The 55741-nt window shown below is 70.3% G+C and carries 52 protein-coding genes, 1 tRNA gene and 2 pseudogenes (1 of these 55 running past the window's edge); 18 read left to right on the forward strand and 37 right to left on the reverse strand.

Translation table 11 applies throughout. The features are described from left to right. Positions 1-115: 115 nt before the first annotated feature. Positions 116-349: a hypothetical protein gene (locus tag ACZ7PG_RS27540; protein ID WP_470241946.1), complete on the reverse strand. Its 234-nt coding sequence runs from the start codon at positions 347-349 to the stop codon at positions 116-118. Positions 350-558: 209 nt separating this feature from the next. Between ACZ7PG_RS27540 and ACZ7PG_RS27545 the strand changes: the two are divergent. After that, a pseudogene (locus ACZ7PG_RS27545) lies at positions 559-657 on the forward strand (WYL domain-containing protein); the annotation flags it as partial. Between the two features lie 26 nt (positions 658-683). Here the strand turns inward: ACZ7PG_RS27545 and ACZ7PG_RS27550 are convergent. The 4 genes from ACZ7PG_RS27550 to ACZ7PG_RS27565 are packed head-to-tail and all read right to left on the reverse strand — an operon-like array spanning position 684 to position 4114. After that, positions 684-905 (reverse strand): hypothetical protein, encoded by a 222-nt coding sequence (locus tag ACZ7PG_RS27550; RefSeq protein ID WP_470242446.1) that lies wholly within the window; start codon positions 903-905, stop codon positions 684-686. A gap of 38 nt (positions 906-943) precedes the next feature. Continuing rightward, positions 944-1993: a sensor histidine kinase gene (locus ACZ7PG_RS27555; protein WP_470241947.1), complete on the reverse strand. Its 1050-nt coding sequence runs from the start codon at positions 1991-1993 to the stop codon at positions 944-946. Beyond that, on the reverse strand, positions 1990-2691 hold the full coding sequence (locus ACZ7PG_RS27560) for a response regulator transcription factor (RefSeq protein ID WP_470241948.1): 702 nt from the start codon (positions 2689-2691) through the stop codon (positions 1990-1992). Before ACZ7PG_RS27560 ends, ACZ7PG_RS27555 begins: the two co-directional genes overlap by 4 nt. Positions 2692-2701: 10 nt before the next feature. Continuing rightward, complete coding sequence (locus ACZ7PG_RS27565; RefSeq protein WP_470241949.1) at positions 2702-4114, reverse strand: hypothetical protein; 1413 nt, start codon at positions 4112-4114, stop codon at positions 2702-2704. Between the two features lie 160 nt (positions 4115-4274). On the opposite strand from ACZ7PG_RS27565, the gene ACZ7PG_RS27570 reads away from it, so the two are divergent. Genes ACZ7PG_RS27570 through ACZ7PG_RS27590 form a run of 5 tightly spaced genes read left to right on the forward strand, consistent with a single transcriptional unit; the run spans position 4275 to position 7858 of the window. After that, a complete protein-coding gene (locus ACZ7PG_RS27570; RefSeq protein ID WP_470242430.1) occupies positions 4275-4919 on the forward strand; it encodes a glycosyltransferase family 2 protein in 645 nt (214 codons plus the stop codon). Next, positions 4916-5599, forward strand: a complete 684-nt coding sequence (locus ACZ7PG_RS27575; protein ID WP_470241950.1) for a TIGR04282 family arsenosugar biosynthesis glycosyltransferase — start codon at positions 4916-4918, stop codon at positions 5597-5599. Before ACZ7PG_RS27570 ends, ACZ7PG_RS27575 begins: the two co-directional genes overlap by 4 nt. After that, on the forward strand, positions 5596-6225 hold the full coding sequence (locus tag ACZ7PG_RS27580; RefSeq protein WP_470241951.1) for a class I SAM-dependent methyltransferase: 630 nt from the start codon (positions 5596-5598) through the stop codon (positions 6223-6225). Before ACZ7PG_RS27575 ends, ACZ7PG_RS27580 begins: the two co-directional genes overlap by 4 nt. Then, positions 6222-7340 (forward strand): molybdopterin-dependent oxidoreductase, encoded by a 1119-nt coding sequence (locus tag ACZ7PG_RS27585; RefSeq protein ID WP_470241952.1) that lies wholly within the window; start codon positions 6222-6224, stop codon positions 7338-7340. Before ACZ7PG_RS27580 ends, ACZ7PG_RS27585 begins: the two co-directional genes overlap by 4 nt. Next, on the forward strand, positions 7337-7858 hold the full coding sequence (locus tag ACZ7PG_RS27590) for a hypothetical protein (protein WP_470241953.1): 522 nt from the start codon (positions 7337-7339) through the stop codon (positions 7856-7858). Before ACZ7PG_RS27585 ends, ACZ7PG_RS27590 begins: the two co-directional genes overlap by 4 nt. Positions 7859-7998: 140 nt before the next feature. Here the strand turns inward: ACZ7PG_RS27590 and ACZ7PG_RS27595 are convergent, their stop codons facing one another. From ACZ7PG_RS27595 to ACZ7PG_RS27625, 7 genes are all read right to left on the reverse strand, one after another. Further along, positions 7999-9420 (reverse strand): S1C family serine protease, encoded by a 1422-nt coding sequence (locus ACZ7PG_RS27595; RefSeq protein WP_470241954.1) that lies wholly within the window; start codon positions 9418-9420, stop codon positions 7999-8001. Between the two features lie 72 nt (positions 9421-9492). Continuing rightward, positions 9493-10575, reverse strand: a complete 1083-nt coding sequence (gene galT, locus ACZ7PG_RS27600; protein WP_470241955.1) for a galactose-1-phosphate uridylyltransferase — start codon at positions 10573-10575, stop codon at positions 9493-9495. Continuing rightward, on the reverse strand, positions 10572-11372 hold the full coding sequence (locus tag ACZ7PG_RS27605; protein ID WP_364622263.1) for a DeoR/GlpR family DNA-binding transcription regulator: 801 nt from the start codon (positions 11370-11372) through the stop codon (positions 10572-10574). Before ACZ7PG_RS27605 ends, galT begins: the two co-directional genes overlap by 4 nt. Before the next feature lie 144 nt (positions 11373-11516). Then, positions 11517-12926: a sensor histidine kinase gene (locus ACZ7PG_RS27610; RefSeq protein ID WP_470241956.1), complete on the reverse strand. Its 1410-nt coding sequence runs from the start codon at positions 12924-12926 to the stop codon at positions 11517-11519. Then, positions 12923-13615 carry a response regulator transcription factor gene (locus tag ACZ7PG_RS27615; RefSeq protein WP_155540830.1) on the reverse strand — a complete coding sequence of 231 codons (693 nt, stop codon included), beginning with the start codon at positions 13613-13615 and terminating at the stop codon, positions 12923-12925. Before ACZ7PG_RS27615 ends, ACZ7PG_RS27610 begins: the two co-directional genes overlap by 4 nt. A 67-nt stretch (positions 13616-13682) precedes the next feature. Continuing rightward, on the reverse strand, positions 13683-14291 hold the full coding sequence (locus tag ACZ7PG_RS27620; protein ID WP_470241957.1) for a trimeric intracellular cation channel family protein: 609 nt from the start codon (positions 14289-14291) through the stop codon (positions 13683-13685). Next, complete coding sequence (locus ACZ7PG_RS27625) at positions 14292-14945, reverse strand: response regulator (RefSeq protein WP_013230063.1); 654 nt, start codon at positions 14943-14945, stop codon at positions 14292-14294. A gap of 263 nt (positions 14946-15208) precedes the next feature. Here ACZ7PG_RS27625 and ACZ7PG_RS27630 point away from each other — a divergent pair. After that, positions 15209-15281, forward strand: a tRNA-Arg gene (locus tag ACZ7PG_RS27630). Positions 15282-15833: 552 nt separating this feature from the next. Here ACZ7PG_RS27630 and ACZ7PG_RS27635 read toward each other — a convergent pair. After that, entirely contained in the window at positions 15834-16793 is a 960-nt protein-coding gene (locus tag ACZ7PG_RS27635) for a hypothetical protein (protein ID WP_470241958.1), read from the reverse strand. Positions 16794-17341: 548 nt separating this feature from the next. Here ACZ7PG_RS27635 and ACZ7PG_RS27640 point away from each other — a divergent pair. Continuing rightward, on the forward strand, positions 17342-18193 hold the full coding sequence (locus tag ACZ7PG_RS27640) for a hypothetical protein (RefSeq protein WP_470241959.1): 852 nt from the start codon (positions 17342-17344) through the stop codon (positions 18191-18193). 191 nt (positions 18194-18384) lie between these two features. Here the strand turns inward: ACZ7PG_RS27640 and ACZ7PG_RS27645 are convergent, their stop codons facing one another. The 6 genes from ACZ7PG_RS27645 to ACZ7PG_RS27670 all read right to left on the reverse strand — a co-directional run bounded on the left by ACZ7PG_RS27645 (position 18385) and on the right by ACZ7PG_RS27670 (position 25690). Beyond that, positions 18385-19107 (reverse strand): endonuclease VII domain-containing protein, encoded by a 723-nt coding sequence (locus tag ACZ7PG_RS27645; protein ID WP_470241960.1) that lies wholly within the window; start codon positions 19105-19107, stop codon positions 18385-18387. Positions 19108-19294: 187 nt separating this feature from the next. Then, positions 19295-20650 carry a GmrSD restriction endonuclease domain-containing protein gene (locus ACZ7PG_RS27650; RefSeq protein ID WP_470241961.1) on the reverse strand — a complete coding sequence of 452 codons (1356 nt, stop codon included), beginning with the start codon at positions 20648-20650 and terminating at the stop codon, positions 19295-19297. Next, positions 20640-21815 (reverse strand): DUF262 domain-containing protein, encoded by a 1176-nt coding sequence (locus ACZ7PG_RS27655; protein WP_470241962.1) that lies wholly within the window; start codon positions 21813-21815, stop codon positions 20640-20642. Before ACZ7PG_RS27655 ends, ACZ7PG_RS27650 begins: the two co-directional genes overlap by 11 nt. Before the next feature lie 50 nt (positions 21816-21865). After that, positions 21866-24091 (reverse strand): DEAD/DEAH box helicase, encoded by a 2226-nt coding sequence (locus tag ACZ7PG_RS27660; protein ID WP_470241963.1) that lies wholly within the window; start codon positions 24089-24091, stop codon positions 21866-21868. A gap of 49 nt (positions 24092-24140) precedes the next feature. After that, positions 24141-25049, reverse strand: coding sequence for a hypothetical protein (locus ACZ7PG_RS27665; protein WP_470241964.1), 909 nt, complete (start codon positions 25047-25049; stop codon positions 24141-24143). Positions 25050-25090: 41 nt separating this feature from the next. Further along, complete coding sequence (locus ACZ7PG_RS27670; RefSeq protein ID WP_470241965.1) at positions 25091-25690, reverse strand: vWA domain-containing protein; 600 nt, start codon at positions 25688-25690, stop codon at positions 25091-25093. 160 nt (positions 25691-25850) lie between these two features. On the opposite strand from ACZ7PG_RS27670, the gene ACZ7PG_RS27675 reads away from it, so the two are divergent. Then, a complete protein-coding gene (locus ACZ7PG_RS27675; RefSeq protein WP_470241966.1) occupies positions 25851-28754 on the forward strand; it encodes an AfsR/SARP family transcriptional regulator in 2904 nt (967 codons plus the stop codon). 41 nt (positions 28755-28795) lie between these two features. Here ACZ7PG_RS27675 and ACZ7PG_RS27680 read toward each other — a convergent pair whose 3' ends face one another. Beyond that, positions 28796-28981 carry a hypothetical protein gene (locus tag ACZ7PG_RS27680; protein ID WP_470241967.1) on the reverse strand — a complete coding sequence of 62 codons (186 nt, stop codon included), beginning with the start codon at positions 28979-28981 and terminating at the stop codon, positions 28796-28798. Positions 28982-29067: 86 nt separating this feature from the next. Next, positions 29068-30312, reverse strand: a complete 1245-nt coding sequence (locus ACZ7PG_RS27685) for an MFS transporter (protein ID WP_470241968.1) — start codon at positions 30310-30312, stop codon at positions 29068-29070. A gap of 83 nt (positions 30313-30395) precedes the next feature. On the opposite strand from ACZ7PG_RS27685, the gene ACZ7PG_RS27690 reads away from it, so the two are divergent. Next, positions 30396-31226, forward strand: a complete 831-nt coding sequence (locus ACZ7PG_RS27690; protein ID WP_470241969.1) for a LysR family transcriptional regulator — start codon at positions 30396-30398, stop codon at positions 31224-31226. Here ACZ7PG_RS27690 and ACZ7PG_RS27695 read toward each other — a convergent pair. Next, a complete protein-coding gene (locus tag ACZ7PG_RS27695) occupies positions 31216-32418 on the reverse strand; it encodes an amidohydrolase family protein (RefSeq protein WP_470241970.1) in 1203 nt (400 codons plus the stop codon). The genes ACZ7PG_RS27690 and ACZ7PG_RS27695 overlap by 11 nt on opposite strands. A gap of 10 nt (positions 32419-32428) precedes the next feature. Beyond that, positions 32429-32944, reverse strand: a complete 516-nt coding sequence (locus ACZ7PG_RS27700; protein ID WP_470241971.1) for a GlcG/HbpS family heme-binding protein — start codon at positions 32942-32944, stop codon at positions 32429-32431. A 103-nt stretch (positions 32945-33047) separates the two neighbouring features. Here ACZ7PG_RS27700 and ACZ7PG_RS27705 point away from each other — a divergent pair, with 103 nt between their 5' ends. Both ACZ7PG_RS27705 and ACZ7PG_RS27710 read left to right on the forward strand, forming a co-directional pair. Continuing rightward, on the forward strand, positions 33048-34199 hold the full coding sequence (locus tag ACZ7PG_RS27705) for a sensor histidine kinase (RefSeq protein WP_470241972.1): 1152 nt from the start codon (positions 33048-33050) through the stop codon (positions 34197-34199). Continuing rightward, complete coding sequence (locus ACZ7PG_RS27710) at positions 34196-34819, forward strand: response regulator (RefSeq protein ID WP_470241973.1); 624 nt, start codon at positions 34196-34198, stop codon at positions 34817-34819. Before ACZ7PG_RS27705 ends, ACZ7PG_RS27710 begins: the two co-directional genes overlap by 4 nt. Here ACZ7PG_RS27710 and ACZ7PG_RS27715 read toward each other — a convergent pair whose 3' ends face one another. Next, positions 34820-35815, reverse strand: coding sequence for an aldo/keto reductase (locus ACZ7PG_RS27715; protein ID WP_470241974.1), 996 nt, complete (start codon positions 35813-35815; stop codon positions 34820-34822). Between the two features lie 47 nt (positions 35816-35862). On the opposite strand from ACZ7PG_RS27715, the gene pdxR reads away from it, so the two are divergent. Together pdxR and ACZ7PG_RS27725 are read left to right on the forward strand one after the other, a co-directional pair. Beyond that, entirely contained in the window at positions 35863-37179 is a 1317-nt protein-coding gene (gene pdxR, locus ACZ7PG_RS27720) for a MocR-like pyridoxine biosynthesis transcription factor PdxR (RefSeq protein WP_470241975.1), read from the forward strand. A gap of 103 nt (positions 37180-37282) precedes the next feature. Beyond that, a complete protein-coding gene (locus tag ACZ7PG_RS27725; protein ID WP_470241976.1) occupies positions 37283-40528 on the forward strand; it encodes a GH92 family glycosyl hydrolase in 3246 nt (1081 codons plus the stop codon). A gap of 70 nt (positions 40529-40598) precedes the next feature. Here the strand turns inward: ACZ7PG_RS27725 and ACZ7PG_RS27730 are convergent. From ACZ7PG_RS27730 to ACZ7PG_RS27740, 3 genes and pseudogenes are all read right to left on the reverse strand, one after another. Continuing rightward, positions 40599-41708, reverse strand: a pseudogene (locus ACZ7PG_RS27730) (glycosyltransferase); the annotation flags it as partial. A gap of 69 nt (positions 41709-41777) precedes the next feature. Beyond that, complete coding sequence (locus tag ACZ7PG_RS27735) at positions 41778-43262, reverse strand: serine/threonine-protein kinase (RefSeq protein ID WP_470241977.1); 1485 nt, start codon at positions 43260-43262, stop codon at positions 41778-41780. Between the two features lie 139 nt (positions 43263-43401). Next, positions 43402-44202 (reverse strand): inositol monophosphatase family protein, encoded by an 801-nt coding sequence (locus ACZ7PG_RS27740; protein WP_470241978.1) that lies wholly within the window; start codon positions 44200-44202, stop codon positions 43402-43404. A 29-nt stretch (positions 44203-44231) separates the two neighbouring features. Between ACZ7PG_RS27740 and ACZ7PG_RS27745 the strand changes: the two genes are divergently transcribed. After that, complete coding sequence (locus ACZ7PG_RS27745) at positions 44232-44930, forward strand: creatininase family protein (protein ID WP_470241979.1); 699 nt, start codon at positions 44232-44234, stop codon at positions 44928-44930. Here ACZ7PG_RS27745 and ribA read toward each other — a convergent pair. The 6 genes from ribA to ACZ7PG_RS27775 are packed head-to-tail and all read right to left on the reverse strand — an operon-like array spanning position 44916 to position 49922. Beyond that, complete coding sequence (gene ribA, locus ACZ7PG_RS27750; RefSeq protein WP_470241980.1) at positions 44916-45578, reverse strand: GTP cyclohydrolase II; 663 nt, start codon at positions 45576-45578, stop codon at positions 44916-44918. The two genes, ACZ7PG_RS27745 and ribA, sit on opposite strands and share 15 nt — an antisense overlap. Further along, positions 45575-46594 carry a lysylphosphatidylglycerol synthase transmembrane domain-containing protein gene (locus tag ACZ7PG_RS27755; RefSeq protein ID WP_470241981.1) on the reverse strand — a complete coding sequence of 340 codons (1020 nt, stop codon included), beginning with the start codon at positions 46592-46594 and terminating at the stop codon, positions 45575-45577. Before ACZ7PG_RS27755 ends, ribA begins: the two co-directional genes overlap by 4 nt. Continuing rightward, positions 46591-47469, reverse strand: a complete 879-nt coding sequence (locus tag ACZ7PG_RS27760; RefSeq protein ID WP_470241982.1) for a methyltransferase domain-containing protein — start codon at positions 47467-47469, stop codon at positions 46591-46593. Before ACZ7PG_RS27760 ends, ACZ7PG_RS27755 begins: the two co-directional genes overlap by 4 nt. Next, positions 47466-48533, reverse strand: a complete 1068-nt coding sequence (locus tag ACZ7PG_RS27765; protein WP_470241983.1) for a glycosyltransferase family 4 protein — start codon at positions 48531-48533, stop codon at positions 47466-47468. Before ACZ7PG_RS27765 ends, ACZ7PG_RS27760 begins: the two co-directional genes overlap by 4 nt. Then, positions 48530-48928 carry a 6-pyruvoyl trahydropterin synthase family protein gene (locus ACZ7PG_RS27770; protein WP_470241984.1) on the reverse strand — a complete coding sequence of 133 codons (399 nt, stop codon included), beginning with the start codon at positions 48926-48928 and terminating at the stop codon, positions 48530-48532. Before ACZ7PG_RS27770 ends, ACZ7PG_RS27765 begins: the two co-directional genes overlap by 4 nt. Positions 48929-48959: 31 nt before the next feature. After that, the gene (locus ACZ7PG_RS27775) at positions 48960-49922 is read right to left on the reverse strand and encodes a zinc-dependent alcohol dehydrogenase (protein ID WP_470241985.1); all 963 of its coding nucleotides are present in this window, start codon (positions 49920-49922) and stop codon (positions 48960-48962) included. Positions 49923-50000: 78 nt separating this feature from the next. Here ACZ7PG_RS27775 and ACZ7PG_RS27780 point away from each other — a divergent pair, with 78 nt between their 5' ends. Then, positions 50001-50759, forward strand: coding sequence for a CDP-alcohol phosphatidyltransferase family protein (locus tag ACZ7PG_RS27780; RefSeq protein WP_470241986.1), 759 nt, complete (start codon positions 50001-50003; stop codon positions 50757-50759). A 6-nt stretch (positions 50760-50765) separates the two neighbouring features. On the opposite strand, the gene ACZ7PG_RS27785 is transcribed toward ACZ7PG_RS27780, so the two are convergent. The 3 genes from ACZ7PG_RS27785 to ACZ7PG_RS27795 form a co-directional block, all read right to left on the reverse strand. After that, positions 50766-51725 (reverse strand): DNA polymerase domain-containing protein, encoded by a 960-nt coding sequence (locus tag ACZ7PG_RS27785; RefSeq protein WP_470241987.1) that lies wholly within the window; start codon positions 51723-51725, stop codon positions 50766-50768. 48 nt (positions 51726-51773) lie between these two features. Continuing rightward, the gene (locus ACZ7PG_RS27790; protein WP_470241988.1) at positions 51774-52571 is read right to left on the reverse strand and encodes an oxygenase MpaB family protein; all 798 of its coding nucleotides are present in this window, start codon (positions 52569-52571) and stop codon (positions 51774-51776) included. Positions 52572-52721: 150 nt separating this feature from the next. Beyond that, positions 52722-53600 carry a LysR family transcriptional regulator gene (locus tag ACZ7PG_RS27795; RefSeq protein ID WP_470241989.1) on the reverse strand — a complete coding sequence of 293 codons (879 nt, stop codon included), beginning with the start codon at positions 53598-53600 and terminating at the stop codon, positions 52722-52724. Between the two features lie 70 nt (positions 53601-53670). Here ACZ7PG_RS27795 and ACZ7PG_RS27800 point away from each other — a divergent pair, with 70 nt between their 5' ends. After that, positions 53671-54942: an FAD-binding oxidoreductase gene (locus tag ACZ7PG_RS27800; RefSeq protein WP_470241990.1), complete on the forward strand. Its 1272-nt coding sequence runs from the start codon at positions 53671-53673 to the stop codon at positions 54940-54942. Positions 54943-54946: 4 nt separating this feature from the next. On the opposite strand, the gene ACZ7PG_RS27805 is transcribed toward ACZ7PG_RS27800, so the two are convergent. Next, on the reverse strand, positions 54947-55369 hold the full coding sequence (locus ACZ7PG_RS27805) for a nitroreductase family deazaflavin-dependent oxidoreductase (protein ID WP_470241991.1): 423 nt from the start codon (positions 55367-55369) through the stop codon (positions 54947-54949). 104 nt (positions 55370-55473) lie between these two features. On the opposite strand from ACZ7PG_RS27805, the gene ACZ7PG_RS27810 reads away from it, so the two are divergent. Continuing rightward, positions 55474-55741: the 5' portion of a MarR family winged helix-turn-helix transcriptional regulator gene (locus tag ACZ7PG_RS27810; RefSeq protein ID WP_470241992.1), read on the forward strand. It continues 197 nt past the right edge of the window; the window shows 268 of its 465 coding nt (coding positions 1-268); the start codon lies at positions 55474-55476; its stop codon lies off the right edge, out of view.

Genomic DNA, 55741 nt, shown 5'->3' on the forward strand with positions numbered 1-55741 from the left:
AGGCTGTCTTCGTAGACGTGGTAGCGAGAAATCACCCCACCGTCGACGGTCAGGCGGAGTACGCAGCGGGCGTGGTATGGCCGTCACCCCGCTCCCCGGGCGACGTGGAAGTCGTTCAGCGCAGCCGTCCGGGGCCGAGAACGACGAAGACGGTGCCGCTCCACACCGGCACGCCACCCGCCGCGAGAACCATGTGGGTGGTGAACGTGACCGCGTCGTGGTGGGCCACGACGTCGTCGGCCGCTACGAAGACGAGAGCTCCCGTCGCCACGAGCCAGTCGTGAGCGCCGGTGATCCGGGCGAGCAGGGCGTCGTGCCCCCGGTGTTCGGCGGTTTCGGTGTACTCCACACCGTCCTCGGCCCACAGCTCGGCGACGGCCCGGTGCCGGGCAGCCGGGTCCGGCTGGCGGGCGTGCCGGTGTACGGGAGCCCGGCCACGACGGTGGCTACCGGCGGCTCGACGGTTACCGCACCCGGCTGACCGGGCTCACGGCGAGCGAAGCCGAAGTTCTGTTCCTGACCGGACTCCCGGCGGCGGCCGCCTGGAACCAGCACGCCGTGAAGACCCGCTACCTGCGCTGGGCGCAGCCGCACGAGATCACGCGCACCGTGCAGCCGCACGGCCTGGTCCTGAAGGCGGGCAACTGGTACCTCGTGGCTCGTGGCGAGGGACGGTTCCGCACCTACCGGATCTCGCAGATCCTCGACGTGGACGTGCTCCCCAGGCCGTTCGACCCGGCCGTCCACTGGGAGACGTACCTCGACCACTTCGACCGGCTGCCCCAGCTGCTGGACCCGGCGTCCGTCGCCGCGCGGAAGACGACGGGCGGGCCGGATGCGGCGGGCCGGACCGAGATCGAGATCCCGATCGAGTCGATCGACGCGGCCGTGCCCGACCTCCTCAAGTTCGCCGCCGAAGTCGAAGTCGTCGCACCTACGGCGTCTAGGACATCGCCAGCGGCAGCCGGACCTCGAACCGGCACCCCGGCCCGTGGTTGTGGACACCGATCTTCCCCCGATGCGCCTCCACGAGCCCCTTGGCGATGGCCAGCCCGAGCCCGCCCCCGCTGGTCGTCCCGCCCCGCTCGGGCGTCCGCGCCTGCGTCCCGCGGAAAGCGACGTCGAAGACCCGGCTGATCTCGTCGTCCGGAATGCCTCCGCAGGAGTCGTCGACGGCGAGGAGGGCCTCGTCGCCGTCGACGCCGATCTGGACCGCGACCGTCCCGTCCGGCGGGGTGTGCCGGATCGCGTTGGACACCAGGTTTCGCACGATCCGGGCCAGTTCCGGGTCGCTCCCGGTCACGACCGGCCAGGTCGACGCGTTGGCGAGCACCCGCACGCGTTTGCGCTCGGCGACCGGCGACTGGGCGGCGACGGCGTCGCTGACGACATCGCGCAGCGGCACCGCGGACATCGTGAGCTCGAGGGCGCCGGCGGTGATGCGCGAGAGCTCGAACAGGTCGCCGACCATCGCGGACAGCCGCCGGGTCTCGCCGCCGATCCGCTGGGCGTAGTCGGCGACCTCGTCGCGTTCGGACACCACTCCGTCGGCCAGCGCCTCGGCCATCGCCTGGATGCCGGCCAGGGGGCTGCGCAGGTCGTGGCTGATCCACGCGACCAGCTCACGCCGCGACGCCTCGGCCGCGCGCTCGCGGTTGCGCGCCTCCCGCTCCCAGACGCTGCGGCGCGCGATGGCGCGGCCGAGGATGATCGCCGCCGGCACGGTGACCACCGCGACGAGCAGGCAGACCAGCAGCATCGTGGTCAGCGCCGGGGTGAACATGAACCCGCTGACGCCCAGGACGCCGACCAGGGTCGAGAGCACCGGGATCAGCACCAGCACCGTGAGCGTGGTGGCCAGCGACCCGCGGCGCAGGGCGTAGAGCACGCCCCCGCCCAGCGCCGCGATCGGCAGGGAGAAGAGCAACGCCAGCGGCAGGATGTGCCAGAGGTGCGTCAGCGTCTCCGCGAAGGACTCGCCGGGTTCGATCACGGCTGCTCCCGGTCGTAGCGGTAGCCGACACCCCACACCGTCGCCACCCGGGTCGGCTTGGCCGGGTCGTGCTCGATCTTCTCGCGCAACCGTCGCACGTGGACGGTCACGGTCGACTGGTCGCCGAAGTCCCAGCCCCACACCTTCTCGAGCAGGTCGGCGCGCGAGTAGGCGACGCCGGGGTGGGCGAGGAAGAAGGCCAGCAGGTCGAACTCCCGTGAGGTCAGCGGCAGTTCGTGGCCGGCGAGCGTCGCGGTGCGCGCGGTCATCTGCAGGCGGAGGTTGCCGTCCACCAGCTCGGCGGCGGCCGGTTCCGGGCGCGGCATCCGCGCGCGGCGCAGCACCGAGGCGACGCGGAGGGCGAGTTCCTTGGGGCTGAAGGGTTTCGTGACGTAGTCGTCGGCGCCGAGCTGGAGCCCGGCGATCCGGTTCTCCTCCTCGCCGAGGGCGGTGAGCATGACGATCGGCACCTGGCTGACCTGGCGCAGCCGCTTGCACACCTCGAGCCCGTTGATCCCCGGCATCATCACGTCGAGCACGACGAGGTCCGGCTCGTGGGCGGCGAACTCGGCCAGCCCCTCGGCACCGTCGCCGGCCTGGTCGACGGTGAACCCGGCCACCTCGAGGTAGCGGCGCACGACGTCTCGGACCGTCTCGTCGTCGTCGACCACGAGCACGCGTCCGGCCTGATCGTTCATCACGTCTCCCTCACCAGCCGGTCAGCAGCAGGTGGTTGACCGCCAGCGCCGTCGCCGCCTGGGCGGCGAGCCACCACCGGCGCCCGGGCCGCGGCAGCAGGGCCGTCAGCGGCAGCAACCACACCCCGAACGGTAGCCAGATTCGTTCGGTCTCGGCTTTCGACAGGCCCGAGACGTCGGCGAACACGATGGTGAGCAGGGCGGCGGCGCCGAGCAGCAGCACCGGATCGGACAGCAGGCCACGACCCGCTCCGGCGAAACCCCGGCGGAGCGCGGCCACCACGGCAGGGCCGAGCGCGACGACCACCGCCGCCAGGTCGGCCCAGACCCAGTACGAGTAGGGCCGCACGAGCGCGACGCCCTGGTAGTACCGCTCGACGACCAGGTGGTAGCCGTCGAGCCACCAGAAGCCCGCCCACGCGAAGACGCCGACGACGGCCAGGGCCGCCGCGACGGCCAGGGCGGCGGCCCGCCACTGCCGGCCGAGAACCGCCACCGCCAGCGCGAGCAGGCCGAGCAGCACCAGGCCGTACGAAAGGAAGATCCCGAAGCCGAGCAGCAGTCCGGCGGCCAGCCCGGCCGGGACGGCGTACCGGCGGCCGTCGGTGAACCCGCGTGCGGACAACGCCAGCAGCGCCAGTCCGGTGGCGGTCGTCCCGGCAAACAGGCCGTCCGCCGACACGCCGATCCACACCGCGCCGGGCGTCAGGACGGCGAAGGGCAGCACCGCGCGGGCCGCGTCGGCCCGGCCGAGCAGGGCGACCGTCGCGGGCACGGCCACCGCGACCAGGCTGCCGACGAGCACGACGGCCGTCGCGGCCCACGCGCCGCCGTGCAGGCCGAGCCGGTCCAGCCAGACGAAGACGAGCGTCGCGCCCGGTGGGTGCCCGGACACGTGCGTCGTCCAGGAGTCCGGCTGGAAGTCGAGGATGCGGGAGGAGAACTCGCGCAGCATCCGCGGGATGTCGGTGATCCCGGGGACCTCGTGGAGGTACTCCTGCGGAATGGTCAGGTGCCCGGCGAACCCGCGCGACCAGCCGTCGACCATGGCCAGCGAGAAGATCCAGGCGAGCGAGGCCAGGTAACCGGCGACGAGTGCCCGGCGCCACGGCAGGCGGGCGACCAGGGCCGGGCCGTGGAGCACCACCGCGACGGCGATGAGGACGGCGAACACCGAGCCGGGGCCGACGTGCGGCAGCCAGTCGGCGAACAACGGTGGCGACGACACGAAGATGACGACGCCGGAGTGGGGCCGGTTGTAGTACGAGCCGACCGCGGCGGCCGCGGCCACGAGCACCGCGGCCGCCGCGACGGCCAGGAGATCGGCCCGGTGGGCGCGGCGCCCGGGTCGATCAGGTGCCGGGGGTTCGGTTTCGCGGGCAGGCGGCTCGGCGAGCCGGGCTGCCGGGTTCGGCTCGCTCATCGCCGTCCACCATAGGTCTGCGGGACCGGCTCCGCGGGCCGGGCGGGGCAGCCGTAACGACCCGGTAAGAACCTCGTCACTCGTCATGATTCAGTAAGGAGCACAAGGGTTCTCCACAGTCCACCACGGACTTACGGTCGGCGCCGTGACTGACTCAGGAGTGGACGTCGTCCTCCCATGCCTCGACGAAGCGGGCGCACTGCCCGGAGTGCTGGCCGGGCTGCCCCCGGGCTACCGCGCGATCGTGGTCGACAACGGTTCGGCCGACGGCTCGCCCGAAGTGGCGGCCTCACTCGGCGCGAAGGTCGTCCACGAACCGCGTCGCGGCTACGGCGCGGCCGTGCACACCGGCCTGGAAGCCGCCACCGCGGACATCGTGTGCTTCGCCGACGCCGACGGGTCTTTGGACCTCACCGACCTGCCGCGGCTGGTGACCGCGGTCGAAGGCGGCGCCGACCTGGCCGTCGGACGACGGGTGCCGACGGGGCCCGGCGTGTGGCCGTGGCACGCGCGCGCCGGGAACGTCGTGCTGGCGCAGCTGCTGCGTCGCCGCGGGTTGCCGGTGCGGGACATCGCGCCGCTGCGGGCCGCGGACCGGCGGGCGCTGCTCGGTCTTGGCGTCACGGACCGGGCGTTCGGCTACCCGCTCGAGCTGCTGATCAAGGCCCAGCGGGCCGGGTGGCGGGTGCGCGAGTTCGACGTCCGCTACGGCGAACGGGCCAAGGGAACGAAGTCGAAGGTGTCCGGCTCGGTGCGGGGCACGCTGCGCGCGGTCCGCGACTTCGGGCGGGTGCTGGCGCGATGACCGGCCGATTCGTCCTGCTGGTCGTGGCCAAGGCGCCGGTGCCGGGGCTCGCCAAGACCCGGCTCTGCCCGCCGGCGACCCCGGCCCAGTCGGCGCAGATCGCCGCGGCCGCGCTGCTCGACACGCTCGACGCCGTGTGCGCTGTCCCCGGCGCCGCGCCCGTCGTCGCGATGACCGGCGACCTCGGCGCCGCCGCCCTGGCCACCGAAATCGGGATGGCGCTGCGTCGCGTCACCACGATCCCGCAGCGGGGCTGGGACTTCGGCGCCCGCTTGGCGAACGCCCACGCGGACGCCGCCGCGGTGCACGCGGGCCTCCCGATCCTGCAGATCGGCATGGACACCCCGCAGGTCACGCCGGAGTCCCTCGCCGCGGCGGCCGCACCGATCGTGCACGGTGGGCACGACTCGGTGGTCGGCCCGGCCGAAGACGGTGGTTGGTGGGCGCTGGGCCTCGCCGACCCGCGGCACGCGCAGGTCCTCGCGGGCGTCCCGATGTCGCGCGACGACACCGGCGAACGCACGGTGCGCGCGCTCACCGCGTGCGGACTCCGGCCACGCCAGGCCGCAAGACTGTCCGATGTGGACACCATGGCGGACGCGCGCGCGGTGGCGGCGGCGTGCCCGGACGGCCGGTTCGCCCGCGCCGTCGCGGCGGTCCAGGGGCGGGCGGTCGCATGAAGACGGCACTGATCGGCAACGAGTTCGACCGCGGCTTGCTCGGGCACCACTGCTGGCTCGAACTGGCCGACGGCGGACGGGTCGAGCTGCCGGTCGAGCGGTGGGGCGCGCCGTCCGACGGCGACGACGTCCTGCTCGACGCCTGCGCCGGACCGACCCTCGACATCGGCTGCGGCCCGGGCCGGCTCACCGCGGCCCTGGCCGGACGCGGGGTCGTCGCGCTGGGCGTCGACAGCTCGCGCACGGCCGTCCGGCTGACGCGCCGTCGCGGCGGGAGTGCGTTGCACCGCAACGTCTTCGACCACGTGCCCGGCGAAGGACGGTGGCAGCACGCCCTGCTCGCCGACGGCAACATCGGCATCGGCGGCGACCCCGTGGTCCTGCTGCGGCGCGCCGCGCAGCTGATCGCCGTCGACGGTGACGTCCTCGTCGAGCTCGATCCGCCCGGGCACGGGCTGCGGCACGAGCGCGTCCGGCTGCAGCCGGGACACGCCGACAGCGCCTGGTTCACGTGGGCGTGGGTCGGCGTGGACGCGATCGCTGAAGTCGCGATGCGCGCCGGGTTGCGCGTCGGCCGGACGACCCGGCACGGCCACCGCTGGTTCGCGCGGCTGGAGCGATCATGAAGCTGCCGATCCCCAAGGAAGAGTCCTTCAAAGCGGCGGCGCACGACGAGCGCGTGACGTCGAAGATCGGCCTGGCGCTGGCGGTCACGTTCACGACCTGCTTCGTGACCGGCCTGATCAGCCACCTGATCCAGCACCCACCGGAGTGGTTCTTCTGGCCGAGCCGCCCGGCCGGGCTCTACCGCGTCACGCAGGGGCTGCACGTGATCTCCGGCGTGGCGTCGATCCCGCTGCTGCTGGCGAAGCTGTGGAGCGTCTACCCGAAGCTGTTCGGCCGGCCGCTCGTCCGCTCGCTGCCGCACGCCCTGGAGCGCCTCTCGATCCTGGTGCTCTCGGGCGCGGCGTTCTTCGAGCTGACGACCGGGCTGCTGAACGTCGCGCAGAACTACCCGTGGGGCTTCTACTTCCCGCAGGTGCACTATGCGGTCGCGTGGCTGGCGATCGGGTCGATCCTGGTGCACGTCGCGGTGAAGCTGCCGGTCATCCGCCGGGCGCTGAGCCGCGGCACACCCGCTGAGGAGGCGCCGGCCGCCGGGCTGTCCCGGCGCGGGTTCCTGCGCACCACCGGGCTCGCGACGGGCGTCGCCGTCGTCGCCACCGCCGGCGCGACGGTCCCGTTCCTGCGCGGGATTTCCGGCCTCGCCTGGAAGACGAGCAAGGGCACGCAGAACCTCCCGGTGAACCGGACGGCGGCGGCCGCGGGCGTCACGTTTTCGGCGTCTTGGCGGCTCTCGGTGGTGACCCCGCGCGGCACGACGAAGTTCTCGCTCGACGAGCTGCGCGCACTGCCACAGACGACGGCCGAGCTGCCGATCGCGTGCGTCGAGGGCTGGAGCCAGTCGGCGACCTGGCGCGGGATCTCGTTGCCGGTGCTGCTGAAAGCCGTTGGTGCGGCACCGGGTACGGCCGTGCGAGTGTCCTCTTCGGAGCGTTCCGGGCTCTACGGCGTCAGCGTCCTGCCCGGCGAACACACGGCCGACGAGCTGACGCTGCTCGCGCTGGAGCTGAACGGCGAGGTGCTCGACCTCGACCACGGCTTCCCGTGCCGGATCATCGCCCCGAACCGGCCCGGGGTGCTGCAGACGAAGTGGGTCACGAAGTTGGAGGCGCTGTGAAGACCGCTCGCGCTCTGCTCGCCCTGCCGGGCCTCGCGGCGCTGGCGTGGGGTGTCGTGCTGTTCGTCGAATACGCGTTCCCGCTGCGTCCGGACGTCTTCGGCACGGTGGGCTGGATCATCGGCGGCCCGCTGATCAACGACGGCGTCGTAGCCCCGCTGACAGCCATCCTCGGCATCGTCTTGGCCCGCACCCTCCGTCCCCCCTGGCGTATCCCGGTGGTCACGGGCACGGTGATCACGGGAGTCCTGCTGATCCTGGCGTTCCCGCTCCTCTGGCGCCCGTACGGAACCCCACCGATGCCCGGCCTCCACGACGGAAACCCAGCCCTGGGCCTAGCCCTGACCCTGGCCGCGGTCTGGCTGGTGGTCGTCCTGACCGCCCTGGCCCGTGTCGTCCGCCCAGGTACGCGTGTCGTCCCTCCAGACACGCGTGATGCCCCTCCAATCACGCGTGATGCCCCCTCAATCACGCGCGATGCCCCTCCAGACACGCCAGCCGACGGTCCCGGCACCTGAACCCGGCCGCAAACGCGGCCACGCGCGACCGGCATCGAGTGCCTGGTCGCGCGTGGCCTTTGTGGGTCCGGCCCCGAGAAACGGGGGTCGAGCCGTTGCTGGTCTCGGCCGCGCCAAGGCGGCCGAGCGTCTGGGAGGGATCAGTTGGCCGGGACGGGCTGTCCGCCGAGGGTCACCTCGACCGTGCGGCCGTCGGAGAGGGTGAACGTCGCCTTCTCGTCCGGGGCGCGGGTGCGGATCGCGGCGACGAGCGTGTCGGACGTGTCGATGTTCCGGTCGTCGATCTTCGTCACGATGTCGCCGGACTTGAGGCCGGCCTTCTCCGCCGGGCTGCCCGCGGTGATGGCACCGAGCTTGGCGCCGCCCTGCGGGTTGTCCGTGACCTGCGCGCCGATGTAGGTCTGCACGGCCTGGCCGGTCTTGATGATCGTGTCCGCGGTGCGGCGGGCCTGGTCGATCGGGATCGCGAACCCGATGCCGACGTTGCCGCTTTCGGAGCCGCCCTGGCCCTGGCCGCCGGACGCCGACTGCGGGCTGTAGATCGCCGAGTTGATGCCGATGACCTGGCCGGCCATGTTCGACAGCGGACCGCCCGAGTTGCCCGGGTTGATCGCCGCGTCGGTCTGGACGGCGTCCATCACCGTCTCCTGGCCGCCCTGCCCGCCGCCCGCGCGCACCGGCCGGTGCAGCGAGCTGACGATGCCCGAGGTGACCGTGCCGGCCAGCTCGAACGGCGAGCCGATGGCGACGACCGACTGGCCGACCTTCAGGTCGTCGGACCGGCCGATCTCGACCGGGGTGAGGTTGTTGACGCCGTCGACCTTGACCACCGCGATGTCGGTGGTCGGGTCGCGGCCGACGACCTTGGCTGCGGCCTTCTTGCCGTCCTGGAACACGGCCTGGATCTGGCCGCCGTTCGCGGCGACCTCGACGACGTGGTTGTTGGTCAGGATGTAGCCGTCGGTGCTGATGACGAACCCGGAGCCCTCGCCGGCCCCCTGCTGCCCGCTCACCTGCAGCTCGACGACGCTCGGCGACAGCTTCTGTGCGACCGCTTCGACCGACCCGGCGGGCGCGTTGCCCGTCTGCTGGGCCGGCTTCGGAGCGTCGAGCGCGTTGCCGGCCGGACCGCTGGACGAACCGCTGGTGAGGTACCCGACCGCCCCGCCCGCGATGCCGCCGACGAGCAGCGCCACCAGCGCGACGCCGGCGAGCAGCTTGCCGCCGGAGCGCTTCGGCTGCGCGGGAGGCGCCGGCGGCGTGCCGTAGACGCCTGATTGCGCGTAGGGGTTCGGCGGCGGGTAGACGCTCTGCTGCTGGGTCTGGCCCGACGGGGTCCCCTGGGCGGACCACGGGTTCGGCGTCGCATAGGACGGATCGGCCCCGGTCACCGCGTGGTAGGACGGCTCCGGCGCCGAGTACTGCGGCGTGCCGCCGGACTCGGGGGTGGCGGCCTGGTCACCGTACGGGCTCCCCGCCCAACCGCCCTGAGCGGCCTGCTGGCCGGTCTCGGGGTGCCGCGGCGCCGCGGGGTCGTGCGCGCTGGGGTCGTTCTCGGTCATGTCCTCACCTTGCGCGATGGTCCTGAGAGGTTCCTGAGCCGAACCTGTGCATCGGAGATGAGTATGGCCGGATCAGCCCGCCGCGCGGAGCTTTTCCGCGATCTGCTCCGGCGTCGCGTCGTTGACCCACACCGCCATGCCCGATTCCGACCCCGCCAGGTACTTCAGTTTGTCCTTGGCGCGCAACACGGAGAACAGTTCCAGGTGGAGCCAGCCGAGCTCGCGGTCGCGGCGCACCGGCGCCTGGTGCCACGCCGCGATGTACGGCAGCGGGCGGTCGTACAGGGCGTCGCACCGGCGCAGGACGTCCAGGTAGACGTCGGCGAAGTCGTCACGCTCGGCGTCGGTCAGCGCCGGGATGTCCGGAACCTGCCGGTGTGGCACGACGTGCACCTCGATGGGCCAGCGGGCCGCCGGCGGCACGTACGCCGTCCAGTGCTCGCCGGACGCCACCACGCGCGCACCGGACTTCCGCTCCGCGGCCAGCACGTCGCCGAGCACCGCGCGGCCGTGTTCCGCCTGGTACGCGCGGGCGACGTCGAGCATCCGCTCGGTCTTCGGCGTGACGAACGGGTAGCCGTAGATCTGCCCGTGCGGGTGCGACAGCGTGACGCCGATTTCCTCGCCGCGGTTCTCGAATGGGAAAACCTGCTCCACACCGGGCACTTCGGACAGCGCGGCGGTGCGATCGGACCACGCGTCCACAACGGCCCGTACCTGCTTCGCGGTCAGCCGCGAGAAAGCGCCGTCGTGGTCGCTGGTGAAGCAGACGACCTCGCAGCGTCCACGGCCCGGGCGCACCGGCACGAGCCCGGAACCATCCACAGTGGACGGCTCACCGATGACATCTTCGGCGAAGGAAGGAAAGCGGTTCTCGAAGACGACGACGTCGTAGTCGCTTTCGGGGATCTCGCTCGGTTTGCCCGGCTTGCTCGGGCACAGCGGGCACAGGTCCGCAGGCGGCTTGTACGTCCGCGTCTGCCGGTGCGCGGCCATCGCGACCCACTCGTTCGTCAGCGGGTCCAGCCGGATCTCCGACGCGGCCGAAACCGGCGGCAGGTCGCGGGTGTCCTCGGCGACGCGGTCGGGCGCGCCGGGCTGGTCGAAGTAGATGATCTCCCGGCCGTCGGCCAGGTGTCGTACGGTCCGCTTCACGCTTCTTCGGCCTCGACCGTCTCCGCCGTTTCGGCGATCATGAGTTCCGCTGCCCTTTCGGCGAGTATTTCCTTGGCGTCGTCGGGAATCCCGTCATCGGTGACGACGACGTCGGCCTCGTCCAGGTCGGCGATCGTGGAGATCCCGACGGTGCCCCACTTGGTGTGGTCGGCGAGCACGACGAGCTTGCGCCCGGCCTCGACCAGCGCGCGGTCGGTCTCGCTCTCGGTGAGGTTCGGCGTGGTGAACCCCGGCCCGTCGGCCATCCCGTGCACGCCGAGGAAGACGACGTCGAGGTGCAGCGACCGCAGGCTGTGCACGGCGACCGGCCCGACCAGCGCGTCCGACGGCGTCCGCACCCCGCCGGTGAGCACGACGGTGCGGTCCGGCTGCGTCGACCCGCGGAGCACGTCGGCGACCTGGATCGAGTTGGTCACGATGGTGAGGCCCGGGATGGCGTCGAGCGCGCGGGCGAGCGTCCACGTGGTGGTGCCGGCGGAGATGCCGATCGCGGTGCCGGGCCGCACGAGGGTCGCGGCGAGCTCGGCGATGGCTTCCTTCTGCGCACGCTGGCGCACGGACTTGGCCTCGAAGCCGGGTTCGTCGGTGCTCTTGCCGACGATCGAAGTGGCGCCGCCATAGACCTTCTCGACGAGCCCCCGCCCGGCGAGGACGTCGAGATCGCGGCGCACCGTCATGTCGGAGACACCCAGCCTGGTCACGAGATCACTGACCCGGACCGCACCGGTCCGGCGTGCCTCTTCCAGGATCACCGCCTGTCGCTGACGCGCCAGCACCGCTCAACTCCGTCCCCGTCACACCCCAACCACACAAAATCCTACACGATTCAACACAGGATCCGCAGGGGCGACGTGGGTGAACTTCGAAAGACCAGGTCACGAAGCAGACGTGGCGGCGTGGGCGAACAACACCGCGACGGATCAGCCGGGCGCCCCCGGCAGCCGGATCGTCATCAGCGCGCCGCCCTCGGGCGCCCGCGCCGCGTAGACCGCGCCGCCGTGCCGCTCGGCCGCGTGCTTGACGATCGCCAGGCCGAGACCCGAACCGGGCAGCGTCCGCGCCTCCGACGAGCGGTAGAAGCGGTCGAACACCTTGGGCAGGTCCTCTTCGGCGATGCCCGGGCCGGCGTCGGCCACCTCGACCACGGCGGTGCCGTCGCCGAGCGGGTACAGCCGCACCCAGACCGTCGCGTCCGGCGGCGAGAACTTCACCGCGTTGTCCAGCAGGTTCAGGATCGCGCGCTCGATCGAGCTGTTGTCCCCGGTGAGCACCCACGGCTGCAGCGAGACGTCGAAGTTGATCTCGCCCGCGCGCCGGCGTGCCCGGTCGAGCGCCCGCTCGACGACGTCCAGCAGCTCGACGCGCTCGAAGCGTTCGCGCGGCTCGTCCTGGCGCGCGAGCTCGACGAGGTCGCCGATGAGCTGCGTCAGCTCGTCGAGCTGGCCGCTGATGTCCGCGACGATGTCGACGCGGTCCGCGTCCGGCAGCGGCGGCGCGCCCGGCTTGCTCGCGGCGAGCAGCAGCTCGAGGTTGGTGCGCAGCGACGTCAACGGCGTCCGCAGCTCGTGTCCCGCGTCCGCGACCAGCTGGCGCTGGCGTTCCTGCGAGTCCGCGACCGTGCCGAGCATGGTGTTGAAGCTCGTGGTGAGGCGCGCCAGCTCGTCGTCGCCGCTGACCGGGATCGGCCGCAGGTCGCCGGTCTTGGCGACGCGCTCGGCGGCCGACGTCAGCCGGTCGACCGGGCGCAGGCCAGTGCGCGCCACCGCGGTGCCGGCCGCGGCGGCGACCAGGATGCCGGCGCCACCGATCAGGAACAGCACCAGCGCGAGCTCGTTCAGCGTGCGCTTCGTCGGGCCCATCGACTGCGCGAGCACGATGGCCTCGCCGTGTCCGGTCGGCAACGCGACGACGCGGCTGTCGGTGCGGAAGTCCGTCCGCATCGACTCGACCGAATCGCCGTTGGCCACGTTCAGCTCGTCCTGGCCGAACGGCGGCGCCGAGCTCGAGAGCGGGTAGGTCATCACGGCGTGCTGGACGTCGGGCGCGGCGGTGAGCTGCCCGATCTGCAGGTCGGCGCTGGCCAGGAACGCGCCGGGCACCTGCCGCAGCTCGGTCTGCACCTGCGGCGACGCGACGGCCGCCTGGGCGCGGGCCATCAGGCCGTCGTCCAGCTGCTGGTAGAGGTTGTTGCGCACGACCATGTACGCGCCGATCGAGACCAGCGCGACGGCGCCGGCGACACAGGCGGCGGCGAGCAGCGTCACCCGGCCGCGCAACGAGAACCGGCGCGTCCCCCAGCGCGTGCCGCGGGGATCGCCGGGTTCGGTCACGGCGGGGTTTCCCTCAGGACGTACCCCACTCCGCGCACCGTGTGGATCAGCCTCGGCTCCCCCTCGGCCTCCGTCTTGCGGCGCAAGTAGCCGACGTAGACCTCCAGCGCGTTGCCCGACGTCGGGAAGTCGTAACCCCATACTTCCTCCAGTATCCGGCCCCGCGTGAGGACGTGCTTCGGGTAGGAAAGGAACAGCTCCAGCAGTGCGAACTCGGTCCGGGTCAGGCTGATCTCGCGGCCGTCGCGGCGGACCTCGCGCGTGCCCGGGTCGAGCGTCAGATCCGCGAAGGACAGCATCTCCGACGCCTGGCCGTTCTGGGCGTCCGGGGTGGCGCGGCGCAGCAGCGCCCGCAGCCGGGCGAGCAGCTCTTCCAGCGCGAACGGCTTCGGCAGGTAGTCGTCGGCGCCGGCGTCCAGCCCGGACACGCGGTCGGAGACGGTGTCGCGCGCGGTGAGCACGAGAATCGGCAGGTCATCGCCGGTGCTGCGGAGGCGGCGGGCCACCTCGAGGCCGTCGAGCCGGGGCATCATGACGTCGAGGACCATCGCGTCCGGACGGTCGGCGATGATCGCTTCCAGGGCTTGCGCACCGTCGCTGGCCAGCTGGACCTGGTAGCCGTTGAACTCCAGGGACCGCCGGAGCGACTCACGGACGGCGCGGTCGTCGTCCACCACAAGGATGCGCATGGCGATAGTTTTACTCAGCGTGCTGAGACTCGCCTAAGAACACACACAGAACTAACAAAGAGAATCCTCACTCCGGTGCCCGCGCGACCGGAGCGTTCCAGTGCCGCCAGAGCGCGATCATCCGGATCGCGACGACGCCGGCGGCCGCGACGACCGTGACCGGCCCTTCCGGCAGTCGCACAACGTGACCGACGACCACGAGCACCGAACCGGCCAACGCGGCGACGGCGTAGATCTCTTTCCGCAGGACCAGGGGGATTTCCCGGAGCAGGAGATCCCGGACGGCGCCACCGCCGATCCCGGTCGTCATGCCGATCAGGCACGCGGCGTAGACGGTGGCGCCGGCGTTCAGCGCGATGGTCGTCCCGGCGGTGGCGAAGACACCGAGCCCGAGCGCGTCGGCGAGCAGCACGCCCCGCCGCAGCCGCGCGACCTGAGGGTGGAAGGCGAAGACGATGAGGGCGGTCGCCGCGCAGACGGCGAGATAGGGCCAGTTCCGCAGGGTCGTGGGCGGGTGGATGCCGAGCAGGACGTCCCGGATGACGCCACCACCGAGCGCGGTGGTGAGCCCGACGACGACCACGCCGAAGACGTCCAGCCGAGCCCGCACGGCGGCGAGCGCCCCGGACGCCGCGAAGGCGACGAGCCCGAGGAACTCCAGCGCCGTGAGCAGCATCTATTGGTCGAGGAGTCCACCGCGGTAGGCCAGCAGCGCGGCCTGCACGCGGTTGGCCGCCCCGATCTTGGAGAGCACGGCGGAGACGTACCCCTTGACGGTGGCTTCGGACAGGTGGAGGCGCCCGCCGATCTCGGCGTTGCTCAACCCCTGCCCGATGAGCGCGACGACCTCACGCTCGCGTTCGGACAGGGAGGCGAGCAGCTTCCGGGCGGGCTGAGCAGCGCGTTGTTCGTCCCGGTGGGACTGGACCATCCGCGCGGCAACCCCCGGGTCCAGGACGGCTCCGCCTCTGCTCAGGTCCCTGACCGCCCGCAGGAGAGCGGCGGGATCGATGTCCTTGAGGAGGAAGCCGTTGGCCCCGAGCCGCAGCGCGAGGCTGACGTACTCGTCGATGTCGAAGGTGGTCAGCATGGCCACGGTGGGCGGATCGGGCAGCGCGAGGATGGCCCGCAGCGCCCGGATGCCATCGTCGGGGGCCCGCATCTTGATGTCGAGCAGGGCGACATCGGGGTGGTACCGCCGGGCAACCTCCACTGCGGATCTGCCATCGGAGGCCTCGCCCACGATCTCGATGTCCTGAGCCCCGGACATCATCGCGCGCAACCCCGAGCGCACCAGTTCCTCGTCGTCGGCGAACATGAGCTTGATCAACGAAGCCCTCCGCAACAGCCAGTAGGAGGCGGCTCCCCGCGTCCCGTTAACGAAGGTTACCTACTGTTGTTCAGCAGTTCGAAACCAGACACGACCAGGTGAGGCACTGGTCCGTCCAGGTCAGGTGCGGTGGGCCGTCCGGCAGGGTGTATCTGTCGTTCGCTTCGGCACCAAGAACCACTCACCTGGGTGACGACGGAGGTCGTACCGCCCCAGGTGCTGGACGGCCGTTCGGCAGGCTAAGCTGGCCGGGGTAGTAGAAGGCCCTCGTAGCTCAGGGGATAGAGCACCGCTCTCCTAAAGCGGGTGTCGCAGGTTCGAATCCTGCCGGGGGCACAAAACCCCTGGTCGGGGTCATGACCAGGGGCTTCGCACTACTTCGGCCCATGCTTAACCCTCGTCTTTGGGAAGCTCGATCTTCGGACGCTCAGCCAGCGCCGGACCGACATCCTCTCCCACGACTCCGCGTTCCATGTAGTCCTCTTGAGTCGTGCTGATGCGCTCGTGTCCGAGGTAATCGGCGATCTCGCGAGCGGTCAGGCCGGCGTCATCAAGGCGGCCCCTCCGGGGCCGCGCCGCTATCGGCCGGCACGCGCGGGGCCCGCCTCCGGCACCCACGCGACCGGCCGGCGGCTGCACCGGGGGCCGGGCTCAAGAAGAAGAGAATGTCCTCGCCGGACGGGCAGGTCTCCGAGATGGCCGAGTTGGGCGCGGCGGTTGCGTCCGTGTGCGGCCAAGCGGCATCTCGTTGACCTCCCGGAGGGCTATCACACCGCGTCAAGGGGGCAGCCGAGCAGGCACGCGGCGGTCGAGCGGGAATTGCCCCCTTGACGCGGCGGGATCGGGCTACGCCAGGTCGACGAGATGCCGAAAGCCCGCCCACTTCGATTAGCCAGAGGATTCGCTCTTTCCCTCGCTGGAAGTATCGGGCGCGGCGATCGCATCAAACAAGGTGGGGCGCAAATACTTCAGCCAGGGGAACTTGCGAATGGCATGCTGCGGTGGGTCAGCAAGCGTCAACCGCGCCGCAGCTCGCCCTTTTCCGGTAAATGCATAGAATCCAGAATCCGGAGCATCATCCGCCTGACGGATAACGCCAATTCTCTCCAACTCCACCTTCGCGGCATCATTGGATCCAAATCTGAAGTAACTACCATCGCGCGCACCACTACGCAAATAAGATCGCGCAAGCCTATCGAGCAGCAAAGCGGCCTCTTCGCTAAGGTTTTCCAATCCTGTCTCAAAAAGGCTTTGCTCCACCCTTCGGTTCGGCCACTGTCGCAGCTCAAGAAGTCTCACCCTAGTCGTACGCTCATCGCGGATATCTTGCCACTCTTCGTGCGAGTAAGATCGAGCCCTTGATGAGTTGTTCACTTCTTTCTTAAGCTCAAGGAGTGCAGATCTCATCTCCTGCAAGTAGACTTCAAAGCTCTCCCCAGGAGAATTTGCCACATCCTCCGCAGCATTCTGCTCCGACTCCTGAGTGACCACCAGCATCTTGTCGAGAAGCTTATTGAATTGCACATTCAATACGTCATTTGTCGCCTGCGTTCGCGCACGAAGCTCGCTTAGCATCGACTTTGTCTCGGAATTTATTTCGAGTGTCGATTTACTTTGCTCGGTGGCTGCAGCAGTCTGCGCAATGAAGATCATTATCTGTATAGCAAATGCGAGGACCGCCAATACGAGCGCAACGGTGGAAAGTGTATCTATGTCCTTAATGCTAACGACAGTAATTAAAACCCCAAGGCAGCCCAATCCACTCAAGCCGCCGACAATTCCGACACTTCTCCACTTTAAAAGCAGATTGCCGTCATCAAGTCGCGAAGATTCACCCTGTTTCGACAACTTTCCACCCTCGGACTAGTCGGCAACCTGGCAACATTTGATCTTATCTAGCCAGAATTCTGCTACCGAAAGCGACGGATCGTTACCGCCTGGAGACATGCTGCAGGCTCCGAACGCGACCAACCGGACACCGTGCTCTCCCAATCGACGGGGGGGGCAGTTACGGCAACGTCCTGATTAGGCTCTGTTCGCCGGTTGCGGCCGTAGCCCACATTCTGCCCACATAGCACCGGCCAACGACGACAAATGATCGCAGCCAAGGACCGAGATCTTCCCTGATCAACGCACATAGTCGGATGGCTCGGCAGGTCATCGATCGGCCGAGTAAGTGCAAGGGGCCCTCGGGTCAGGCGTTCGGTGTTCTGTCGCAAGTAGGCAAATGTGGCGCCCTTCCGGAGCATTACGGCCATGCCGTGCCCCCAACCGCACCCACGTCAGCAACGCGACAACGACACTCGTGAGAAATTTTCTGATCGATCCCGTAGCCCGCCAGCCACAACGCAAGTTGGCAACACGAAGTCACGGCCAGGATGAGCTAGCATGACAAGATGATGTTGCATCGACGTCGCCAGCGATTGGAAGAGTTGGCAAAGCGTGAAGCCGCCGGCGAGAATCTATGGACAGCAAAGTTCGACGAAGCCGTTCGAACGAAATTCCTTCATTCTTTCACCGACTCAAACCCCGGGAGCACCCCGGAAACGGGAGCCTTGGCGCGGCGATTGATTCTTCGCGACGAAGGGAAGATGTACCTAACAGCGCCAAACTTGAACGATTGGGTCGACTTCGGAAACTACGTAATGAAGTGCCCAGACGACATGATGCCGACCGTGATCGAGGCGATGTTCCAAGCGATCAGACATCGCCCCTATGTATCATGGGAATCTATCGAATTGTTCCAAGATACAACTAACACGATTCTCCGCGAACATCGCCTGAGTTTTGAGTTCGTCAATGACCAGGTCGTCGAGTTTAAGTCACGAGAGCTTCATGTTTCAATCGTTTCACCTACACTTCTACTTCTAGCGGGAGACAAAAAATACGAGCGCGTCGAAAAAGCTTACCAGGATGCCCTCGGCGAGATATCCGAAGGGAAGCCAGGTGACGCAATCACTGACACTGGCACAGCCCTTCAGGAGATGCTGCAGATCCTAGGATGCAAAGGTAATGCCCTTGGCCCGTTGATCAAGTCTGCAAAGAACTCTGGCTTGATTGCTAGCCATGATTTGCCGTTGTTGACTTCACTAGAGGCGTCGATGAACTGGGTGTCTGCCGATCGTAGCAACACGGGCGATGCGCACTCCGCCACTGAAGCAGAGCTGGGAGATGCTTGGCTCGCAGTGCACGTGGTGGGTGCCGTCTTACTGCGGCTGACATCCACGCGGCCTCGCGGCCAGCGGTGACGCTCGTGCAACCCGGCTCATGTCACATCCTTGTCACACCGTATTATCGCCTACAGGCGACCTATGACGACCGCGCAGCGCAGAGGTTTAACGCTGGTCATTGACACCATCGCCCTCGCCGACCCAGGTCCGCAGAAAGACTTATTAGAGCAAGGGGACCTTGGTTCAGATGCGCGGTATTCTTAGATGACCTAGTCGAGGACTTCAATACTCCTCATTCCCGGAATGACTGTACGCCCAGCCAGGCGGACGACACGTACATGTTCGCTCGCCGCCGAAAGGGAACAGCCGACCGCCCTTGCCACTTCGCGGACACCCGCCTCAGGATTGCTCGCCAAATAGTCCGTAATCTCGGCTCGTAAGTCGCGCGGCGATCGCGAAACTTGCGGAGTCCGGGCACGTGCTGCTTCTGGAAACGCGACCGGAACGGTGATCGTTCCCCGATCCATGTAGTCGATGGCTTTCTTGAGACGATCAACGCTATCCTGAAAGTGCCCGAGGCCGCTGTTGCAATGGCCACAAAGGATACCGCGGATACACGCTCCACATGATCGAATTCCAGGACAGCAAGTGTGATCGTGATCGACCATCCACCCCTTGCCGCCCGGGGAGTCCGTGCCGCAGAGCGCACACTGGTGACCCTGGTCAGCAAGGATCTGATCCCACGTGGTCTCTGTGATGTTGTACGTGTGCTTGAGTCGCCGCGCCCTACTACTGCCTCGCGGGATGTCGTCCATGGTTCCATTGTCCCATCGAATACCGACATTCAAGGCTGCGACGAGCGGAGTGGCCTGAGGTGTTGCTGTTGCGGACGCTCCACAGCTACGTCTGGTCAGGCCGCGTGGAGCCCGCTGGCATCGGCGCGAGCCAGCCTCAGCCGTCGCCGCGCCCATGACGAGAGCTGCCCAGACCATGCTTTACCCTCGCCAATGGTCGCGACATGACCACAAGTGACCACTGGTCTAGGCTCGCCGTAGCCCGAGAGGTTGCCAGCTCGAAGGTCATGTCGATCACTATCGACGATCGACCACAAACATGATCCACAAAAGCGGGTGTCGCAGGTTCGAATCCTGCCGGGGGCACCTTCCGGTCCTTAAATCCTTATTCCTTCGTGCGCTCGATGTCCTTTCGTGCCAGCTCGTGGAACCACCCCAGCACCTCGACAAGCATCTGACGCTTGGCATGATGAGCCAGAAGTTCGAGCGGGAACCCAGGACGCTGCTCGAGCTTGGCTTCCGGCAGGTCGACACCCTCGATCTCGTTGAGTCGCTGCCGCAGCTCCTCACGCCGGCTGCGGTCGTCGAACGGTGGGCGGGTGGTTAGGTACTGGAACACCACCTCGAACTTGCCGCTCGGGTAGAGGGTCGCCGGCCAGATGTTGCCTCCGGGGTCGGCTTTCTCGCGGGACATCAGGAAGCAGGATGTTTCCTGATCGGTCCCGTACTCCAGCTGACCGCCGAGTTCTGTCCACGCGTTGATCACCTCGGCCACTGCCCGGGCGACGTCCGGACCCTGCCGATCGATGAGCTGGGCGCGGAAGCGGTCGCGCAACCGGCCGTCCTGTCCCGGGCCGATCTCGGGAACCTGATCCGGGATCTCGGCCCCGAGCAGGACTGCGAGCTGTTCCGTCGTGAAACGTCGTTCCGGTTCGGCGCGTCCGTGCAGGTCGAACGGCAGGCCCTCTGCCTCCAGCAGTGCACGGGGATCGTCGGTCCGCGACGGGTCCACCCAGGCGAAGCTCGGCGACACCTTGCCCTCCGACTGCAGGACTCGGTGCGCGTTCGGTGTCACCGTCGTCGCCAGGCGTTGGCCGACGGCGATGGCCTGACTGCCGATCAACGCGGCCAGGTCACCGTACGTGGTCCACGATCCGGCGGGCAGCGCTGCCAGGGCTTGATCGACGACGTTCCAAGCCGGACCAGAGACCGCGGCGGAACGCTCGCTCGGGCCAGGCCAAGCGTCGATCACCCGCTCCGCCAGTGCGTCGGCACGCGCGTGGATTTGCGGGCGGCTCCACCGCTCTTGCTCGGCGATCTCCTGGTTCATGCGCACGCCGCTCGATGCCAGCTGTGGCCGCTTGACCGCGAACGGACTGTTGCTCAGGGTGGCGTTGTAACCAGTGAGAGTCAGGTTACCCAGGGTGTGCTTGATCGCTTCATGCGCTTGCCCGAACTCCTCACCCGCCTCGAGGTCTGCACTGAGCATTTCTCGCCACTCATTGGTGGCCGTCTGCGGAAGCACGTGCTCGATGGTGAGCCCCGAGAGGACGACCGGCTCCTTGCTGGCGTACGTCTCCTCGAGCCAGCGCAGAACGAGCGAACGCTGGTTCGGCCGGCCGTTCAGGTAATAGGGGATGGATCGGATCGCCGCCCGGAGATCCTGGTCGGTCGCGTAGTACTTGCGGCCCATCGAGAGGTACTGGTGCAGCGCTTGATCCACTGGCAGCTCAGCGTCCATTTCGGTGACGATCGCCAGCAGGACGCGGTTGACGCTGGCGGTGGCGCGGCCGATGAGGAGCCGGCGTACGAAAGAGGTAGAGCATGGCCGTGGCGATCTGCTGGGAGTCGGCCGTGCCGCGGTCTCGACGATCGAGCAGGTGCAACAGCACCGGGTACACAGTCGTCGTGCCCCAGTCGCGGAGCCGGACAAGCCGTCGCCGCACGGACGCGTCCGCTTCGAGCGACGGATCGTGGATCTTGCGCAAGAGCTGTCCGAGGCGGCTGAACCGCGCCACTTCTTTCTCGATCTCGTCTTCGGTCCGCATCAGTTCGAGACGACGCTGCTGGCGGGCGTAGGTGTCGGTCTGCTTGATGCGGGGATCGCGTTGCACGAGATCGAGCCAGAAGAGCTGTTCGAGCTTGTCACGATCGAGGTGCTGCTGAAGAGGCAGCCAGAGCGACTTGTAGACGGTTTCACCACGCGTGGGCAACCGCATGAACAGGTAGTTCCGCAGCAGGTCGGCCTGGCTTAGCCGCAACCCGGTGTTGTTCAGCGACTCGAAGATCCGATGCGGGTTGTCGCCGTGCTGGGCCGTGACCGACACCAGAGCAAGCCCGGAGATGACGGCGTCTTCGATCCGCTCGATGTCTTCAGGATCGTCCGGGTCGTCTGCGGCAGCGAGCTTCGCGGAAAAGTGTCGGTACGCGGCACCGATCGGGTCGGTTCCGCCGGCCTGTGGGGTGGCGTCGAGACAAGCCTGGTACGCAGGCCGATCCGCCTGGGTCGGTACCAACTTGAGCCGCTGCCGCTCGGGCTTCCACCGGTTCACGAGGTACTGCTGGTCGATGCGTTCCCGGTGCTCCGCGCCCTCGTGTTTCGCCCGGTGATCGCGGAGAGCGCAAAGCAGAATCGACAAGCTCGTCAACCGCTGCTGGCCGTCGATGACCAGGAACTCCTGCACTCCGGCAGGCCCGTTGGACGGGCTCGGCGCCAGCACCACGGATCCGATGAAGTGTGTGACTCCGGAGTCCTCGGCCCGGTCCGCGACGAGCTGAACGATGTCGTCCCACAGCTGTTCCAGCTGCTTGGTCTCCCATGAGTAGGTCCGCTGATACAGGGGGACCTGGTACTGCCTGGAGCCCTCCAGGAGCTCCTGCAGCGTCGTCTCGCGGGCCGCTACCACCTTTGTCCATCTCCATTTCGGTCGATCTGTGCGCAAGCGATTTCGTTCGATCAGGTGATGCCGAGCCGGTGTTGCTCGGCGAGGACGATGCGCTGCTTCACCGACACGGCGTCATCGTCGAGGAAGGCCGGTCGGTGCTCGCTGGTGTCGACCGCCTGGCTGCTGGCTTCCTTGGCGTCGCTCTTGCGAGCGAACTCGGCGAAGAGCAGGCTCTTGCGCTCCTGGATTTCACGCATGCGTTCGTCCACACTGCCCTTGGCCAGCAAGCGGTGAACTTGAACCTTGCGGATCTGCCCCATTCGATAAGCACGCGCGACCGCTTGTTCCTCGATGCTGGGTTTCCACTGCGGTTCGGCGATGATCACCACCGAGGCGGCCTGGATGTTCAACCCGACGCCGCCTGCCTCGATCTGACTGAGCAGCACCGCGTGCCCGTCCTTGTGGGTGAAGGCGTTGACGAGTTCTTGCCGCGCCCGCGGGGGTACCGAACCGGTGAGCGGCCCCATCGCCGCCGCACCGAGCTTGCCTTGGATCGTGTCGAGCACCCTGAGGAAGTTGGAGAACACCACGACCTTGAGACCGTCCTCGCGGGCCTCGTCCACGATCTCAGCGAGGCGATCCAGCTTGGCCGGCCCCGGCGCGTGGTACGCCGCCTGGCGCATCTGCATCAGGTTGCGCGACCGCACGGCATCCGCGTAGGCCCGTTCATCATCCCCGGTCAACCGGACCCAGTCTTCGACTTCGATCTTGTCGGGCAGCTCGGTGAGCACGTCTTCCTGGTTGCGCCGCAGGTAAACAGGAGCGACAGCACGGCGGAACCGTCGGGCGCCCGCAAGGGCGTCGGTGGCATCGATCCGGCCGGCGGTGGCCGGCTGGAGGTAGTTGACGAGATTCCGGAATTCTTCGACGCGGTTCTCCATCGGCGTGCCGGTGAGGAAGAGAGCTCGTTGGGCGTGGCTGACAGCCAACGCAACGTGCCCGGAGCGCTGCGAAGCCGGATTCTTGACGTAGTGAGCTTCATCGACCACCAGCAGAGCGACGTTGGCGTCGATCACTTCGTCAAGACGGCCGAGCGTCGTGAACGTGGTGACAGCGACTCCGCCGGTTCGCAACCAGCGCTGCGCCGCCGATCCTCGATCGGGACCGTGCAGACTGTGCGCCACCAGCTCGGTGTGCTTGCCGATTTCGTTGATCCAGTTGATCTGCACGCTCGCCGGACACACCACGAGGAAGCGGGTCTGGCCCACGGCTGCCATGTGCGTCATCGCGGCGAGCGCTTGGACCGTCTTGCCGAGTCCCATCTCGTCGCCGAGGATCGCGTACTTCCGGTGGATCGCGTACTGCGCGCCGAACACCTGGTAGCCACGAAGGGTTGCTTTGAGCAATCTGGTGTCCAGCGGGACCGCAGTGATCTCTTGGCGCAGCTCCTCCGGGACGAAGCCCTGCGCGGCTTCGGTTTCCTCGCCCTCACCCTGGCCACCGACCGTGGACAGCAGTGCATTGAACGAGGCGGCGTCGTTGGCGTACTCCTGCCAAAGCCGCGCCGGGGCTTCCGCACCGGGAGACAGCGCACGTTCTTCCCGTTGCACCGCCTCCTGCACCGAAGTCACCCGAGGGTCGGCGAAGAGCGCTTCGAGCTGCACCAGCGCGGTCAAGGCCGCCTGTTTCCTGGCGCGGCCGCTGAAGAACATCGTGGTGCGGCTCGCGGTGGGCTCGGCCTGTTCGGCCAGCTGCCGGGTCTGAGCTGCGATCTGCTGGAGCGGTGCTTGCAACGACGCCCTTGCGCGGTCCGCGCGCTGTACGGCGGTCAGGGTGCACAGGAGCTGGGTCTGCCCCGGCTCTTGGCGATCCGGATCGAACCGGACACGGGTCTCGCTTTGCACCTCGCGTCTCAGGCGCCGAGCGGCCGACCAGACCTGGTGAGCGGTCTGCTGTCCGATACCGGGAACAGCCTGCAGCTCGTACTCACTGGCGTCGACGACGTCCGCGACGGTGCGGTAGCCGGCTTCGGCCAGCGCAGAGAACCGGACCCCCTTGCCAGCGAGGTTCCGCAGCTCGGCGACCGGCCGGGTGCCGAGCGCAGCTCGTGTCTCCTCGTCAGCGAGGAGCCTGACCTGCTGACGGGCGGTGTCGCGGAGCACCTCCGGAGCCGACAGCAGGGCCGCAGCCCGTTCGGAGAAGCTTCGGGCGTTGCCGAGCGTCGTTCTTGCCACCGCTCCGACCTTGGTCTTGGCAGCTTTCAAGACACTCGGAGCAATCCCTTCGCCCTCCCGCACCAGAATGCCTCCCCTTCACTCACAGTCATCGCACCTTACGCCGAGATCATTACTGTTCGGATGACCAGCGGGCTCCGTACGCCAGGCCGGGCATGAGGCCTCGGAACTGCAGGTGGACCTCCCCCGACTCGTCCACGTCAACACGCCGGCCGTGGTAGCCCGGGTCCGATACGTCCCTCTGGAACGCTCCCTCCAGCGCCCAGACTTCCGAAGGAGGCGGAGCGTCACCGAAGCGGACGCGCAAGTCGAACGACTCGCACGGCTTGCGGGGGACGCACACCATGTGCGGGCTCAGGGACCGCGGGCGGAACACCATCGCCACCTCGCACGACTCGCCCCGGGACAGCGGGCGGGGCAGCTCCACTCCGTATCCCCACCGGGACGACGTCTCCATCCCTCGATCCACCAACGTTCCTCCGTAGAGGACAGTGGCCGACGGGCGTCCGTCGGGAAGCGACACCGCCAGGTCGAGGGACCTGAGCCCGTCCTGGTCGGCGATGATGCGGCGCTGCTCGAGCACCAGTGGCTCGTCCAGCACCACGGCGATCGACAACGATGCCGTGTGCCAGCCGTCGGACGACGGAACCGGGGGCGAGGACGACGCCGAGGCCAGCTCCGCCAGCAGGTCGATCGCCTCGTCGACGCGGCGCCGGACTGTTCGAGGGTCGCGGTCCAGACGTTGAGCCGCCCAGCGGACCCGGTCCTGGTACAGCGGCTGGCGGGCCTCCGCGCAGATCGCGAAGGCCGCCAGCGCCGCCACCCTGAGGTCCTCCGGGAGGTCGGCCGCCAGCCCGGACAGGCGGTCCGACACCTTCTCCCGGATCGCCACCATCCCGTCCTCCGCCGAGACCGAGCACGCCGAACGGAGACGCGGCCCGACCCGGTCGTCCACCCGGCCCGCCAAGCCTCGGCCCTTGCGCAACGTCTTCAGCTCCTGGACCAGCTCGGAACGCTCCACGGTCGTTCTCCTTCAGTGCGTTTCCATGGCCAGCACCCCCTCTAGGACAGCGTGCGACCGGGCGGTGGACCGGAAGTGGACAGAACGTGCATCACCGAGGCGATCAGCGCCGTCCCCAGGCGGACGCCGTCGCGGCTCAAGTACGTGCGGAACGTTCCGATGCGGCCCAGTGCCTCTTCGTCCGCGTCGCCCACTCCGAACGCCACCACTCGGGGTCGGCGGGGCCAGGCCGGGTCGCACAGCGACGAAAACGCCGATGGCCAGGTCACCGGGTCCGTCGGCTGGCCGTCGGACAGGAAGAACACCAACGGCCGGTGGACGCGGACCCGGTGCGTCTCCAGAAGCCGGATGTCCATGTCGATGACCGAGCGCAGGCACGTGAACACCGGCCCGAAGTTCGTGCCCGCGCACGGTCCCGGCGACGGCAGCTCCGCGACCTCGCCCGGCAGGTACAGCCCGTGCATGACCTTCGGCTCCTCCCCGAAGCCGATGACGCTGCAGAGCACCCGGTCGGCGACCGACGCGTCCGCGTGGACCGCCCCGCGGAACTCGCGCAGTCCCCGGTTGAGCTCGTCGATGTGGTCGGCCATCGAAAGCGAGATGTCGCACGCCACGTAACACGGCAACACGTCGGACCCCATACCCGTTTCTCCTTCACCCCTGATACGACCGGCGGAGTCTGGCAACCCGGCGTGTATCGAACGTGCAAGAAATGCGGATTACCGAAACTCCAACGGCCGATTGCGCGACACCAACCGGGGAACGCAAGCTGACGGCCGGGGAGGCTGTGTGGAGTTTCGGATGCTCGGCCCGCTGGAGGCGTGGCACGACGGCGCACCGGTACAGCTGGGTGACCAGCAGCAACGGTTCGTTCTCGTCGTGTTGCTCCTGAACGCCAACAAGCCGGTGTCGAGCGCTCGCCTCGCCGAGATCGTCTGGGCCGACCGCGAAGCCAAGCCCACCTTGATCCGCGGCTACATCAAGCGGCTGCGCGACGTCGTCCAGGCCGGCGGGGTGAGCATCGAAACCACCCCGACCGGCTACCTGCTGCGGATCGGCGACGACCAGCTCGACACCGTCACCTTCGACCGGTTGCGGGCCGAGGCCGGCCGGACCGACGACCCGCGGCGGAAGATCGAGCTGCTGCGGGAGGCCGTCGGCCTGTGGCGCGGGCGGTTCCTCGAGGACATCGACATCGACCGCGTCGGCGGTCCCGAGGTCGTGTTCCCGGAGGAGACCCACGCCGACGCCGTCGGCGACCTCGCCGAGCTGGAGCTCGACACCGGCGACCACCGCTCGGCGCGCGACCGGCTGCGGCCGCTCGTCCGGTCCGATCCCGCCGGCCAGAAGCACGCCCAGCTCCTCATGCGCGCCCTGCTCGCCGGCGGCGACCGGGTCGGCGCGTTGCGCGTCTTCAACAGCACTCGCGCCGCCCTCGATGAGCTGCGCATGGAGCCGGGTCCCGTGCTGCGCAACCTCGCAGCGCGGGCCGAACACGGCGAGCCGCCCAGCTCACTGCCGTCGCGGCCCGGTGGGTTCACCGGCCGCGCCGCCGAGATCGCGACCATCGAGACGGCCGCCGCGGCCGGGCGCCCCGCCGTCTGGGTCAGCGGCGCGCCGGGTGTCGGCAAGACCGGTCTCGCCGTAGAAGCCGCGCACCGCCTGCGTGACCGCTTCCCCGACGGCCAGCTCCTCGCCCGGCTGAACGGGTTCACCCCCGGCGTCCCCGAGACCAGCGTCGGCGACGCGCTCACCGAGCTGCTGGTCGAGCTCGGCGTGCCCGCCGAGCAGATCCCGGCCACCGTCGGCCGGAAGGTCACGCTCTACCAGACCACGCTGTGGGGCACGCGCACCTTGGTCGTGCTGGACAACGCCGCGTCGCCGGAGCAGATCCGGCCGCTGCTGCCCGAGGCCGACGGCTGCCTCGCCGTCGTCACCAGCCGGCGGATGGGCGACGCGGACACCGGGGAGAACATCCGGCTTTCGCCGTTGCCGCCGGAGGAAGCGGCCGAGCTGTTCCACGCCCTGACCGACCCGCCGCGGGTGCGCGGCCGGGCGGCCGAGGTCGCGCTGATCGTCAAGCGCTGCGGGTTCCTGCCGATGCCGATCCGGGTGGCGGCCGCGCTGTTCCGGCGGCACGAGCGGTGGCCGCTGGAGCACCTGCTCCACCTGTTGGAAGAGAACGGGCCGTGGGGCGCGGACGACGCCGACGGCACCGCCGCCGTCCGGGTGTCCTACCAGCAGCTCGGCGAGCCGCAGCGCGCCATGTTCCGGCTGCTCGGCAGCCTGCCCGGGCCGGACGTCGACGTCATCGGCGGCGCCGCGCTGGCCGGGTGCGACGTCACCGAAGCCCGGCTGCTCCTCGACGACCTGCACGAGGTCAGCCTGCTGGAGGAGGCCGCGCCGGAGCGGTACCAGATGCTGGACCCGCTCAAGGAGTTCGCCGCCGTCGAGTCGGCGCCCGGGCGGGCGCTGGTGCGGCTGCTCGACTTCTACCTCGTCACGCTGGCGGCCGCGGTCGGCGCCGCGTACCCGTTCGACCGGGCGCAGCTGCCCGCGTCCGACCGGTCCTGCGCGGTGACGCCGGACTTCGCCGACGCCGGTGCCGGGCTGCGGTGGATCGCCGCCGAGCGCGACAACCTCGTGGCCGCGATCCACTACGCCGCCCGGCACGACCTGCCCGAGCACACCTGGCGGCTGGCCGTGCTGCTGTGGCGCTACTTCAACACGACCAACCAGTTCGAGGACTGGATCGGCACCCTCGACCTCGCGTGGGAGACCGTCTCGGCCGATCCGGGCAACGACTACGGCCAGGCGCACGTGCTGCTGCGGCTGGCCACCGCGCACGACCGGCGCGGGCAGCTCGCGGAGGCGCTGGAGCTGGCCGCGCGGGCGCTGCCGAAATGGCGTCGCCTCGGCGACACGCGGGGCGAGGCGGCGACGCTGTGCGCACTCGCGATTCCCACGATGGAACTGGGCAAGCACGAGCAGGCGATCGCGCACCTCGAGGTCGCGCTGGCGAAGTACGAGCACACCGCGGACCGGCGGGGCGAGGCCCACGCGCTGAGCATGCTCGGCTACCTCAACGAGCAGCACGGCAACCTCGACGTCGCGCTGGGCCAGCACTCGGCGGCCGCGCGGATGCTGCGCGAGATCGGCCACGTCCAGGGCGTGGCGCACGCGCTGAACAACCTCGGTTCCGTGCAGGAAAATCTGGGTCTGCTGCCGGAGGCGCTGGCCAGCTACACGGAGGCGCACGGACACGCCGCCGAGGTCGGGGACCACTGCGTCGAGGCCTACGCGCTGAACAACATCGGCAACGTGCACCGGCAACAGGGCCAGTTCGCCCAAGCCGTGCGGTACCACGATAAGGCTCGTGAGGTCGCGGCGAACGTGCCGGACGCCGACCTGCGCACCCAGCTCTACCTCGACCGCGGTGCGACGGCGCTCGCCCGAGGTGCGGAGCGTGACGCTTTGACGGCGTGCAAAGCGGCTTTGGACCTGGCCGACGGCAGCGGAAACCGCGCTTACCAGGCCCGCGCCCATCGCGGTGTCGCCGAGACGCTGCACGCCTTGGGTGAGCACGACAATGCGGTCACGCACTGGGACGCCGCCGAGGCCGAATTCGACGCTCTCGATTTGCCGGAAGCCGGTGCAGTGCGCGACGAACGCGCCGCGCTGGAATGCGCCTGCGCGACGAAGTGACGCATTCCGGGCCGGCCGGGGCACGGCCGGCCCGGTGCACGTCAACCGTGCCAGGGGTTGCCGTTGGTGCCCGCGGGCGGCGGGCCGGAGGTGGTGGGCGGCGGCGGGGTGCCGCCGTCGTCCCCGTCGGCGAACGCCGAGGTGGACCCGATCAGCGGCACCGCCGCCACGATGCAGAGCGCGAGCACGGGCCCGCCGATTCTGGCCAGCTTCTTGGGCATGGACATGACGAATCCTCCAAGGAAATGGTTGTTTTTCAGGGATTCCGGAGGATTTCCGGGCCCTGCAACCAGGATTCGTCACGTGGAACGGGTCAACAAGGCGTTTCCTGTTGCCTACGAGAATAGGAAACAGGAAACAGAAAGGCGCCGGCGAGCAGGACGATCGCCGCGACGACCAGGGCAGCTGTGGCGGTCGGGAACGCACCCAAGATCGCCACGCCCAGGACCGCGCCCGTCTGGCGGGACGCGTTCAGTGCTCCGCCCGCGACGCCGGCCAGTTCCGGTGGCGCCGATCCCACCACCGCCGTCAGCAACGAGGGGATCGCCAGGGATACGCCGAAACCCAGCAGTGCGAGCGCTATTACCGACCAGGACGTGAATGCCTGTAGGAGCGCGCCCGTCGACATCAGGACGAAACCCGATATCGCCGGGATGCGCGGGCCGATTCGGGCCACCAGACGGCCCGTGAAGATCGGGTTGAACGCCGTCGGGATCGTCAATGGCAGGAATGCCAGGCCCGTCGATGACGGTGAATAGCCGCGCGTCTCCTGGAAGTACAGCGACAGCACGAACAACACGCCCGACAAGGCGAAGTTCACGATCGCGCCGGCCAGGAGGTTCCAGGAAAGCAGGGAAACCGGCAGCATCGCGCCCGGACGGCGTTGGGATGCCGCGAACGCCGCGGCCGCGATCACCGGCACCGGCAGCAGCCAAAAGTCGCCCTCGACCAGCGCGTACGTCAATGTCGACAAAGCGACTACGGCCGTGATCTGGCCGAACAGGTCGACTCGTCGCGGCTTGGGTGGCGTCGCGGGGGCCGAGCGGGACAGCGCCAGTGCCACCAGCGCCACCGGGACGTTCACCACGAAGATCGCGCGCCAGCCGAACGCCTGCGTCAGGAGGCCGCCCAGGAGCGGGCCCGCCACCAGGCCCGTTCCGCTCACCGCCGCCCACACGCCCATCGCCTTCGCCCGGGCGGCTGCGGATGGGTAAGCCGAAGCGATCAGGGACAGCGATGACGGCACCAGCAACGCGCCCGCGACTCCGAGCAACGCGCGGAGGGCGATCAACGCCGCCGGCGAGAAAGCGAAAGCCGACAGGCCCGACAAGAAAGCGAACGAAGTCAGGCCCGTGAAGAACACGCGGCGCGCGCCGAAGCGGTCCGACCACGCGCCGGCCGTCAGGAGGAATGCCGCGAACGTCAGCGTGTAGCCGTTCGAAATCCATTGCTGGTCCGCCAAGGACGGCGACAACGCGGGGAGCGCCACCGTCACGATCGTCGTGTCCAGCATGACCAGGAAGTAGCCCAGCGAGAGGCCTGCGAGGAGTCTTGCCACAACCCGAAGCCTGGACTCTCCGTGACATCGGCGGAAGCAGGCAGTTACGATGGCGGGTATCGGGAACGCCGATGGGGGTCCTCATGGAACTGCGTCACCTGCGCACCTTCCGCGTCGTCGCGCGGACGCTCAACCTCACCCACGCCGCTGCCGAGCTGCACTACGCGCAGTCCAGCGTCAGCGAACAGATCCAGGCCCTCGAAGCCGAGCTCGGCGCCAAGCTCTACGACCGGACGAGCCGGACACTCACCGCCGCCGGGAAACGCCTGTCCGGGTACGCCGACCAGGTGCTCGAACTCGTCGAAGAAGCCAAGGCCGCCGTCGACGACGAACGCGGCGAACCCGACGGCGACCTGACCATCGGCGCGCTCGAAACCCTGTGCGCGCACTGGGTTCCCGGCATCCTCAGCGACTACCGGACGCGGTGGCCGGGCGTCAAGCTGACGCTGAAGGAAGGCGGCCGCGGCGAGCTGTACCACGGGGTCCGGGAGTCCGAAATGGACGTCTGCTTCACCTTCGGCGACGCGCCGGGCGAGCCCGCCTTCGCCAGCCGGAAGATCGGCGAGATGCCGCTCGTCGTCATCGTCCCGCCCGGACACCCGTTGGCGAGCAAGGAAAAAGCAGTACCCGGAGATCTTCGCGGGGTCGGGTTCCTGGCGACGCCGAAGGGGTGCGGCTTCCGGGAAATGCTGGACCGGCTCGACGGACCCGTCATCGACACCGAGGTCGGCAGCCTCGCCGCCCTCGCGCGGTGCGTCGCCGCCGGGATGGGCTGCGGGATCGTGCCCGCCCTGGTCGACCACCCCGGTGCCGTCGCCGTTCCGCTCGCCGGCGAGACCACCGACGTCACCCTGACATGGCGGCGCCGCGACGAACACAAGCCCAGCATCGCCGCGCTGCTCGCTACCGCTTGACCACGGACAAGCCGTCCGCCACCACGACTCCGTTGTGAACGACTGTCCGATCGCGACCGCGGTCCATCACCGCGCTCGTCGGCGTTTCGCCGTCCACCAGCACCAGGTCCGCTCGATCACCGGCGGCCAGGCCGGGGCGATCGGAAACGCCGGTCAGGCGCGGGACGTCGTGGCTCATGATCGACGCGCCGCCCATCGTCGCCACCGCCAGTGCCAGCTCGATGTCCGCGTCGCGGCGGAAACCGCGGGTGAACGCCAGCTGCCACGTCCGGTCGAGCAGGTCGCAGTTGCCGTACGGGCTCCAGTAGTCCCGCTGGCCGTCCTCACCGAGTCCGATGCGGACACCCGAAGCAACCAAGTCCAAAAGGGACAGTTGACCGGCGGCAGAAGGCGCCACCGTCGTCATCGCGATGTCCAGCGACGCGAAGTCGTCGATCACCCGGCGGCTCACCGACTCGGAGATCGAGCCCAGGTCGTACGCGTGGGACATCGTCACCTTGCCCCGCATGTCCAGCGCGCGGACGCGCTCGATCACCAGGTCCGTCGAGAACAGCCCGAGGTGCCCGGGCTCGTGCAGGTGGATGTCGATCTCCGCCTGGTGCTTCTCCGCCAGGCCGAACACGGCGTCCAGGTGTCCCTTGGGGTCCTTGTCCAAAGTGCACGGATCGATGCCGCCGATCACCGTCGCGCCGGAGCGCATCGCCGCGTCCAGGACGTCCAAAGTGCCCGGTTCCCGCAGGATGCCCGCCTGCGCGAACGCCATGACGTGCACCTCGGCCTGGTCCGCGAACTTCTCGCGCGCGGCCAGCACCGCGTCGAGCTTCTCCAGCCGGCAGTCGACGTCGACCTGCGCGTAGCTGCGGACCCGCGTGGTGCCGTGGGCGATCATTCGCTCGAGGGTCCCGGCGACCCGCTCGGGCAGCGGGACCTCCGCGGACCGCCAGTTCTCCCGGTCGTTCGTCATCATCGCCACCACGCCGGGGCCGCCGGTGTGCGGCCGGAACGGCAGCCCGATCCGCGTCGAGTCGAGGTGCACGTGGACGTCGCTGAACGCCGGGAACAGCAGCCGCCCGCGGCCTTCGATCGAAGCCGGCGCTCCCGGCGAGTGCGGCCGGAACGCCGCGATCCGGTCGCCGCTCAGCTCGACGTCACTTCGCGAACCGCCCCACGGGCGGACATCACTGATCAGCACAGAGGACACGCTACTTGCCCAGCGCGTCCACACCGGCCTGCGCGAACGCCTCGTCCTGCGCACCGGACGGCGCGCCGGCGACCCCGACCGCGGCGATCGGGGTGGAGCCCGCGGTCACCGGGACGGCGCCGGCGAGGAACAGCGTGCCGTCGATGTCCTTGAGCGTCGGGGTCTGCTGCAGGCGGCCGACCAGCTCGGACGTCTTGGCGTTCCACGACACCGCCGTGAACGCCTTCTCCTGGGCGGAGCTGTAGGACTGCGGGCCGGCGCCGTCGCCGCGCAGGGTCAGGATGGTGTTGCCGTCGCGGTCCACGACGGCGACGGACACGTGCTGACCGGCCTTGCCCGCGGCGTCCAAAGCGGCCTGGGCGGCTTTCGAAGCAGCGGCGATCGACAGGTGCGAAGTCTGGATGACGTCCTTGGGCGCGGCCGGGGCCGCGGTGGCGGACACGGCGCCGACGGTCGTGGCGCCGACCGCGGCGAGTCCGGCGACGGCGGCGGCGATCCGGGTACGGGTCGAGATCATGGTCTGCTCCTCGGGTTCGGAAGTGCGTTGACTCCACCTTCACCCCGCCGCACGGACGATCCGGTCATCGTCCCGGCCGACCACCGGGTCATCCGATCGGCTGATGCGCGGCCGTTCCGCCCGGCTGACGCTGGTGCCGGGACCGAAGGGAGCGAGCATGGACGGCATGACGGCCGACTCCGACGCGCGGTGGCTCGCCGCGGTCATGCACTCGGCGTTCGTGCTGCTGGTGCTCGCCTCGGCGGTCCGCTTCCTGACGCGTCACGACGGCAACCCCCTGGCCCCCTGGGTGATCGCGTTCACCGGCGCACTGGTCGTCGCGTACGGCGCGGGCCTGTTCCTCGAGCGCCGGTACCTGCTCTGGCTGACCGTGGTCCTGGCGCTCTGGGTGGTGCTGGTGGTGCTCGCCCCCAGCTTCGCCTGGTCGGCCATCCCCCTGCTGGTCACCGGCCTGCGCACGCTGCCGGCCGGGCAGGCCCTCGCGCTGGTCGCCGTGATCACGGCGCTGGTGGTCGTCTCGCAGAACCGGCTGGCCGACGGCTTCGACCCGAACCTGACCATCGTCCCGATCGCCATCGCGGCCGTCACCGCCGCGGTCATCACCTTCATGCGGCGCCAAGCCGAACGGCTGCGCGAGTCCGAGCGACGCGCCGGTGTGCTGGCCGAGCGGCACCGCGTGTCGCGGGAGCTGCACGACGCCCTCGCGCAGGGCCTGTCCAGCCAGGCGATGCTGCTGCAGGCCGCCGACCAGGCCTGGGAGCAGCCCGAACTGGCGCGCGAACACCTGCGGTCCGCGCAGCGCATCGGCGCGGGCAACCTCTCGGAGGCACGCCGGCTCGTCCAGGACCTCGCGCCCGCCGACCTCGCCGACGCGACGCTCGAAGAGGCGTTGCGCGCGGTGGCCGGCCGGGCCGGGCTGCCGGTCGACGTCCGCATCGACGGCGCCGGGCGGCCGCTGCCGGAGCGCGTCCAGTCCACTGTGGTCCGGATCGCCCAGGGCGCGCTGGCCAACGCGCGCGAGCACGCCGACGCCGGCCGGGTCGTCCTCACCCTCACCTACCTCGACGACCAGGTCGTGCTGGACGTCGCCGACGACGGCCGCGGCTTCGTCGAGTCGGCACCCGAGGGCGAACGCGGTCACGGCCTGCCGGCCATGCGAGTCCGCGCCCAGCAGCTCGGTGGCAGGCTGACCGTGGAGTCCGCGCCCGGCCAAGGCACCGTGATCTCCGCCGCGATCCCCCTGGAGGCCCAGTGAGCATTCGTGTCTTGGTCTGCGACGACCACGCGGTCGTCCGCGCCGGCCTGCGTGCCCTGCTGTCGGGCGCGGACGGCATCGAGGTCGTCGGGGAGACGGCGAGCGGGGAGGAAGCGGTCGCGACCGCCGCGGCCCTGCACCCCGACGTCGTCCTGATGGACATCCAGCTCGGCGACGGCATCGACGGGATCGAGGCGACGCGGCGGATCCGGAGCACCCCCAGCGCGCCCCGGATCCTGGTGCTGACGACCTACGACACCGACGCGGACATCAGCCGCGCGATCGCCGCCGGTGCCACCGGCTACCTCCTCAAAGCCGGGTCCGCCACCGAGCTGTACGCCGCGATCGACGCGGCCGCGGCCGGGCGCACCGCCGTGTCCCCGCCGGTCGCCGACCGGATGATGGCCCAGCTGCGCGCCCCGCGGCCGACGCTGACCGACCGCGAACGCGACATCCTCCGCCAGCTCGCGCAGGGCCTGGGCAACAAGGAGATCGCCCGCGCGCTGTTCATCAGCGAGGCGACGGTGAAGACCCACCTGGGCCGGATCTACGGGAAGCTCGCCGTGGACACCCGCGCCGGGGCCGTCGCGGTGGCGAAGGAACAGCGGCTGCTCGACTGATCACGCGTTGTCCAATATGGACATATGTTCCGCCGGGAGCTCCAGGGTGAACGCCGGGGCGATCGACTCGTAGTGCTCCCACGTCCGCGGTCCGATCAGCGGGATCACTCCCTTGTGGAGCAACCACGCGAGCGCCACCTGGTTGCCGGACGCGCCCAGCGATGACGCCACCTTCGCCACCGCGGCCAGCCGCGCCTCCGACTCCGGGCCCGCGTACGCACGCCAAATCGGCGTCGACGCACGGTAGACCGGGTCGTCGTAGATTCCGCGCAGCAGCGACGAATACGCCGCCAGCGAGACGTCCGGGTGCGACGCCAGCCAGTCCAGCAGCTCGCCGCCCGCGATCGACGGGACGTCGGCACCGGCCGGGCGCAGGTAGGAGTGCTGGACCTGGACCGCCACCGGGGACGCCCAGCCGTTGGCCGCGGCCAGGGCGCGGATGCGCTCCAGGCGCCAGGTCCGGACGTTGCTCCAGCCGGTGTACCGGATCTTGCCGGCGCGGACCAAACCGTCCAATGCGGACAGTGTCTCCTCCAGCGGCTCCCGGCGGAGGTCGACGTGGACGTAGTACAGGTCGATGTGGTCGGTCCCCAAGCGCCGCAGGCTTTCCTCGACCTCTCGCCGGATCACCGCGGCGCTCGCGCCTTCGTAGGTGCGCTCGCGTGCCTCCCAGTCCGTCGAACCGTCCGGGCGGGAAGCCGCACGGGCCGCGGGGAGGTCCCTGATGCCCGCGGCCACCTTCGTCGCCAGGAAGACGCGGTCGCGGCGGCCCTTCAAGAGGCGCCCGAGGACGGTTTCGCTCTCGCCGCCGGCGAACGACGGGCCCGCCCACCACGCGTAGCAGTTCGCCGTGTCCAGGAAGTCGCCGCCCGCGGCGAGGTACGCGTCCAGGATGCGGGCCGACGCCGGCTCGTCGGTCGACGTTCCCATCGTCATGCAGCCCAGCGACACCTGGCTGACCTCCTGGCCGGTCCGGCCCAGTTCCACCTTCTTCATGCCGACGAACCTAAGGCCGGATCGGTCCGGTACTACAGTCCAATGACGTGGCCGGATCACAGACCAATTGGGGCGTCCTGCTGGAGCTGAGCGGGCCGGGGCCGAAGCACGACCAGCTCGCGCGCGCCCTGCGCCGGGCGATCCGCGGGCTCGATGACGGCGTCTCCGTACCGCCGAGCCGGCAGCTCGCGGCCGACCTCGGGTGCTCGCGGTGGGTCGTCACGCAGGCCTACGCCCAGCTCGTCGCCGAGGGTTACCTCGACGGGCGCGCCGGCTCGGCCACGCGCGTGCGGCGGGTCGGGGACGCCGTCACGGCCAAGCCGCCGACCCGGCCGGCGCCACCGCGGTACGACCTCGCGCCCGGACTCCCCGACTTGCGGCACTTCCCGCGGCAACGCTGGGCGGACGCCGTGCGCGGGGTGCTCGCGACCGTGCCGCACACCGACTTCGGGCTCCCCGATCGAGACGGTCATCCCCGGCTCCGCAAGACCCTCGCCGGCTATCTGCGGCGGGTCCGCGGCGCCGAAACCGACGACGTCGTGATCTGCGGGGGCGTCACCGACGGCGTGACCCGCGTCTGCCGTGCCCTTCAGGCGAACGGCGTCACGCGGCTGGCCGTCGAAGATCCCGGTTGGACACGGCTCCGGCGCGCCGCCGCGGCGACCGGGATGGCGATCGATCCGGTGCCGGTCGACGACGAGGGCGTCGACGTCGGACGGATCCCGCGCGGGACGCGGGCCGTGCTCGTCACGCCGGCGCACCAGTTCCCCACCGGCAGCGTCCTCTCGCCCCGGCGGCGCGCCGAACTCCTCGCCTGGGCGCGGGAGGTCGACGGACTGATCCTCGAAGACGACTACGACGCCGAGTTCCGCTACGACCGGCGGCCCGTCGGCACGGTGCAGGGCACCGATCCGGGGCGGGTCGCGCTCTTCGGTTCGGTCAGCAAGACGCTCAGTCCCGCGCTCGGTCTCGGCTGGGTCGCGCTCCCTCCACAGTGGACTCTTCCGGGACACGCGCCGCCGGTGGTCGACCAGCTCGCGCTCGCCGGGTTCGTCGACAGCGGCGGCTACGACCGGCACCTCCGGGCCGCGCGGCTGCGGTACCGCGCCCGGCGCGACCGGCTCGTCGAGGCGCTCGGGCCCGGGCGGCTTTCCGGGGTGGCGGCCGGGCTGCACCTCCTCCTGCACCTGGACCGGGACGCGGCCGAAGTGACGAAGAGGGCGCGCGCCAAGGGCGTGAAGGTGGCCGATCTCGACGACTACCGCGAGGCTCCCGGCGAGCCCGCGCTCGTCCTCGGCTACGGCAACCTGGCTGACAACGCTGTCGAGACCGCCGCCCGGTTACTCCGCGAAGTGGCCGGTTGAGGTCTTCTCAAACGCCCATCGAGGTGGAAAGCTGCTGACCGAACCGAGGGCCTGACCAAAGGTCCGCTTCTGACAACGTTGTCATCTCCTGGGAGGTGCGCCCATGTGGTCGCAGAGCAGACGGCTGGCCGCCGCGGTGGCCGTGGGGGTGGTCGTCACGGGGCTTGCGCCGGCGGTGGCGGCAGCCGCCCCGCAAAGCACGGATCCGACGAGCCTGGTCAACCCGTTCGTCGGCACGCAGAACTTCGGCAACACGTTCCCCGGCGCGAGCGCGCCGTTCGGAATGGTGCAGGTCAGCCCGGACACCGGCGGGCAGGGCGGCTACGACTACCTGCAGAACGCGATCTACGGCTTCAGCCAGACGCACCTGTCCGGCGTCGGCTGCGGCGTGATGGGCGAACTGCCGATCATGCCGACCACCGGGGCCGTCGACAACGTTGACAAAGACGCCTACAAGTCCCCCTACAGCCACGACGACGAGCACGCCGAGCCCGGCTACTACCGCGTCGGCCTGCAGAAGTACGGCGTGAACGCGGAGCTGACGGCGACCGCGCGCACCGGCTGGCAGCGCTACACGTTCCCCTCGACCGGGCAGGCGAACGTCCTGTTCAACACCGGCCAGGCCAACCAGTCCGTCAAGGACTCCGAGATCCACGTCGTCGGCGACCGGACGCTCGAAGGCCGGGTCAAGGCCGGCGGGTTCTGCGCCGGGCACGACGAGCACACCGTCTACTTCACCGCCACCTTCGACCGGCCGTTCAGCTCGTACGGCACCTGGCGCGGCTCGACGCGCTCCGAAGGCAGCCGGGACGCCGCGGGCACCGGTGGCAACGGCGCCTGGGCCAGCTTCGACGCGACCACCGACCACGACGTCGTCCTCAAGGTCGGCCTGTCGTACACCGGGCTCGACGGCGCGCGGAAGAACCTCGCAGCGGAGACCAAGGACTTCGACTTCGACGCCACCAAGACCGCGCTGCACCAGCAGTGGGCCGACCGGCTCGGCGCGATCAAGATCGGCGGCGGCACCGCCGACCGGCAGACGGCCTTCTACACCGCGCTCTACCACGCGCAGCTGCACCCGAACCTGGCCGGCGACACCGACGGCGCGTACACCGGCTTCGACGGCAAGGTGCACACCGCGAGCGGCTACACGCCATACCAGAACTTCTCGCTGTGGGACACCTACCGCCCGCAGAACCAGCTCCTCGAAATGCTCGAACCGCAGGTAGCGCGGGACGTCGCGCTGTCGGTCGTCGCCATCGGCCGGGACGGCGGGTGGCTGCCGAGGTGGGCGCTGGCGGAGAGCGAAACCAACATCATGACCGGCGACCCGGTGACGCCGTTCCTCGTCGAGGCGTGGTCGAAGGGCCTGCTCGCCGGGCACGAAGAAGAGGCGTACGCGCTGCTCAAGAAGAACGCGACGAGCACGCCGCCCGCCGACTCGCCGTACAACGGGCGTTCCGGCGTCAACTACTACAACGACCGCGGGTACATCCCGAGCGGCTTGGAGCTCGGCAAGGACTGCGCGGCCAAGGGCGGCGACAACGACTGCGAGCACCCGGCGTCCGCGACCATGGAGTACTCGGCGGCCGACGCGGCGCTGGCGTTGATGGCGAAGGGACTGAACCACCAGGCCGACGCGCGGATGTTCGCCGACCGCGGCCAGTGGTACAAGAACCTGTGGGACTCCTCGACGCAGGCGTTCCGGCCCCGCACGACCGAGGGCACCTGGCTGACGCCGTACAACCCGGTCGACGCCGACCACCAGTTCCACGAAGGCGGCGCCTACCAGTACCAGTGGCTCGTTCCGCAGGATCCGGCCGGGCTCGTCTCGCTGATGGGCGGCAAGCCCGCGACGCAGAAGCGGCTCGACTCGTTCTTCGCCTACGACAAGCTGCTTTCGGATCCCGCCGGGACGGCGCGCAACGACTGGATCTCCAGCCCGTACGACTACTACGGCAAGGCGACCTACAACCCGAACAACGAGCCCGACCTGCTCGCGCCGTACATGTACAACTGGGTCGGCGCGCCGGCGAAGACCGCGACCGTCGTCCGCGCGGCGATGACGCTGTTCACCACCGGCCCGGACGGCATGACCGGCAACGACGACCTCGGCACGATGTCCGCCTGGTACGTGTTCTCTTCGCTCGGGCTGTACCCGACGATGAGCGGCGCGAACTTCCTCGCGGTGTCGAGCCCGCAGTTCGAGTCGGCGACCGTCCGGATCGGACAGTACGGCCGGTCGCAGGGCGGCACGCTGACCGTGAACGCGCCGGGTGCTTCCGACGCGAACCGGTACGTCCAGAGCGTGTCGTTGAACGGGCGGGACGTCCGGCAGACGTCGCTGGACTGGTCTTCGCTGGCGCACGGCGGGACGCTTTCGCACAAGCTCGGGTCGAAGCCGTCTTCGTGGGGGACGTCCGCCAGTGCGGAGCCGCCGTCGGTGAACAACGCCGTCGGTGACCTGCGGCGGCACGTCGACGCGTCGCTGCGGCAGTCGTCGGTCGTGATCCCGGCGGGCGCGGCGCAGCAGGTGCACCTCGACCTGGACGTCCTCGCGCAGAACCCGGTGCTGCAGCCGGTGACCGTGTCGGTGACGGCGCCGTCCGGGTGGAAGGCGCGTACGGACCAGCTCCAGCTGATCTGGTCGGGACGGCTGCCGACGCAGAAGACGGTGCCGATCACGGTGACGGTGCCGGCCGGGACCGCACTCGGGACGTACCCGGTGCAGGTCAAGGTGTCCGGGCTGGGCGCGAACAGCGTGACCCGCTCGGCGACGGTCGAGGTCCGAACACCGTCGGCGTGCGCTTCCGCCGGCACGTCGTGCGCGGTCGACCTCGGCCGCGACTACAACCACGACGGAACGGCAACGGTGGCATCGTCGTCGGAGGGCAACTTCGACGGCGGCGGCTGGAGCTACGACGCCTCGCTGCTCCCGCCCGCGGGCCCGGTGACCTGGGACGGCGTGACGTACGCGGCCCCGGAAGCGTCGGGGACTTCGGCGAACTTCGTGAAGGCCCGTGGGCAGTCGCTGCTGCTTCCGGCGGGTCAGCACGGGGCGCTTCGCCTTGTGGGTTCGTCGCACAACGGGCCGGTGTCGACGACGCTGACCGCGCACTACACGGACGGCACCAGCGCGGACTTGGCCGTGACGTTCGCGGACTGGGCGGGTTCGGGTGCGTCGGTGGTGCTCGACATGCCGCACCGCATCAAGGCGGGCAGCGGAGTCGACGGCCCGCCGGTGCGGTTGTTCGGGGTGTCGGCTGCGTTGGATGGTGGGAAGACGCTGCAGTCGGTGAGCCTGCCGAACGACCCGCGGGTCGAGATCTACGCACTCACCCTGGCGTGAGCCCCGACTGAAAAGCGGTGAAGGCCCCCTTACCGGCAGGCAAGGGGGCCTTCACCGCTTTCGGGATCGGTCAGGCGACGATGCGGGGCTCGGAAGCCAGCTTCGACAACGCCTGCGTCAGCCGGCGGGCCGCGGCCTCCCACTCCTCCAGCGCGCTCCCCCGACCCAGCGCCGCCGTTCTCAACGACCGGCGCAACTCCGGGTCCGCGTACCAGCGGTGCAGCGCGTCAGCCAGGGCGAACGGGTCGTTCGGGGCCACCAGCAGCCCCGGCATTTCACCATCCGCGTCGACGCCCAGTGCGTCGTACACTCCGCCCACCTCGGTGGCCAGTACCGGGATTCCTCGGGCCAGTGCCTGCGCGACGAACATGCCCGACGTCGCCGCGCGGGCCGGGATCACCAGCAGGTCCGCCGCGTTGTAGGCGTCTCCCAGGTCCACCGCGTCGCCCGCCAGTGTGATGCGGCCGCCGAGTCCTAGGCGCTCGATCGACCAGCCGAGCTCGTCCACGTACCCCCGGTCCGCCTCCAGCGAGCCGGCCATGACACAAGACAGTGCGAGGTGGTCGACCTCGCCGAGGGCCTGGACCAGCAGGTCCTGGCCGTTGCGGCGGGTCACGTCGCCGACGCACAGCAGCCGGGACACGCCGTCCGCGCCCGCTGCCAGTGGGGCCGCGTCGGTGCCCGGCTTGGCCACGTACACGCGGCCCGGGTCCAGGTCGTGGCGGTCGATCAGCAGGCGAGCGAGCCACGGGCTGGTCGCCACGACCATGCCCGCCATCCGCAGGGTTTCACGCTCGCACGCGTCCAGCTCCGCCGCGTGCGACGGGTCGAGGCCCGGCTCGTCGGCCAGGGCCTGGTGCACCAGCACCGCCAGCCGCAGCCGGCGCGCGTGCGGGACGACGATCTCGGGCACGCCCGAGGCGATCACGCCGTCGAGCAGCACCACCGTCCGGTCCGGCAACGCGGCCAGGGATCTGGCCAGGCGACGTCTGGACGTCGCGTCGGGCTCGGGCCAGTCGCCGGTCATCGGCAGCTCCAGCACCGGCTGGCCGACGACGGGCAGGTTCTTGCACATCCGCTTGTCGTAGGTGTCGCTCCCCGGCGGCGCGGCCGGGAGGATGAACACCATCGGGTCCGCGGGCCTCATCGCGAGCGCCGGAGCAGAGCGGTGGAACTGGACACGGCTACCTCCAGCGCGGTCGACGACGGTGACGCCTCATCTGTCACACGTGGCCGGACGCGAGTCGGTTCAGCCCTGGGAGTCAATCATCCAAGTGCCGTTCACCTGGACCATCGTGAAGGTGTCGGTCTCGGCCTTGCCACCGTCGTAGAGGACGGTCGCGGTCACCCTGCCGGGGCCGGCTTCCTTCACGTTGGTCGCGGTCACCGACTTGTACCGGCTCCAGAAGTTCTTGTACGTCTCGTACGTCTGGCTCCGGGAGGCCTTGAAGTGGTCGGTCAGGAGGTTCCACGCCGCCGGCAGGTTGCCGGGCAACAGCCGGTAGTAGGCCGAGAGCGCGTCCGCGGCGCTCGTCGTCGAGGACACCGGCGAGACCGGCGTCGAAGTGGAAGGCGCCGTGGTCGACGGGGTCGGGGTAGGCGACGGCGAAGGTGACGCAGATGACGGAGGTGTCACGGACACCGAGGTCGACGGCTGCGTCGCGGGCGGCGGGGCGGCGGTGTCCGCCGGCGCTTTCTGCCGCACGACCAGCAGGATCGCGACGACGACCGCGACGCACAGCAGCGCCGCGCCCGCTCCGACCGCGATCATGCCCTTGCGCGCACCCGGCGACACCGCGGCGACCTCACCCGGCGGCGGCACGGCGACGGCGGCCGGGACGGTCGGCACCGCGGCCGGCACGTCGGCGACGTCGGCCTCGGGCACCGTCGCCGCGAGGACCGACTCGCCCGGCTCCGCGTCCGGCAGCAGTGCCCGCAGCTCCTGCTCGACCTCGTCCATCGACGGCCGTTCGGCCGGGTCGCTCGCGAGCATCCGCTCCAGCAGCGGGGTCAGCCGCTCCGCCTTGGCCGGCGGCTCGATCTCCCCGCTGGACGCCTTGTAGAGCAAGGCGATCGGGTTGTCCGCCGTGCCGTACGGCGGCTGCCCCTCGACGGCGGCGTACAGCGTCGCGCCGAGGGAGAAGACGTCGGCGGCGAAGTCCGCGTCCTCGCCGCGGGCCACCTCGGGCGCCAGGTACGCGGGCGTGCCGGCGATCTCGCCGGTGGCGGTGAGCTTGACGTCACCGATCGCGCGGGAGATGCCGAAGTCGGTGATCTTCGCCGTGCCGTCGTCGGAAACCAGGATGTTGGCCGGCTTCACGTCGCGGTGCACGATGCCCACGCGGTGGGCGCCGGCCAGCGCCGAGCTGATCTGCGCGCCGACGCGGATGGCGTCGTCGACGGACACGGGCGCGTCCTGGATCTGGACGGCGAAACTCTTCGACGGCAGGTACTCCATGATCAACCACGGCCGGTCCTCCTCCTCGAGGACGGCGAACACCGTGATCGCGTGGGAATGCTGCAGCCGGGCGGCGATCCGCGCCTCGCGCATCGCGCGGTTCTTCGCCTCTTCGGTGCGGTGCTCGTCGTGGTCGTGCGGCAGCAGGAGTTCCTTGATCGCCACGGTGCGGCCGAGCATTTCGTCCTGGGCCCGCCACACCGTGCCCATCGCGCCGCCGCCGATCGGCTCCAGCAGCCGGTACCGATCACGGATCCGGCGACTTTCCACGAGCATCCACCATTCCCAAAAGTGTGCCGACGAGATCCGGCCAGCATGCCAGGATCATCCGCCAGCCGGTACCAACGTAGCCGAAAACCTCGGGCGGACAGCGCAATCGCGCGCTGTGGCGCTGCCCACCGTGTACCCGCAAATCCTAACGAACAACCCCGTGCGCCCGATCAAGTGCGTCCACGATCTCCTTGCGCAGCCCGGCACCGACGGCGATCGTCGACGAGGAACCGACCGTGTGCTCGGTGCCGTCGCGGTCCACGACGGCCCCGCCGGCCTCGCGCACGAGCAGCACGCCGGCCATGGTGTCCCACGGGTTGTTGGACAGGATCAGTGCGGCGTCGAGCTTTCCGTCCGCCACCCAGGCGAGGTCGATCGCCGCGGTGCCGAGCATCCGGATCTTCTGCGCCCGCGCGCCGAGGTCCGACAGCAGCCGCAGCCGCGCCGCGTTCTTCTCTTCCGCCAGACGGCCGATCGCGAAGTCACCCACCGCGATCATGGCGTCCGAAATCTCCGTCGCGGTGGACGCGCCGACGCGCTCTCCGTTCGCGAAAGCACCTTCGCCGCGCGAGGCGGTGTAGGTGACCCCGAGGTACGGCAGGGCGATCGCGGCGACCGTGCTGTGCTCGCCGTCGACCAGGGCCAGGGAAATCCCGCAGAGCGGAATTCCACGGGCGAAGTTCGCGGTGCCGTCGATCGGGTCGAGCGCCCACCACCGGCCGCCGCCGTCACCGCTGCGGCCGCGCTCCTCGCCGAGGACGCCGATCTCCGGCGTCTCGGCCGTGAGGAACTCCCGCAGCGCGTCCTCGACCGCCGTGTCGACGTCGGTCACCAGGTCGCGATCACCTTTCGCCGAAACGGAAAAAGTCGGGCGCGACCGGACGATCTCCGTCGCCTTCGCCACGGCTTCGCGCGCGACGTCGAGTAGTGCGGCATGCTCGCTCATGACTTCCAACCTAGTGAAGGGACGTGCCCATGACCGATCTCTTCCCGCTCGCCACCACCGTCGACGTGCAGGAGCGGGGCGCGGCGGTCGCGGTGCTGCCGGTCGGCAGCTTCGAGCAGCACGGCGCGCACCTGCCCCTGGCGACCGACACGGTCATCGCCGCGACCCTCGCGAAAGCGATCGCGGACGCCCACCCCGTGCTCCACCTGCCGCCGATCACCATTTCGTGCTCCCACGAGCACGCGGCGTGGGCCGGCACGGTGAGCATCTCGGCCCGCACGCTGCACGCCGTCGTCACCGACATCGCGGACTCGCTCAGCGCGTCCGGTGTCGGGCGGCTGGTGCTGGTCAACGGGCACGGCGGCAACTACGTACTGTCCAATGTGGTCCAGGAAGCGCGCGGCGCGATGGCGTTGTTCCCCGGCGTCGCGGACTGGCAGGCGGCGCACACCGCGGCCGGCCTCCGGACGTCGCTGGACGACGACATGCACGCCGGCGAGCTGGAGACGTCGATCCTGCTGCACGCGCACCCGCAGCTGGTGCGGTCCGGCCACGAGACCGCCGACCACGTCACCGACCGGGAACACCTGCTGACGCTGGGCCTGCGGCCGTACACGGAGTCGGGGGTGGTCGGCCGTCCTTCGCTGGCGAGCGCGGCGAAGGGGCACGTGGTGCTGGACACGCTGGTCCAGCGCTTCGCCGGCGTCCTGACGCTACTTGGCGGCTGAGAAGGCCTGGTCCAGGTGCGGGAGCAGGTGCGACATCCGCTCGGCCTTCGTGCGGAGGTAGCGCAGGCTCTCGGGATTCGGCGGAACCAGCAGCGGAACCTGCTCGCTGATCCGGATTCCGTAGCGCGTGAGCTGTTCGACCTTCTCCGGGTTGTTCGACAGCAGCCGCACCGACCGGACCCCCAGGTCCTGCAGGATGCCCGCCGCCGCGTGGTAGTCGCGGGCGTCGACCGGCAGGCCGAGCGCGACGTTCGCGTCGACCGTGTCGAGGCCCTCGTCCTGCAGCCGCATCGCCTTGAGCTTCGCGAGCAGCCCGATCCCGCGGCCCTCGTGGCCCTGGACGTAGACCAGCACGCCCGAGCCCTCCTCGACGATCCGGTCCAGCGCCGCCGCCAGCTGGTCGCCGCACTCGCAGTGCGTCGAGGCGAAGACGTCGCCGGTGAGGCACTCGCTGTGCACCCGGGTCAGCGTGCCGAGCTCGGTGATCTCGCCGTGGACCAGTGCGACCTGCTCGGTACCGGCGCGGTCGAGGTAGCCGACCGCGCGGAAGGTCCCGTGCCGGGTCGGCAGCCGGGTCTCGACGACCCGCTCGACCACGGGCCGGTGCGGCAGATCCCCTACAAGATCACTGATTTCGCTTGCGGTCATGACTTGATTCCCATCTCCGATTCGATCCCGGTGCCGGCCGCGGTGCGCGGAGCGGGTACGGCAACGGAGTGCGGAGCGCGGGTCACGCGGAACCCGGCGACGCTCCGGACGAGCAGGACACCGGCGCCGGGCAGGCTCGCGACCAGCGTGAGCACGCCGTAGACGACGGCGACGGTGACACCTTGGGCGGCCCCCAGACCGGCCGCGCCGAAGAGCAGGGCGCAGACGCCCTCGCGCGGCCCGAAGCCGCCGACGTTGAGCGGGAGACCCATCGCCAGCAGCGCGAGGATCATCAGCGGCACGAGCTGCCCGACCGGCGCGTCCACGCCGGCGACGCGGGCGGCGACGACGAACAGCGCCAGGTGCCCGGCCAGCGTCGCGACCGACAGGAAGCCCACGCCGGGCCAGGTCTCGCGGGTGAACAGGCCGAGCCGCAGGTCGGCGAGGGTGACGGCGAAGCCGCGCCGGACCTTCGACTCGCTGTGGATCCAGCGTCCGCCGAACAGCCGGCCGGCGACCAGCGCGGCGACGGTGGCCAGCACGACGACGATCCCGGCGATGGTCACGACCTCGCGGAACGCGCCCGGGACGGCTTCCGGCGCGGCCAGCACGACGGCGACCGCGGACGCGATCAGGACGAGCTGGCCGGCGGTGCGTTCCAGGACGACGGCGCGCACACCGCGCGGCACGTCGCCGGAGTCGCGGCCGTGCTGCACCGCGCGGTGGACGTCGCCGAGGACGCCCGCGGGCAGCACGCCGTTGAGGAAGAGCGCGCGGTAGTAGTCGGAGACCGCGGTCCGCAGCGAAAGCCGCAGGCCGAGGCGGGTGGCGACGATCTGCCAGCGGCCCGCGCTGAACAGCGTCGTCGCGAAGCCGATGACCAGCGCGGCGAGCACGCCGGGCGTGCTGATCCGGCCGAGGCCGTCGAGGAAGGCGTCGCTGCCGAGCTGCCAGACGAGGACGCCGAGGATGGCCAACGCGCCGAGGATGCGCAGCCAGGCGAACAAGCGCTTCACGCCGCCACCTCCAGGCTCGGCGGCAGGACCAGCAGGTCGCCGTGGTGGATGACCGCGTGCAGCTCGCCGGCATCGGCCATTTCCAGCCGGCGCTGCAGGTAGACGTCGGCGGCCGGGCGCAGCTCCCACAGCTGCTCGACGGCCGCGCCGACCCAGCCCTCGAGCCACTGACGCTGCAGTTCGGCCTGGTCGGGTCCGAGCCGCCAGGCGCTCTCGGCGCGGACGACGGTGGCACCGAGCCGGCCGAACGCGGTCGCCGCGACGTCCACCGCGGTGGGGCCGAGCAGCCGCCGCCCGCCGGTGAGCCGGCGCTGGTGGGCGTTGAACGCGGCGGAGAGGGCGGCGTCGAGCGGGTCGGCGGGCGAGAGCTCCACCCGGCCGGTGACCGAGAGCATCAGCAGCGCCGCGCAGCCCGCTTCGACGATCGCCCTGGCCAGCGCCGTGACCTCGGCTTCGGTCAGCAGGTCGAGCAGCGCGGACGCGGTGACCAGCGACGTCCCGGCGAGGTCGGCGGCGCGCAGCGCGGTGACGTCCTGCTGCTCGGTGACGACGTCGACGGGGCTGCCGTCCAGCGCGGTGGCCGGCAGGGCGGTGCGGGCGTGGGTGAGCAGCTCCGCGTCCTCGTCGTGCAGGATCCAGCGCTGGGTGCCGGGCAGGCGCGCGGCCAGCCAGCGGCCGAGCGAGCCGGTGCCGCAGCCGAGGTCGCGGATGACCAGGTCGCCTTCCGGCAGGTGCTCGCGCAGCGTGTCGACGAGCCGGGTGGCGCGGGCCGCGGCGTCGGCGGGTTCCCGCAGGTAGAGCCACTCGGGGGCGAACGCGGTCGCTTCGCTGCCGCTACGCACAGTTCTGATCGATTCGCTCGCAAGCTCACTCATGCCGCCGCCTCCTGCCGCTGCAGCACGTCGGCGATCCGGCGGGCCGTGTCGTCCCAGCCGGTCAGGGCCTCGCGGCGCAGCTTCGCCGACGCGCGCAGGCGCGTCCGCAGCTCCGGCTCGGTGAGCCAGCGGCGCAGGGCCGCGCCGAGCGCCTCGACGTCGTCGCCGGGCACGAGCATCCCCGGGACCGAGCCGTCCGGCGCGACGCCGACGGTGTCGGGCAGCGCGTCGACGTCGGTGGTCAGCACCGGCACGCCCCGGGCGAGGGCCTCGGTGACGACCATGCCGAACGTCTCGCCGCGCGAGGGCAGCACGAGCAGGTCGGCGGAGTGGTAGGTCGCGTCCAGCGCCGCGCCGGTCCGGGGACCGGTGAGGGTGAAGCGGGCGCCGAGCCGGTGCTCGCGCAGCCGCTCGACGTACTTGGTCTCGCGCCGGATCCCGCCGACGCATTCGCAGGTCCAGCGCAGGTCGGCGACGGTTTCCAGGGCCTGGGCGAGCACGCCCTGGCCCTTGCGCGGGGTCACGTTGGCCACGCAGACCAGGCGCGACATGCCGTCGGTGCCGATGGCCGGCGGTGCCGGGTCGACGCCGGGCGGCACGGCGTGCACGCGGTGCGGGGCGAGTCCGTGGTGGCTCACCAGCCGGCGCGCGGCCCACTCGCTGGTCGCGACGACCGAGCTCGCGGCCCGCAGCGTCTCGCGCTCGAGCGCGTCGAGCTCGGCGGCCAGCGCGGGCGGCAGGCCGGTCTCGTCGGCCAGCGGCAGGTGCACCAGCACCGAGAGCGACAGCCGGCGCGCCTGCGGGACGACGACCTCGGGCACGCCACAGGCGACCAGGCCGTCGAGCAGCACCGCGGACCCGGTGGGCAGCGCGGACAGCAGGTGGCCGAGGACCGCGCGGGCCTCGGTGTCGGGGCGCGGCCAGGAGCCGGCGACGGCGATCTCGTGGACGTCGAGGCCGGCCGCGGTGAGCCGGTCGCACATCCGCCGGTCGTAGGTGTTGCCGCCGCTCGGGACGGACGTGTCGTCGACGTCCCCGGGCAGAACGACGTAGAGAGTGTTCACAGCGCACGCTCGTAACTCGCCCAGGCGACGTGCGATTCCTTCAGCGAGACGGCGATGCCTTCGAGGCCGCGCGCGCCTTCGCCGAGGCGTCCGGCGTGGACGGCGTCGGCGAGGCGGTCGGCGATGACCTTCGCGAGGAACTCGGTCGAGGTGTTGATGCCCTTGAACTCCGGCTCGTCGTCGAGGTTGCGGTAGTTCAGGTCGCTCAGCACCGCCCCGAGCTCTTCCGTGGCCTTGCCGATGTCGACGACGATGTTGTCCTCGTCGAGCTCGACGCGGCGGAATGTCGCATCCACCACGAAGGTCGCGCCGTGCAGGCGTTGCGCGGGTCCGAAGACTTCTCCGCGGAAGCTGTGGGCGACCATCACGTGGTCACGGACGGTGATGCTGAACACCAAGACCTCCGATGCGTTCGGGTGGACGTGGTCACTGCGGCTGATACATGACACGGAGGCAGAGGGCGGAAAGTTCATTCGCGGACAGCCGGGGTAGCACGGACGGAAGATCTTCAAACACGCACTCGCCGCTGACCAGCGCTTCGAAGGCCGGATCGGCGAGCAGCTCGAGGGCGAGGCCGAGCCGCTGGGCGTAGTCGCGGTCGGGCCGCGCGACCGTCCCGACCTGGCTGCTGCGGATCGTCAGCCGGCGCGAGTGGAAGTTCTCGCCGAGCGGCACGCTGACCCGGCGGTCGCCGTACCAGGACAGCTCGACGACCTCGCCCTCCGGCGCGAGGAGCTCCAGCGCCTTGGCCAGGCCGGCCTCGGACGCGCTCGCGTGCACGACGAGGTCGCAGCCGTCTTTCGCGGCTTCCGGCGTCGAGAAGTCGACCCCGAGGGCGTCGGCGATCGCGGCCCGCGAAGGGTCGACGTCGATCAGCTGCACGCGGGTGGCGGGGAAGCCCTGGAGCAGCTTCGCGACGCTGCAACCGACCATGCCGGCGCCGATCACCGCGATCCGGTCGCCGAGCTTCGGCTTCGCGTCCCAGACGGCGTTGACCGCGGTCTCGACGGTGCCGGCGAGGATCGCGCGGCCGGGCGGGACGGCGTCCGGCACCGGCGTGACGGCGCTCGCGGGGACGACGTACGCGGTCTGGTGCGGGTAGAGGCAGAAGACGGTCTTGCCCTTGAGCTCGGCCGGGCCGTGCTCGACGACACCGACGTTGAGGTAGCCGTACTTCACCGGCCCGGGGAACTCGCCCTCCTGGAACGGCGCCCGCATGACGTCGTGCTGGTTCGCCGGGACGCCGCCGCGGAAGACGAGGGTTTCGGTGCCGCGGGAGACGCCGGAGAACAGCGTGCGGACGCGCACTTCGCCGTCTTCCGGCTCGCGCAAGGTCACGGAACGGAGGGCACCTTCGCCGGGGCTTTGAACCCAGAAAGCCTGTTCCACGTGTTCTCCCTTGCAGGCGACCGGAGGCTGGTGTCGCCGCCACCCTATGAGCACCCGTGCCGATTCGCGGAGTAAAAGATGATCAAGAACGGACTTCTCCTACGCTCGGCGGTCCCGGTGTGGGCGCTCGTCGCCGGGGCCGGCTTCCTCTCCCCGATCGCCTGGGCGACCGGGACCGTGTACGGCGTCGCGCTCGTGCTGCTGACGGGCTGGGGCCTGCGGCAGAGCGGCCGCGGCAAGTTCGGGCCCGCCGACTGGATCACGTTCGCCCGCGCGGTCCTCGTGGGCGGCGCGGCCGAGCTGATCGCCGACGGCGGTCACCCGCTCTGGGTGCTGGTCGGGCTGGTCGCGGTGGCACTGGCGATGGATGGTTTCGACGGCCAGGTCGCCCGCCGCACGGGCACGGCGTCGGAGTTCGGCGCGCGGTTCGACATGGAGGTCGACGCGTTCCTGATCCTGCTGCTCTGCATCCAGGTGTCCCGCACGCTGGGGCTGTGGGTGCTGGCGATCGGCCTGATGCGGTACGCGTTCGTGGCCGCGTCGTGGGCCCTGCCGTGGCTGACGGCGCCGCTGTACCCGAGCATGGCCCGCAAGACGGTGGCCGCGGTGCAGGGCGTGGTGCTGGTCGTGGCGGTTTCCGGGATCTTCCCGTTCGCGGTGACGTTCGGCCTGGTCGTGGCGGCGCTGGTGGCGCTGGTGTGGTCGTTCGGCCGGGACACGGTGTGGCTGGCCCGCCACCGCGTGGCGGCGGAGCCGGGCCGGATCGTGGAGATCACCCGCGCGACGCTGCGCCGCCCGCACGGCCCGGCTTGGCGGGGCCACAACCAGGCGGCTTGACGGCCCTCAGCCGGACTCGCGGGCGGCCTTGGCCCGGCGTTTGCCCTCGTGCATCGCCAGCACCCGGGCGATCGGGATGGTGTGCCCCTCCGCCACCAGGTCCTCGGGCAGCACGAACGGCTCGGGCATCTCCGCCGTCCAAGCGTCCTCGCCGTCACCCAGCAACTCCGGCGCCGTGTGCACCGTGAAGTCCGCCGGCTTGACGCCGTCCAGGTCGGCCCAGCGGACCGGGAACGACACCGGCGCGCCCGGCCGGTGGCGGGGGCTGTAGACCGACACCACCGTCGCGCCGCCCGCCCGGGTCGAATCCAGGAACACCTTGCCCTCGCGGCGGTCCTTCACGAACTCCGTCGTCCCCAGCGACGGGTCGATGCGCTCGGCGCGGGCCGCGATCGCCCGCGTCGCCGCCGCGATGTCCTCCATCGACTGACCCGGCGCCAGCGGCACGAAGATGTGGACACCCTTGGAGCCGCTCGTCTTGAGCGCGCCGTCGAGCCCGTCCTTGTGCAGCGCTTCGCGCACCAGCGAAGCGGCCCCGATGGCGAGGGAGAACGGCCCGTCGGCGGGTGGGTCCAGGTCGAGGATCAGGTGGGTCGGCCCGTGCGACGGGTCGCCGCGGTGGAGCGACGTGTGGAACTCGATCGCCCGCTGGTTGCCGAACCAGATCAGCGTGCGGAGGTCGTTGCAGAGCGCGTACGAGACGTCCCGCTTGGACGTCTCGGCCCACACCGAGACCCGCTCGACCCAGTCCGGGGTGTACTTCGGCAGGTTCTTCTGCATGAACGGGCCCTGCCCGCGCAGCACCCGCAGCACCGTCAGCAGCCGGTCGCGCAGCTCCGGGAGCATCCGGTCGGCGACGGCTTCGAGGTAGTCGAGCCACTCCCGCTTGGTCACCCCCGCGTCGGGGAAGACCTCCTGGTCGAGACTGCTCAGCTTGACGCCGTGGCGGACCTCGTCGCTGCTCATCGGCCCACCTTCGCGCCCGCGCGCGAAGCGGTCAACTCTCTGCGAGCCTCAGACCAGCGGACGTCCGGCGCGCAAGCGGCGGCGCAGGTCCCAGAGGCAGAGGTTGAAGGGGAACCGCCGCACCGCCGCCGGCAGCACGCGGGTCACCCGGCCGAGCGCGGCGAGGAACGCGTCGAACCGGCGCTGGTCGGCGGCCGTCCACGGCAGGCGCATCTCGTCGCGGAAGCGCTGCGGCAGGAAGCCCGTCGTGACGAAGCGGTGGAACCGCCGTCCCGGCGCGGCGACGGCGGGGTGCAGGAACCGCAGGTCGACGATGTCGGTGAGGTAGCGGCGGACGGTGTCGTCGACGCTGACCTCGGCGAGCCCGGCCGCCCAGTACTCCTCGAAGGCCGCGCGGTCGGCGGGCCACATCTCCGGATGGACCTGCAACGTCGTGCCGAGCGCCGCGGCCTCGCCGTAGAAGTCCGCCGGCTCGCCGCCGACGAACGCGAGGTAGACGTCCTCGAAGCCCTTGTAGAGGCAGGCGGCGACCCACAACTGGAGGTCGGTGTCGAAGGCGTCGTAGGCGACGGGGCTTTCGGCGTTCGAGTGCACCTGGGCGTGGGCCCGGTTCACGCCACGCCGGTAGGCGGCGCGCTCGGCCTCGGTCCCCATGGTGGCGACGGCGAGGTAGGTCAGCGTGGTCCGCGTCCGCTTCGCCGGGTGGCGGAAGAGGTTCCCGCTGTCGACCTTGCTCTCGAGCACGCCGTACCCGACGGGGGCGCGGGAGAGCTGCATGATCACGTTCGCGCTGCCGGCGAGCAGCCCGGCACCGACGACGGCGTCCTGGAGCGCGGTGTCCGTCACGTCCTCCAGGGAACGACACTGTTGACGACGTGTCAAGAACGGTAGCTCGCCCGGGCGAACATCGTCAGCGCCCGCGCGAACGCCGCCGGCGCCGAGCTGCCGCCCGAGCGATCGCGCGCCACCACCAGCACCGCGTGCCGCCGCCCGCCCTCAAGAGCGGTAGCTCGCCCGGGCGAACGCGATCAGGGCTCGCGCGGCCGGGCTCAACGGGCCGTCGGTGCGCCATGCCAGCGCCAGCACGCCGCGCAGTCCCGGCCCCGCGATCGTGACGACCCGCAGCTCCGCCTCGTGGTAGCGGGCCAGCGACTCCGGCACCACCGCCACCCCCAGCCCCCGCTTCGCGAGCTGCACCAGGACGTTCGGGTCGGCCGCCTCGAACGCGATCCGCGGCGTCAGCCCTTCGCGCGCGAACGCGGCGTCCAGCGCCGTGCGCAGCCCGGTCCCCTTCGGCAACGCCATCAGCGGCGGCCCGGCCAGGTCGGCGATCGCGACCTCGGCGTGCTCGGCCAGCAGCCCCGAAGTCACCGCCACGAACGGCTCGTCGATCAGCACCTGCGTCGCGATGCCGGGCGGCGGCTCGGTCGACAGGCCGACCACCGCCAGGTCGAGCCGGCCTTCGCGCAGGGCCGCCAGCATCGTGTCCGAGTTCGCCTCGGACAGCGTGATCTCGACCGCCGGGTAGCGCTCGTGGAAGCGGGCGAGCAGGTCGGGCAGCTTCACCGGGCCCGCCGACGTCACCGCGCCGATCGCGACCTGGCCGCGGACCAGGCCGGCCAGCTCGTCGACGGCTTCGCGCACCCCCTTCACCGCGGCGAGCGCGGCCCGCGCGTGGGGCAGCGCCGCGGCGCCGACGTCGGTGAGCCGGACCGTGCGGCCCGACCGGTCGAGGAGCTCCTGCCCCAGCTCGCGCTCGAGTCGTTTGACCTGCGCGCTCACCCCGGGCTGGGCGACGTGCAGCCGTTCCGCCGCCCGCGTGAAGTTGCCTTCCTCGGCGACGGCGACGAAGTACGCCAGCTGGTGCAGTTCCATAAGCACTGATTCTAGTAAGTAGACACACCAGATCTTGGACTTCTGGCGAGCGCGGCTCGAAGCTGAAGACATGCAGACATTCCGACCCGGCCAGGATGGTTACGCCGAAGAGATCGCCGGTTTCCAGACGTCCGTGCCCACCCGACCCGCGGTGGTCGTCGCCGCCGAGACCGCCGACGACGTCGTCGCCGCGGTGAAGTACGCCGCCAAGCACGACCTGTCCGTCTCCGTCCAGTCCACTGGACACGGCTTGACCGCCGGCACCGACGGCCTGCTGATCAGCACGCGCCGGATGACCGACGTCAAGATCGACGGAGACATCGCCCGGGTCGGCGCCGGCGTCCGCTGGGGCGCGGTGATCGAGGCCGCCGCGAAGCACGGGCTGGCTCCGCTGAGCGGCTCGTCGCCCGACGTCGGCGTCGTCGGCTACACGCTCAGCGGCGGCTTCGGGCTGATGGCGCGGCGGTTCGGCCGCGCGGCCGACCACGTGCGCGCGATCGACGTCGTCACCCCCGGCGGCGAGCTCCGCACGGTGACGCCGGGGTCCGAGCTGTTCTGGGCGCTGCTCGGCGGCCGCGCCGGCTTCGGCGTCGTGACGGCGCTGGAGTTCGGCCTGGTCCCGGTGGCCGAGCTGTACGGCGGCGGGCTGTACTTCGACGCCGCGGACCTGCCGGCGGTGCTGCGCGCGTGGCGGACGTGGGCGATGACCGTGCCCGACGAGCTGACGACGTCGATCGCCGTGGTCCCGATGCCCGACTTGCCGTTCCTGCCGGAACCGATCCGCGGGAAGCACGTCGCGAACATCCGGATCGCCTACCTCGGCGACGACGGCGACTCGGTGGTGGCGCCGCTGCGAGCCGCCGCGCCGGTGCTGCTGGACACGCTGAAGCGGTTGCCGTACACGGATTCGGGGTCGATCGCGAGCGACCCGCCGCACCCGCACCCGTACCACGGGACGAACGCGACGGTGGAGGTGCTGAACGACGGGATGCTGAGGTCGATCCTCGAGCACGCCGGCCCGGGCGCGCCGGTGGAGACGGTGCTGATCATCGACCGCCTCGGCGGCGAGCTGGCCCGCCGCGCCGCGGACGGCGTCGGCTGGGACTCGGCGGCGGAGTTCGTGGTGCGGGCGCTGTCGGTGGTCGAGGACGGCGTCGAGCCGATCCGCCGCGCGCACGCGAAGCTGTTCGACGCGCTGGCGCCGTGGTCGACGGGCCGGCTGCTGCCGTTCCTCTACGGCGAGCACTCCGCCGCGGAACTGGCGGCGGCCTTCCCCGCCGGGGACGTCGCCCGGCTGAAGCAGCTCAAGGCGAAGTACGACCCGGCGGGGAGGTTCGGCTGAAGCCTCAGCGCTCGAAGACGACGATCGGGATGAGCCGCGTGGTCTTCGTCTCGTACTCGGCGAAGCCCTCGGCGTGCGCGACCATGCCGGCGTAGAGGCGGTCGCGCTCGGCGCGGTCCTCGATCACGGTGGCGGTGGCCTCGAAGGTCTCGGTGCCGACCTCGATGGTGACCTTCGGGTTGGCGACGAGGTTGTGGAACCAGGCCGGGTTCTTCGGGGCGCCACCCATGGACGCGGCGACGACGAGCTTGTCCCCGTCACGGGTGTAGACCAGCGGCGAGAGGCGTGCCTGCCCGCTCTTCGCGCCGATCGTGGTGAGCAGGAGCACGTTCTTGCCCTCGAAGTAGTTGCCGACCTTGCCCCCGTTGGCCCGGAACTCCTCGACGACCTGGGTGTTGAAGTCGTTCATGTCGGCTGGCGTAGTCATGGGATCCCCTGTTTCTGGCCGGTACGCTCGTTCGTGCCCCGAGGTAGGCTCGGGAGACGAGAAGCCTTTGCTTTGCAAACAAAGCTACCGACGGGAGGTGACCGGTGTCAACGCAGGGCGGGTTGAGCCTGGAAGACGGCGTGCGCAGGCTCCTGCTGCTGATGCCGCGCCTGGTCGGCCGCGCGAAGCGGACACCAGTCCCCGTCGAGCTGAACGGCTGCGCGCTCGCGCCGCGGCACCTTTCGCTGCTGTCGATCCTGCTGTTCGACGGCCCGATGACGGTGACCGAGCTGGCGGGACGCCTGGAGGTCGCCCCGACGACGGCGAGCCTGATGGTCGGCGACCTGAGCCGTCAGGGCGTGCTGAACCGCG

The organism is Amycolatopsis sp. NPDC114504 (genome assembly GCF_055633595.1).

Coding starts and splice junctions, on each gene's coding strand:
- ACZ7PG_RS27560 (WP_470241948.1), bottom strand. CDS start 2,691: ATGAACGATCAGGCCGGACGCGTGCTCGTGGTCGACGACGACGAGACG.
- ACZ7PG_RS27565 (WP_470241949.1), bottom strand. CDS start 4,114: ATGAGCGAGCCGAACCCGGCAGCCCGGCTCGCCGAGCCGCCTGCCCGC.
- ACZ7PG_RS27575 (WP_470241950.1), top strand. CDS start 4,916: ATGACCGGCCGATTCGTCCTGCTGGTCGTGGCCAAGGCGCCGGTGCCG.
- ACZ7PG_RS27580 (WP_470241951.1), top strand. CDS start 5,596: ATGAAGACGGCACTGATCGGCAACGAGTTCGACCGCGGCTTGCTCGGG.
- ACZ7PG_RS27585 (WP_470241952.1), top strand. CDS start 6,222: ATGAAGCTGCCGATCCCCAAGGAAGAGTCCTTCAAAGCGGCGGCGCAC.
- ACZ7PG_RS27595 (WP_470241954.1), bottom strand. CDS start 9,420: ATGACCGAGAACGACCCCAGCGCGCACGACCCCGCGGCGCCGCGGCAC.
- ACZ7PG_RS27615 (WP_155540830.1), bottom strand. CDS start 13,615: ATGCGCATCCTTGTGGTGGACGACGACCGCGCCGTCCGTGAGTCGCTC.
- ACZ7PG_RS27620 (WP_470241957.1), bottom strand. CDS start 14,291: ATGCTGCTCACGGCGCTGGAGTTCCTCGGGCTCGTCGCCTTCGCGGCG.
- ACZ7PG_RS27640 (WP_470241959.1), top strand. CDS start 17,342: ATGATGTTGCATCGACGTCGCCAGCGATTGGAAGAGTTGGCAAAGCGT.
- ACZ7PG_RS27645 (WP_470241960.1), bottom strand. CDS start 19,107: ATGGTCTGGGCAGCTCTCGTCATGGGCGCGGCGACGGCTGAGGCTGGC.
- ACZ7PG_RS27650 (WP_470241961.1), bottom strand. CDS start 20,650: ATGGACGCTGAGCTGCCAGTGGATCAAGCGCTGCACCAGTACCTCTCG.
- ACZ7PG_RS27670 (WP_470241965.1), bottom strand. CDS start 25,690: ATGGGGTCCGACGTGTTGCCGTGTTACGTGGCGTGCGACATCTCGCTT.
- ACZ7PG_RS27675 (WP_470241966.1), top strand. CDS start 25,851: ATGCTCGGCCCGCTGGAGGCGTGGCACGACGGCGCACCGGTACAGCTG.
- ACZ7PG_RS27680 (WP_470241967.1), bottom strand. CDS start 28,981: ATGTCCATGCCCAAGAAGCTGGCCAGAATCGGCGGGCCCGTGCTCGCG.
- ACZ7PG_RS27690 (WP_470241969.1), top strand. CDS start 30,396: ATGGAACTGCGTCACCTGCGCACCTTCCGCGTCGTCGCGCGGACGCTC.
- ACZ7PG_RS27700 (WP_470241971.1), bottom strand. CDS start 32,944: ATGATCTCGACCCGTACCCGGATCGCCGCCGCCGTCGCCGGACTCGCC.
- ACZ7PG_RS27705 (WP_470241972.1), top strand. CDS start 33,048: ATGCGCGGCCGTTCCGCCCGGCTGACGCTGGTGCCGGGACCGAAGGGA.
- ACZ7PG_RS27715 (WP_470241974.1), bottom strand. CDS start 35,815: ATGAAGAAGGTGGAACTGGGCCGGACCGGCCAGGAGGTCAGCCAGGTG.
- ACZ7PG_RS27725 (WP_470241976.1), top strand. CDS start 37,283: ATGTGGTCGCAGAGCAGACGGCTGGCCGCCGCGGTGGCCGTGGGGGTG.
- ACZ7PG_RS27735 (WP_470241977.1), bottom strand. CDS start 43,262: ATGCTCGTGGAAAGTCGCCGGATCCGTGATCGGTACCGGCTGCTGGAG.
- ACZ7PG_RS27740 (WP_470241978.1), bottom strand. CDS start 44,202: ATGAGCGAGCATGCCGCACTACTCGACGTCGCGCGCGAAGCCGTGGCG.
- ACZ7PG_RS27745 (WP_470241979.1), top strand. CDS start 44,232: ATGACCGATCTCTTCCCGCTCGCCACCACCGTCGACGTGCAGGAGCGG.
- ribA (WP_470241980.1), bottom strand. CDS start 45,578: ATGACCGCAAGCGAAATCAGTGATCTTGTAGGGGATCTGCCGCACCGG.
- ACZ7PG_RS27760 (WP_470241982.1), bottom strand. CDS start 47,469: ATGAGTGAGCTTGCGAGCGAATCGATCAGAACTGTGCGTAGCGGCAGC.
- ACZ7PG_RS27780 (WP_470241986.1), top strand. CDS start 50,001: ATGATCAAGAACGGACTTCTCCTACGCTCGGCGGTCCCGGTGTGGGCG.
- ACZ7PG_RS27785 (WP_470241987.1), bottom strand. CDS start 51,725: ATGAGCAGCGACGAGGTCCGCCACGGCGTCAAGCTGAGCAGTCTCGAC.
- ACZ7PG_RS27795 (WP_470241989.1), bottom strand. CDS start 53,600: ATGGAACTGCACCAGCTGGCGTACTTCGTCGCCGTCGCCGAGGAAGGC.
- ACZ7PG_RS27800 (WP_470241990.1), top strand. CDS start 53,671: ATGCAGACATTCCGACCCGGCCAGGATGGTTACGCCGAAGAGATCGCC.
- ACZ7PG_RS27805 (WP_470241991.1), bottom strand. CDS start 55,369: ATGACTACGCCAGCCGACATGAACGACTTCAACACCCAGGTCGTCGAG.